General features: G+C 72.0%; 58 protein-coding genes, 1 tRNA gene and 1 riboswitch (1 of these 60 only partly in view). Of the genes, 21 read left to right on the top strand and 38 right to left on the bottom strand.

Annotation, left to right across the window (positions count from 1 at the left end):
- On the top strand, positions 1–478 hold the 3' portion of the coding sequence (pip, locus tag AB0F98_RS17265; protein ID WP_357735869.1) for a prolyl aminopeptidase. Its footprint begins 470 nt before the window's first position; 478 of the gene's 948 nt are visible here — the last part of the coding sequence; its start codon lies off the left edge, out of view; its stop codon occupies positions 476–478.
- Between the two features lie 97 nt (positions 479–575).
- Here pip and AB0F98_RS17260 read toward each other — a convergent pair whose 3' ends face one another.
- Positions 576–1,358 carry an SDR family oxidoreductase gene (locus AB0F98_RS17260; RefSeq protein ID WP_357735866.1) on the bottom strand — a complete coding sequence of 261 codons (783 nt, stop codon included), beginning with the start codon at positions 1,356–1,358 and terminating at the stop codon, positions 576–578.
- Between the two features lie 86 nt (positions 1,359–1,444).
- Here AB0F98_RS17260 and AB0F98_RS17255 point away from each other — a divergent pair, with 86 nt between their 5' ends.
- Positions 1,445–2,290: a helix-turn-helix transcriptional regulator gene (locus AB0F98_RS17255; protein WP_357735863.1), complete on the top strand. Its 846-nt coding sequence runs from the start codon at positions 1,445–1,447 to the stop codon at positions 2,288–2,290.
- Between the two features lie 36 nt (positions 2,291–2,326).
- Here AB0F98_RS17255 and AB0F98_RS17250 read toward each other — a convergent pair whose 3' ends face one another.
- The gene (locus AB0F98_RS17250) at positions 2,327–3,478 is read right to left on the bottom strand and encodes a chorismate-binding protein (protein ID WP_357736589.1); all 1,152 of its coding nucleotides are present in this window, start codon (positions 3,476–3,478) and stop codon (positions 2,327–2,329) included.
- Positions 3,479–3,640: 162 nt separating this feature from the next.
- Between AB0F98_RS17250 and AB0F98_RS17245 the strand changes: the two genes are divergently transcribed.
- Positions 3,641–3,841: a DUF5999 family protein gene (locus tag AB0F98_RS17245; RefSeq protein ID WP_350790339.1), complete on the top strand. Its 201-nt coding sequence runs from the start codon at positions 3,641–3,643 to the stop codon at positions 3,839–3,841.
- Between the two features lie 115 nt (positions 3,842–3,956).
- On the opposite strand, the gene gcvP is transcribed toward AB0F98_RS17245, so the two are convergent.
- Both gcvP and AB0F98_RS17235 read right to left on the bottom strand, forming a co-directional pair.
- Entirely contained in the window at positions 3,957–6,779 is a 2,823-nt protein-coding gene (gene gcvP, locus AB0F98_RS17240) for an aminomethyl-transferring glycine dehydrogenase (protein WP_357735858.1), read from the bottom strand.
- A 73-nt stretch (positions 6,780–6,852) separates the two neighbouring features.
- A riboswitch (glycine riboswitch) is annotated at positions 6,853–6,950 on the bottom strand.
- A gap of 115 nt (positions 6,951–7,065) precedes the next feature.
- Positions 7,066–7,944, bottom strand: coding sequence for an NAD-dependent protein deacetylase (locus AB0F98_RS17235; RefSeq protein ID WP_357735855.1), 879 nt, complete (start codon positions 7,942–7,944; stop codon positions 7,066–7,068).
- A gap of 298 nt (positions 7,945–8,242) precedes the next feature.
- Here AB0F98_RS17235 and AB0F98_RS17230 point away from each other — a divergent pair, with 298 nt between their 5' ends.
- Complete coding sequence (locus AB0F98_RS17230; protein ID WP_357735852.1) at positions 8,243–8,911, top strand: NAD(P)H-binding protein; 669 nt, start codon at positions 8,243–8,245, stop codon at positions 8,909–8,911.
- Positions 8,912–9,012: 101 nt separating this feature from the next.
- Here the strand turns inward: AB0F98_RS17230 and AB0F98_RS17225 are convergent, their stop codons facing one another.
- From AB0F98_RS17225 to AB0F98_RS17155, 15 genes are all read right to left on the bottom strand, one after another.
- Positions 9,013–9,696: a cell division protein DivIVA gene (locus AB0F98_RS17225; protein WP_357735849.1), complete on the bottom strand. Its 684-nt coding sequence runs from the start codon at positions 9,694–9,696 to the stop codon at positions 9,013–9,015.
- Between the two features lie 52 nt (positions 9,697–9,748).
- On the bottom strand, positions 9,749–10,924 hold the full coding sequence (locus AB0F98_RS17220) for a globin domain-containing protein (RefSeq protein WP_357735845.1): 1,176 nt from the start codon (positions 10,922–10,924) through the stop codon (positions 9,749–9,751).
- 2 nt (positions 10,925–10,926) lie between these two features.
- Complete coding sequence (locus AB0F98_RS17215) at positions 10,927–11,325, bottom strand: group 1 truncated hemoglobin (RefSeq protein ID WP_357735842.1); 399 nt, start codon at positions 11,323–11,325, stop codon at positions 10,927–10,929.
- 624 nt (positions 11,326–11,949) lie between these two features.
- On the bottom strand, positions 11,950–12,543 hold the full coding sequence (locus AB0F98_RS17210) for a MerR family transcriptional regulator (RefSeq protein WP_357735839.1): 594 nt from the start codon (positions 12,541–12,543) through the stop codon (positions 11,950–11,952).
- Positions 12,544–12,748: 205 nt separating this feature from the next.
- Positions 12,749–13,213, bottom strand: coding sequence for a bifunctional nuclease family protein (locus AB0F98_RS17205; protein ID WP_357735835.1), 465 nt, complete (start codon positions 13,211–13,213; stop codon positions 12,749–12,751).
- Between the two features lie 181 nt (positions 13,214–13,394).
- Positions 13,395–14,096, bottom strand: coding sequence for a MerR family transcriptional regulator (locus AB0F98_RS17200; RefSeq protein ID WP_355149957.1), 702 nt, complete (start codon positions 14,094–14,096; stop codon positions 13,395–13,397).
- A gap of 50 nt (positions 14,097–14,146) precedes the next feature.
- Positions 14,147–14,599, bottom strand: coding sequence for an FHA domain-containing protein (locus AB0F98_RS17195; RefSeq protein ID WP_007071101.1), 453 nt, complete (start codon positions 14,597–14,599; stop codon positions 14,147–14,149).
- Between the two features lie 214 nt (positions 14,600–14,813).
- On the bottom strand, positions 14,814–15,194 hold the full coding sequence (gene gcvH / locus AB0F98_RS17190) for a glycine cleavage system protein GcvH (RefSeq protein ID WP_350790351.1): 381 nt from the start codon (positions 15,192–15,194) through the stop codon (positions 14,814–14,816).
- A 56-nt stretch (positions 15,195–15,250) separates the two neighbouring features.
- The gene (locus AB0F98_RS17185) at positions 15,251–16,186 is read right to left on the bottom strand and encodes a DUF881 domain-containing protein (RefSeq protein ID WP_357735831.1); all 936 of its coding nucleotides are present in this window, start codon (positions 16,184–16,186) and stop codon (positions 15,251–15,253) included.
- Positions 16,187–16,196: 10 nt separating this feature from the next.
- On the bottom strand, positions 16,197–16,529 hold the full coding sequence (locus tag AB0F98_RS17180) for a small basic family protein (RefSeq protein ID WP_076471715.1): 333 nt from the start codon (positions 16,527–16,529) through the stop codon (positions 16,197–16,199).
- Complete coding sequence (locus AB0F98_RS17175; protein ID WP_357735828.1) at positions 16,526–17,458, bottom strand: DUF881 domain-containing protein; 933 nt, start codon at positions 17,456–17,458, stop codon at positions 16,526–16,528. Before AB0F98_RS17175 ends, AB0F98_RS17180 begins: the two co-directional genes overlap by 4 nt.
- A complete protein-coding gene (locus AB0F98_RS17170; RefSeq protein ID WP_357735825.1) occupies positions 17,455–18,084 on the bottom strand; it encodes a CDP-alcohol phosphatidyltransferase family protein in 630 nt (209 codons plus the stop codon). Before AB0F98_RS17170 ends, AB0F98_RS17175 begins: the two co-directional genes overlap by 4 nt.
- A 357-nt stretch (positions 18,085–18,441) precedes the next feature.
- Positions 18,442–18,912 (bottom strand): MarR family transcriptional regulator, encoded by a 471-nt coding sequence (locus AB0F98_RS17165; protein WP_357735822.1) that lies wholly within the window; start codon positions 18,910–18,912, stop codon positions 18,442–18,444.
- Between the two features lie 52 nt (positions 18,913–18,964).
- Entirely contained in the window at positions 18,965–20,143 is a 1,179-nt protein-coding gene (locus AB0F98_RS17160) for a SpoIIE family protein phosphatase (protein ID WP_357735817.1), read from the bottom strand.
- Between the two features lie 107 nt (positions 20,144–20,250).
- Positions 20,251–20,997 carry an SAM-dependent methyltransferase gene (locus AB0F98_RS17155; protein ID WP_357735814.1) on the bottom strand — a complete coding sequence of 249 codons (747 nt, stop codon included), beginning with the start codon at positions 20,995–20,997 and terminating at the stop codon, positions 20,251–20,253.
- Between the two features lie 118 nt (positions 20,998–21,115).
- Here AB0F98_RS17155 and AB0F98_RS17150 point away from each other — a divergent pair, with 118 nt between their 5' ends.
- The 3 genes from AB0F98_RS17150 (at position 21,116) to AB0F98_RS17140 (ending at position 22,733) form a co-directional block, all read left to right on the top strand.
- Positions 21,116–21,988: a universal stress protein gene (locus tag AB0F98_RS17150; protein ID WP_357735811.1), complete on the top strand. Its 873-nt coding sequence runs from the start codon at positions 21,116–21,118 to the stop codon at positions 21,986–21,988.
- Positions 21,989–22,059: 71 nt separating this feature from the next.
- Positions 22,060–22,272 carry a phosphatidylethanolamine-binding protein gene (locus AB0F98_RS17145; RefSeq protein ID WP_357735807.1) on the top strand — a complete coding sequence of 71 codons (213 nt, stop codon included), beginning with the start codon at positions 22,060–22,062 and terminating at the stop codon, positions 22,270–22,272.
- Positions 22,269–22,733 carry a hypothetical protein gene (locus AB0F98_RS17140; RefSeq protein WP_357735803.1) on the top strand — a complete coding sequence of 155 codons (465 nt, stop codon included), beginning with the start codon at positions 22,269–22,271 and terminating at the stop codon, positions 22,731–22,733. Before AB0F98_RS17145 ends, AB0F98_RS17140 begins: the two co-directional genes overlap by 4 nt.
- Positions 22,734–22,741: 8 nt before the next feature.
- Here the strand turns inward: AB0F98_RS17140 and AB0F98_RS17135 are convergent, their stop codons facing one another.
- Positions 22,742–22,945, bottom strand: a complete 204-nt coding sequence (locus AB0F98_RS17135) for a hypothetical protein (RefSeq protein WP_357735800.1) — start codon at positions 22,943–22,945, stop codon at positions 22,742–22,744.
- Positions 22,946–23,084: 139 nt separating this feature from the next.
- On the opposite strand from AB0F98_RS17135, the gene AB0F98_RS17130 reads away from it, so the two are divergent.
- Complete coding sequence (locus AB0F98_RS17130) at positions 23,085–23,738, top strand: hypothetical protein (protein ID WP_357735797.1); 654 nt, start codon at positions 23,085–23,087, stop codon at positions 23,736–23,738.
- A gap of 6 nt (positions 23,739–23,744) precedes the next feature.
- Here the strand turns inward: AB0F98_RS17130 and AB0F98_RS17125 are convergent, their stop codons facing one another.
- Positions 23,745–23,912, bottom strand: a complete 168-nt coding sequence (locus AB0F98_RS17125; protein WP_076471705.1) for an amidophosphoribosyltransferase — start codon at positions 23,910–23,912, stop codon at positions 23,745–23,747.
- A gap of 190 nt (positions 23,913–24,102) precedes the next feature.
- On the opposite strand from AB0F98_RS17125, the gene AB0F98_RS17120 reads away from it, so the two are divergent.
- A complete protein-coding gene (locus tag AB0F98_RS17120; protein ID WP_357735794.1) occupies positions 24,103–25,056 on the top strand; it encodes a D-2-hydroxyacid dehydrogenase family protein in 954 nt (317 codons plus the stop codon).
- 280 nt (positions 25,057–25,336) lie between these two features.
- Here the strand turns inward: AB0F98_RS17120 and AB0F98_RS17115 are convergent, their stop codons facing one another.
- On the bottom strand, positions 25,337–26,314 hold the full coding sequence (locus tag AB0F98_RS17115; protein ID WP_357735791.1) for an aldo/keto reductase: 978 nt from the start codon (positions 26,312–26,314) through the stop codon (positions 25,337–25,339).
- Positions 26,315–26,508: 194 nt separating this feature from the next.
- Entirely contained in the window at positions 26,509–27,402 is an 894-nt protein-coding gene (locus AB0F98_RS17110) for an MBL fold metallo-hydrolase (protein ID WP_357735787.1), read from the bottom strand.
- Between the two features lie 111 nt (positions 27,403–27,513).
- On the opposite strand from AB0F98_RS17110, the gene AB0F98_RS17105 reads away from it, so the two are divergent.
- The gene (locus AB0F98_RS17105) at positions 27,514–27,942 is read left to right on the top strand and encodes a MarR family transcriptional regulator (protein ID WP_357735784.1); all 429 of its coding nucleotides are present in this window, start codon (positions 27,514–27,516) and stop codon (positions 27,940–27,942) included.
- Positions 27,943–28,011: 69 nt separating this feature from the next.
- Here AB0F98_RS17105 and AB0F98_RS17100 read toward each other — a convergent pair whose 3' ends face one another.
- The 7 genes from AB0F98_RS17100 to fdh form a co-directional block, all read right to left on the bottom strand.
- Positions 28,012–28,209, bottom strand: a complete 198-nt coding sequence (locus tag AB0F98_RS17100; protein WP_076471704.1) for a hypothetical protein — start codon at positions 28,207–28,209, stop codon at positions 28,012–28,014.
- Between the two features lie 49 nt (positions 28,210–28,258).
- Positions 28,259–30,013, bottom strand: a complete 1,755-nt coding sequence (selB, locus tag AB0F98_RS17095; RefSeq protein WP_357735780.1) for a selenocysteine-specific translation elongation factor — start codon at positions 30,011–30,013, stop codon at positions 28,259–28,261.
- Between the two features lies 1 nt (position 30,014).
- Complete coding sequence (gene selA / locus AB0F98_RS17090; RefSeq protein WP_357735777.1) at positions 30,015–31,319, bottom strand: L-seryl-tRNA(Sec) selenium transferase; 1,305 nt, start codon at positions 31,317–31,319, stop codon at positions 30,015–30,017.
- A 21-nt stretch (positions 31,320–31,340) separates the two neighbouring features.
- Positions 31,341–31,436: transfer RNA gene (locus AB0F98_RS17085), tRNA-Sec, on the bottom strand.
- A gap of 56 nt (positions 31,437–31,492) precedes the next feature.
- Positions 31,493–32,614 carry an NrfD/PsrC family molybdoenzyme membrane anchor subunit gene (gene nrfD / locus AB0F98_RS17080; RefSeq protein ID WP_357735774.1) on the bottom strand — a complete coding sequence of 374 codons (1,122 nt, stop codon included), beginning with the start codon at positions 32,612–32,614 and terminating at the stop codon, positions 31,493–31,495.
- Positions 32,611–33,657, bottom strand: coding sequence for a 4Fe-4S dicluster domain-containing protein (locus tag AB0F98_RS17075; RefSeq protein WP_357735771.1), 1,047 nt, complete (start codon positions 33,655–33,657; stop codon positions 32,611–32,613). Before AB0F98_RS17075 ends, nrfD begins: the two co-directional genes overlap by 4 nt.
- Entirely contained in the window at positions 33,647–36,916 is a 3,270-nt protein-coding gene (fdh, locus tag AB0F98_RS17070) for a formate dehydrogenase (protein WP_357735767.1), read from the bottom strand. The genes AB0F98_RS17075 and fdh overlap by 11 nt, the downstream gene beginning before the upstream one ends.
- Positions 36,917–37,105: 189 nt before the next feature.
- Between fdh and AB0F98_RS17065 the strand changes: the two genes are divergently transcribed.
- Both AB0F98_RS17065 and AB0F98_RS17060 read left to right on the top strand, forming a co-directional pair.
- Entirely contained in the window at positions 37,106–37,447 is a 342-nt protein-coding gene (locus AB0F98_RS17065; protein ID WP_350790389.1) for a hypothetical protein, read from the top strand.
- Positions 37,444–38,103, top strand: coding sequence for a nucleotidyl transferase AbiEii/AbiGii toxin family protein (locus tag AB0F98_RS17060; protein ID WP_357735763.1), 660 nt, complete (start codon positions 37,444–37,446; stop codon positions 38,101–38,103). The genes AB0F98_RS17065 and AB0F98_RS17060 overlap by 4 nt, the downstream gene beginning before the upstream one ends.
- A gap of 12 nt (positions 38,104–38,115) precedes the next feature.
- Here the strand turns inward: AB0F98_RS17060 and AB0F98_RS17055 are convergent, their stop codons facing one another.
- On the bottom strand, positions 38,116–39,018 hold the full coding sequence (locus AB0F98_RS17055) for an SDR family oxidoreductase (protein WP_357735760.1): 903 nt from the start codon (positions 39,016–39,018) through the stop codon (positions 38,116–38,118).
- 175 nt (positions 39,019–39,193) lie between these two features.
- On the opposite strand from AB0F98_RS17055, the gene AB0F98_RS17050 reads away from it, so the two are divergent.
- Complete coding sequence (locus AB0F98_RS17050) at positions 39,194–40,984, top strand: 5'-nucleotidase C-terminal domain-containing protein (protein WP_357735757.1); 1,791 nt, start codon at positions 39,194–39,196, stop codon at positions 40,982–40,984.
- A gap of 76 nt (positions 40,985–41,060) precedes the next feature.
- Here AB0F98_RS17050 and AB0F98_RS17045 read toward each other — a convergent pair whose 3' ends face one another.
- Entirely contained in the window at positions 41,061–41,246 is a 186-nt protein-coding gene (locus AB0F98_RS17045; protein ID WP_357735754.1) for a hypothetical protein, read from the bottom strand.
- 234 nt (positions 41,247–41,480) lie between these two features.
- On the bottom strand, positions 41,481–42,632 hold the full coding sequence (locus AB0F98_RS17040; RefSeq protein ID WP_357735751.1) for a geranylgeranyl reductase family protein: 1,152 nt from the start codon (positions 42,630–42,632) through the stop codon (positions 41,481–41,483).
- Between the two features lie 159 nt (positions 42,633–42,791).
- Between AB0F98_RS17040 and AB0F98_RS17035 the strand changes: the two genes are divergently transcribed.
- A complete protein-coding gene (locus tag AB0F98_RS17035; protein ID WP_076471691.1) occupies positions 42,792–43,028 on the top strand; it encodes a hypothetical protein in 237 nt (78 codons plus the stop codon).
- Positions 43,029–43,111: 83 nt separating this feature from the next.
- Positions 43,112–44,554, top strand: a complete 1,443-nt coding sequence (locus AB0F98_RS17030; RefSeq protein ID WP_357735748.1) for an MFS transporter — start codon at positions 43,112–43,114, stop codon at positions 44,552–44,554.
- Between the two features lie 77 nt (positions 44,555–44,631).
- Here the strand turns inward: AB0F98_RS17030 and AB0F98_RS17025 are convergent, their stop codons facing one another.
- Positions 44,632–44,916: a MazG-like family protein gene (locus AB0F98_RS17025; protein ID WP_357735745.1), complete on the bottom strand. Its 285-nt coding sequence runs from the start codon at positions 44,914–44,916 to the stop codon at positions 44,632–44,634.
- Positions 44,917–44,970: 54 nt separating this feature from the next.
- On the opposite strand from AB0F98_RS17025, the gene AB0F98_RS17020 reads away from it, so the two are divergent.
- Entirely contained in the window at positions 44,971–45,168 is a 198-nt protein-coding gene (locus tag AB0F98_RS17020) for a DUF485 domain-containing protein (RefSeq protein ID WP_357735741.1), read from the top strand.
- Entirely contained in the window at positions 45,165–46,757 is a 1,593-nt protein-coding gene (locus AB0F98_RS17015; RefSeq protein ID WP_168130814.1) for a cation acetate symporter, read from the top strand. The genes AB0F98_RS17020 and AB0F98_RS17015 overlap by 4 nt, the downstream gene beginning before the upstream one ends.
- Positions 46,758–46,789: 32 nt before the next feature.
- Here AB0F98_RS17015 and AB0F98_RS17010 read toward each other — a convergent pair whose 3' ends face one another.
- Entirely contained in the window at positions 46,790–47,482 is a 693-nt protein-coding gene (locus tag AB0F98_RS17010; RefSeq protein WP_125498217.1) for a response regulator, read from the bottom strand.
- Between the two features lie 160 nt (positions 47,483–47,642).
- On the opposite strand from AB0F98_RS17010, the gene AB0F98_RS17005 reads away from it, so the two are divergent.
- The 3 genes from AB0F98_RS17005 (at position 47,643) to AB0F98_RS16995 (ending at position 50,443) form a co-directional block, all read left to right on the top strand.
- Positions 47,643–48,455, top strand: a complete 813-nt coding sequence (locus AB0F98_RS17005) for an ABC transporter ATP-binding protein (RefSeq protein WP_125498216.1) — start codon at positions 47,643–47,645, stop codon at positions 48,453–48,455.
- Positions 48,445–49,308, top strand: a complete 864-nt coding sequence (locus tag AB0F98_RS17000; RefSeq protein ID WP_125498215.1) for an ABC transporter permease — start codon at positions 48,445–48,447, stop codon at positions 49,306–49,308. The genes AB0F98_RS17005 and AB0F98_RS17000 overlap by 11 nt, the downstream gene beginning before the upstream one ends.
- A gap of 82 nt (positions 49,309–49,390) precedes the next feature.
- Positions 49,391–50,443, top strand: coding sequence for an ABC transporter substrate-binding protein (locus AB0F98_RS16995; protein ID WP_357735734.1), 1,053 nt, complete (start codon positions 49,391–49,393; stop codon positions 50,441–50,443).
- Between the two features lie 57 nt (positions 50,444–50,500).
- Here AB0F98_RS16995 and AB0F98_RS16990 read toward each other — a convergent pair whose 3' ends face one another.
- The 3 genes from AB0F98_RS16990 to AB0F98_RS16980 form a co-directional block, all read right to left on the bottom strand.
- Positions 50,501–52,276, bottom strand: coding sequence for a sensor histidine kinase (locus tag AB0F98_RS16990; RefSeq protein WP_125498213.1), 1,776 nt, complete (start codon positions 52,274–52,276; stop codon positions 50,501–50,503).
- A 164-nt stretch (positions 52,277–52,440) separates the two neighbouring features.
- Positions 52,441–53,373, bottom strand: a complete 933-nt coding sequence (locus AB0F98_RS16985; protein ID WP_125498212.1) for a sucrase ferredoxin — start codon at positions 53,371–53,373, stop codon at positions 52,441–52,443.
- Between the two features lie 99 nt (positions 53,374–53,472).
- The gene (locus tag AB0F98_RS16980) at positions 53,473–54,729 is read right to left on the bottom strand and encodes a citrate synthase (protein ID WP_357735729.1); all 1,257 of its coding nucleotides are present in this window, start codon (positions 54,727–54,729) and stop codon (positions 53,473–53,475) included.
- Between the two features lie 139 nt (positions 54,730–54,868).
- Between AB0F98_RS16980 and AB0F98_RS16975 the strand changes: the two genes are divergently transcribed.
- Positions 54,869–55,161: citrate/2-methylcitrate synthase (locus AB0F98_RS16975; protein ID WP_357735726.1), on the top strand; the 293-nt coding region annotated here is incomplete at its 3' end.

Below are 55,161 nucleotides of genomic sequence, written 5' to 3'. Positions count from 1 at the left end.
CGCCGAGTGGGCCCGGTTCCGCGACGGTGTACCACCGGCCGACCGTGACGGTGACCTGGCCGGCGCGTACGCCCGGCTGCTCGCCGACCCAGACCCGGCCGTGCGCGAACGGGCGGCCCACGACTGGTGCGCCTGGGACGACACCCACGTGCGTACCGTCCCCGGCTGGCGGCCCGACACCCGCTTCGAAGACCCCGAGTTCCGGATGCTGTCGGCCCGGCTGGTCACCCACTACTGGAGCAACGCCGCGTTCCTGCCCGACGGGCAGCTGCTGCGCGACGCGCACCGGTTGGCCGGGGTCCCTGGTGTGCTGCTGCACGGCCGGCTGGACATCAGCAGCCCACCGGTCATCGCCTGGCAGCTGGCCCAGGCCTGGCCGGACGCCCGCCTGGAACTGGTCGAGGCGGCCGGCCACGGCGCCGGACGCGGCATCGGCGAGCGGGTCGTCGCGGCGCTGGACGACTTCGCCGCCCGCTGACACACGCCGCCGCCGCGCACCCCCGGCCGAACCGGTCGGTGAGGACCGACTGCTGCACCCATCGCCGTCGGCCATGGCCTGACCGGGGCGCTCCCGCTCAGGCGCCGGCACCGCCGTCGACCGGCACGATCGCGCCGGTCACCATCGAGGCCCGGTCGCTGAGCAGCCACGCGGCCACCTCGGCGACCTCGCGCGGCTCGGCCATCCGGCCGAGCGGGATGCGCGCGTTGATGCGCTCGACCACACCCGGGGACGCCGCCTCCCACGTGTCGATCATCGCCGTCGCGGTGCCGCCGGGCGTGATGCCGTTCACGCGGACGCCGTGCCGCCCCCAGGTCACGGCCGCGGTCTCGGTGATGCTGTTGAGCGCGCGTTTCATCGCGCCGTACGCGGGCAGCTCCGGATTCGCGCGGCGACTGCCGATGCTCGAGGTGTTGACGATCGCCCCGCCACCGCCCCGGCGCATGAGCGCGGCCTCGAGCGTCATCGCGGTCCAGTGCGCCCGGAAGTTCACCGTGAACTGCTCCTCGATGTCCTCGCCGCTCGTCGTGTCGAGCGGACCGGGCTGCTGGATCGCCGCGCCGTTGTTGAACGCGCCGTCGAGCCGTCCGTGCCGCGCCTCGACGTGGTCGACCGCCGCACGGATGCTGGCCCGGTCGGCGAGGTCCACCGCCACGGCATCCGCGACGCCGCCGTCGGCGCGAACCTCGGTGACGATCCGCTGGAGGGCGTCGACGCTGCGGGCGGCGAGCACGACCGCCGCGCCCTCGCGTGCGAACAGCCGGGCGGCGGCCGCCCCGATGCCGCGGCTGGCGCCGGTGATGAACACGACCTTGCCGGCGAGCAGGCCGATGGATGCGATGTCGCTGTCGTTCGTCATGACGACGATGTTCGGCCGATCGTCAGGCCGGATGCAGGCACAGGCGGTACCAGGATCCGTCGCCGCGCGGGGTGCAGACTTGCGGCATGGACAAGCAGGAACTCGGGGCGTTCCTTCGTAGCCGTCGCGAGCGGCTCCGGCCGCAGGACGTCGGCCTGCCCTCGGGCCCGCGACGCCGGACACCGGGTCTTCGCCGTGAGGAGGTGGCGGTCCTCGCGCACATCTCCACGGAGTACTACGTCCGGCTCGAGCAGGGCAGGGCGCCGCGACCCTCGGGCGAGGTCCTCGCCGGGATCGGAGACGCCTTGCGGCTCACCGACGCCGAGTCCGATCACCTGCACGTGCTCGCGGGCACCGCGCCGAGCCGTACCGGACTGTACCGGCGCGACGTCCGACCGAGCATCCTCGCGCTGCTCGATCGGCTGCCGCAGACGGCTGCTTTCGTGACGTCCGCCGCCTTCGACGTGCTCGCGTGGAACGACCTCGCGGCCGCACTCATGGAGGACTTCGCCGAGCTGGCCCCGCGGGACCGCAATCTCGCGCGCCGGGCGTTCCTCGGGTCGCCGCGTGCGGACGCGACCCTGTACGGGGTCTCGGATGCAGCCGAGTTCCGGCACCACGTCGTCATGAGGCTCCGATCCACCCTCGCCCGCTACCCGTCCGACCCCGCGGTGGCCGAACTCGTCGCCGAGCTGCGCGACGCCAGCCCCGAGTTCGCCCAGCTGTGGCAGCGGCGCGACGTGCAGGCCATGCCGATGCTCACGAAGACCTTCCGTCACCCGGTCGTCGGGGAGATCACCGTCGACTGCGACGCGCTCACGCTCACCGACCGCGACCAGCACCTCGTGCTCTACAGCGCGCCGCCGGGATCCCGCGACGCCGAGGCGCTGGCCTTTCTGGGCGCGCTTCCAGCCGGGTACCGCTCGCGCTGACACCAGGCGGGGCACCGGCGGTGGGCAAGGCGCGGGTCAGCGGCCGGCGAGGGTGGCGCGGACCGGGCGGCTCTTGGCGGCCGCCTCGGCGACCTCCGCCTGCGGGTCACTGCCCCAGGTGATGCCGCCACCGGCCCACACGTGCAGCCGCTCCCCGTCGGCGGCGGCGGTGCGGATGGTCAGGCCCAGGTCGATACGGCCGGGCGCGACCCAGCCGAGCGCGCCCATGCCGGCGCCGCGCCCGACGGGTTCGACAGCGGCGATCTGTTCCAGGGCGGCACGTTTCGGCGCGCCGGTGACCGAGCCGCCGGGGCAGACCGCGCGCAGCAGGTCGGCCAGGCCCAGCCCGTCGGCGACGGCCGCGGAGATCGTCGACTCGGCCTGCCACAGGTCGCACCAGCGGCGTACCGCGAACAGCTGGTCGACCCGGACGGTACCGGTGCGGGCGACCCGGGCCAGGTCGTTGCGTTCCAGGTCGACGATCATCACGTGTTCGGCGCGTTCCTTCCCGCTGGCCCGCAGCTCCCGCGCGCCGGCCGTGGTGGCCGGGCGGGTGCCCTTGATGGGGCGGGTGACGAGCCGGCCGTCGGTGAGTTCGATCAGCGTCTCCGGGGAGGCGCAGCCGATCGCCCAGCCCGCGCCGGTGAGGGTGCCGCCGTAGCGGGCGCCCGGCAGCGAGCCGAGCCGCGCGAGGGCCGGCAGGGGATCACCGGTGTAGCCGGCGGCGGCGTGCCCGACGACGTTGACCTGGTAGACGTCGCCGCGGCCGATGGCCTCGCGGACCGTTTCGACGGCCGCGGCGTGCTGCGCGGGGGTCCAGCTCTCCTGCCAGTCGCCGAGCCGCCAGGCGCCGGCGCCTGGCGGCGGTGGCGGCGCGTCGGCGTGGCCGTAGACCACCACGGCGACCTCCGGCAGCGCGGGCGCCGGGTTCGGGGCGCCGGCCGGCGCGCCGATGAGCAGCGCGCCCGCGGCCGCCGAGACGTACAGGGCGGCGCCGCAGGGACCGTCCGGGTCGTGGCCGGGGGCGGGGCGGGCAAGGTCGTCCAGTGGCAGGCCGTGGGCGGCGAGGAACTCCTGCACGCCGGCGGCAGGGTCGCCGCCGTCGCCCGGGCGCCACTCCCAGCGGGCGCGTTCCACCAACGTACGGCGGCATTCGACAGGCGCCACCGGAACATCGATCGCTGTCAACGGAACCGTATCCACGCCGTCTGGCCCATCCTTCGTCGTCCGTTCAGCGGATTTCCCGACTCGCGCGCGTGGACCTGCTCGATGCAGGCCACTTTCGCTTGGTACTGTGCGTCACTGGTCATGTGAACCATGACACAGTGCCCCCACAGTCCGGAGAACCCGATGTGCCAGCACCAACCCACCTGCCCCTCCGCCGACGCCATCGATCGGGAAGCCGCCCGGGTCATCGCCTGCTTCCCTGAGCAGGGCTGGAGCCTGCTCTGCAACGGCGTCATCGTCTTCGAGGACACCGGTGAGCTGCTCCCCGACGGCAGTTGCATCGCCCCGCACCGCGGCCCCGCCCGACACGCCCTCGTCGCCTGAGCGACCACACAGCGTCACGACAGGTCGTCGACCACGCTAACCCCCGATCCGGGGCCGCCGCAGCCGTGTCGACGACGCCGGGGCGGCCACTGCGACCGCCCCGGCGCGCCCCGGGTCAGCTCTCGAACGCCTCCGGCGACGGGCACGAGCAGACCAGGTTCCGGTCGCCGTACGCGCCGTCGATCCGCCGCACCGGCGGCCAGTACTTACCGGCCCGGTCCACCCCGGCCGGGTACGCGCCCACCGACCGCGGGTACGAGTGCGGCCACTCGTCACCGGTGACCATCGCCGCGGTGTGCGGCGCGTTGGACAGTGGGTTGTCCCCCGCCGGCCACTCCCCGGAACCCACCTTGTCGATCTCCGCCCGGATGGCGATCATCGCGTCGCAGAACCGGTCCAGCTCACCCAGATCCTCACTCTCGGTGGGCTCCACCATGAGCGTGCCCGCCACGGGGAACGACATCGTCGGCGCGTGGAAGCCGTAGTCGATCAGCCGCTTCGCCACATCGTCGACGCTCACCCCGGTCGCCTTCGTTAGCGGACGCAGATCGAGGATGCACTCGTGGGCCACCAGCCCCTTGTTGCCCGAGTACAGCACCGGGTAGTGGTTGCGCAGCCGCGCCGCCACGTAGTTCGCGGCCAGCACCGCCACCCCGGTGGCCCGGGACAGCCCCGCCGCGCCCATCATCCGCAGGTACGCCCACGGAATCGGCAGGATCCCCGCCGAACCGTACCGGGCCGCGGAGATCGCCGGCGTGCCGTCGGCCCGCTCACCGGCCGGGTCACCCGGCAGGTACGGCGCCAGGTGCGAACGCACCGCCACCGGACCGACCCCCGGCCCGCCACCGCCGTGCGGAATGCAGAACGTCTTGTGCAGGTTCAGGTGCGACACGTCCGCCCCGAACTTGCCCGGCTTGGCGAACCCGACCAGCGCGTTCAGGTTCGCCCCGTCGACGTACACCTGACCGCCCGCGTCGTGCACCTTCGCGCACAGCTGCGCGATGCCCGTCTCGTACACCCCGTGCGTCGACGGGTACGTCACCATGATCGCGGCGAGGGCGTCCCGATGCTTGTCGATCTTCGCGTCGAGGTCGACCAGGTCGACGTTGCCGTCGTCGTCACACGCCACCACGACCACCCGCATGCCGGCCATCACGGCGCTGGCGGCGTTGGTGCCGTGCGCCGACGACGGGATCAAGCACACGTCCCGGTGCCCCTCGCCGCGACCCCGGTGGTACGCGCGGATCGCCAGCAACCCCGCCAGTTCACCCTGCGAACCGGCGTTGGGCTGCACGCTGACCGCGTCGTAGCCGGTCACCTCGGCCAGCCACCCCTCCAGCTGGCTGATCATGTCCCGGTAGCCGGCGGTCTGCTCCGCCGGAGCGAACGGGTGGATGTGCGCGAACTCCGCCCAGCTGACCGGTTCCATCTCGGTGGTCGCGTTGAGCTTCATCGTGCACGAACCCAGCGGAATCATGCCCCGGTCGAGGGCGTAGTCGAAGTCGGCCAGCCGGCGCAGGTAGCGCAGCATCGCCGTCTCCGAGTGGTGGCTGTTGAACACCGGGTGGGTGAGGAACTGCGAGGTGCGGGCCAGCGCCGCCGGCAGGGCCACCTCGACCTCACCCCGCGGGGTCGGCACCCCGAACGCGGCGTACACCGTGGCCAGGTGCTCGTGGGTGGTCGTCTCGTCGCAGGAGATCCCGACCCGGTCGGCGTCGACCAGCCGCAGGTTCACCCCACGCTCGGCCGCGGCGGCCACCACCTCGGCGGCCCGGCCCGGCACGACAGCCGTGACCGTGTCGAAGAACGGCACGTCGACGACCTCGACCCCGCCGCCGCGCAGCCCGGAGGCCAGCCGCACCGCCATCTCGTGAGTGCGTTCGGCGATCTTCCGCAGCCCGTCCGGGCCGTGGTAGACGGCGTACATGCCGGCCATCACGGCGAGCAGCACCTGCGCGGTGCAGATGTTGCTGGTCGCCTTCTCCCGCCGGATGTGCTGCTCACGGGTCTGCAACGCCAGCCGGTACGCCCGGTTGCCGTCCGCGTCCTTCGACACCCCGACCAGCCGGCCCGGCAGCACCCGCTCCAGCCCCGACCGCACCGCCAGGTAGCCGGCGTGCGGCCCACCGAAGCCCATCGGCACACCGAAACGCTGAGTGGTGCCGGCGGCGATGTCCGCGCCGATCTCCCCCGGCGCACGCAGCAGGGTCAACGCGAGCAGGTCCGCGGCGACGGTGACCAGCGCCCCGGCGGCGTGCGCGGCCTCGACCAGACCGGCATGGTCCCGCACGGCCCCGGACGCGCCCGGGTACTGCAGGTGCAGGCCGAACAACTCGCCCGGCAGCTCCTCGGTGTCCAGGTCGAGCACCCGCACCTCGATGCCGAGCGGCTCCGCCCGGCTGGCGATCACGGCGATGGTCTGCGGCAGCGCGTCGGCGTCGACGACGTACACGTTGCTCTTGCTCTTCGACCCGCGGCGCGCCAACGTCATCGCCTCGGCCGCGGCGGTGCCCTCGTCCAGCATCGACGCGTTCGCGGTGGCCAGCCCGGTCAGGTCGGTGACCATGGTCTGGAAGTTCAGCAACGCCTCCAGCCGGCCCTGGCTGATCTCCGGCTGGTACGGCGTGTACGCGGTGTACCAGGCCGGGTCCTCCAGCACGTTACGGCGGATCACGCCCGGCGTGTGCGTGCCGTGGTAACCCAAACCGATCATCGACACGGCGACGGTGTTACGGGCGGCGAGGGCACGCAGCTCGGCGAGCGCCTCCGCCTCGGTCGCCGGGTCCGGCAGGTCCAGGGTGCCGTGCCAGCGGATCACCTCGGGGATCGCCGCGTCCATCAGCTCGTCGATCGAGCTGTAGCCGACGGTCTCCAACATCTGACGCTCGTCGTCCGGCCCGGGGCCGATGTGACGGGTGGCGAACTGCTCTGCGGTCATGGGCTTCGCTCCGGGGGGCGAGGTCGACAGGTCGGCCTCCCCCTCTGTCGCGCCCGTGCAGCGCTCCACAGTGCCTGCCCACGAGGTCCTTTTGCCTGAGAGGTTCCGGGGAGGATTTGCCCCTTCGGCGCCGCCCGGGTACAGCTGGGCGGTCTCTCCCCCGTGGGTGTTACCGGCATGGTCAACGCTACCAGCGCACGGATTTCCCCCAGGTTTCGTACCCCGGTTTCGTGATCTTGCCCGGCCGGTCCGGGCCCGATCGGGCCGCAGCGCCGTGCGGCGCGGTTCAGCCGGCGGCCACCGGCGTGACGGCGGACACCCCCGCCGCCGTACCGGTGATCCGGTCGGCCAGCGCGGGCAGCACCCGACCCAGCGGCGCGTCCACGGTCAACGCCGCATACGCGTCACCCCGGGTGGAACCCTGGTTGACGATCACCACGGGAATGCCGAGCTTCGCCGCCCGCAGCACGAACCGCCGCCCCGACATCACCGTCAGCGACGACCCGAGCACCAGCAGCAGCCGCGCCTGCTCCACCAGCGCGAAGCAGCGCGCCACCCGCGCCGCCGGCACCGTCTCACCGAAGAACACCACGTCCGGTTTCAACATCCCGGTGCCGCAGAGCGTGCAGTCCACCACGTGGAACCCCGTCACCTGCGCGTCGTCGAGTTCCACGTCACCATCGGGGTTCACCGCGCCGGCCCGCGCGGCGAAGTCCGGATTCGCCTCCCGCAGCCGCTGGTCCAACTCCTCCCGGGAGATCCGGTTACCGCAGTCGAGGCAGACCACCACGTCGAGGCGCCCGTGCAGCTCCACCACACCCGCACTACCCGCCGCCGTGTGCAACCCGTCGACGTTCTGCGTGATCACCGCGTCCACGAGGCCGGCGTGCTGCAACCGCGCCACCGCCCGGTGCCCGTCGTTCGGCCACGCCCGGGCCATCAGCCGCCACCCGACGTGGCTGCGCGCCCAGTAGCGGCGCCGCGCCAGCCGATCCCCCGTGAACGTCTGGTACGTCATGGGGGTGTGCCGGCGGGCCACCCCGCTGGGCCCCCGGTAGTCCGGGATCCCCGACTCGGTCGACAGCCCCGCGCCGCTCAACACCACGACACCACCGGCGCTCACCCGGTCGACCAGCGCGTCGATCATCTCCGTCACGACGTCCATGCTGCCTCAGCATCCATCACGACGCCCACCACTGTCTGGACCTCCACGACACCACCAACGAACCCGGCCACCGCACTAAGGCCCGTTTCAGTGGGCTCGCCCGAGCGAGCCGAGGCCCAGGCGGCGGTCCGGCAAGGGGCTCGCCCGAGCGAGCCGAGGCCCAGTCGGCGGTCCGGCAAGGCGGAGGTTCGTCCGGATACCGGCGTTGTCTCCGGACGAACCGGCAACGCGGCCGGTCGTCGCCCGGGTCCGGCGCAGCCGGGCCCGGTCCCACGAGACAGGCCTTAGGTTGATGGGTATGCGCATCGTCATCGCCGGAGGACACGGAAAGATCGCCCGGCTGCTGGAGCGGGAACTCGCCGGACGCGGCGACCACGCCGTCGGCCTGATCCGCAACCCCGACCAGTCCGCCGCGCTGGCCGCAGCCGGCGCCCAGCCGGTCGTCTGCGACCTGGAACGCGCGGACCTCACCGAGGTCGCCGGGCATCTCACCGGCGCCGACGCGGTGGTGTTCGCCGCCGGCGCCGGGCCGGGCAGCGGCGCCGCACGCAAGGACACCGTCGACCGCGCCGCCGCGGCCCTGCTCGCCGACGCCGCGCAACGCGCCGGCGTCCGCCGCTACCTGCTGGTCTCCTCCATGGGGGTGGAGGGTGAACCGCCGCCCGGCACCGACGAGGTGTTCGCCGCCTACCTGCGGGCCAAGAAAGCCGCCGAGGACGACCTCATCGCCCGCGACCTGGACTGGACGGTGCTGCGGCCCGGGCGACTCGTCGACGAGCCTCCCACCGGGCGGATCTCCCTGGCCCGGCACGTGCCCAGCGGCCCGGTCACCCGCACCGACGTCGCCCGCGTCCTGGTCGCGCTGCTCTACGCCCCGGCCACCACCGCGATGATCCTGGAACTCGTCGGCGGCAACACCCCGATCGCCGAGGCGGTCAGCTCCGTCACCGGCCGCCCACCGAACTGACACCGACGCCGCGGCGGCAACCCGTCCGACCCTCGCCCCAGGCGCGTGGCCGGGCACCGGCCGGCCGCCGCACCGGTGCTCCCGACGCCGGCCGGCCGGTGTCAGCGCTGATTGTGACGCGGCAACGCGGTCTGCTGCGCCGCGGCGCCCACCGCCTGCCCGACCAGCCGATCCATCGTGCGCGCCAACTGCTCACTGCCGTCGTCGAGATGCCGCGCCGCGGCCTGCATGTGCGAGATCATCATCTCGCCGAAGATCCGCAGGGCCTCCCGGGTGGCGACCGAGTCGTCGAAGCTCGGCCCGGCGTTGCTGCGGTACTCCTTGACCGCCCGCTCCGCCTCCTGCTTCGCCTCCTCCACCGCGGCCTGCATGTAGCTCTCGTACTGGGTGCGGGCGTACTCGGCGACCCGGCGCGCGTAGTCGTGCGCCTGGGCGATGATCTGCTCCGCCTCCCGCTGCGCCGCCGAGAGCAGGTTCACCTCCTTCGCCGCCGGCACCTGTGCGGAGGTGTTCTTACTCGGGATCACGCCGTGCCGGTGCAGCTCCACCCGATCGTTGAGCCGCTCGTTCTCCGCCCGGAGATTCGCGATCTGCGCCGACAACAGGTCGAGCTCGTCGGCGACCTGCATCCGGAACCGGTCCACGTCGGTGTTGTCGTAGCCGCGGCGGGCGAACGACGCCGACGAGAACTCCCACCGGCGCACCCGGTCGGCCGTCATCCGCACCTGGACACCGCCGGACACCTGCTGCATCCCGTCGTACCTGCTGATCGGGGTTGCGTTCACCGGGCTGACCTTTCGTTCGTGGCCGCGACAGGCACAAGTCCACCACTCACGTTCACCGAGCGCCTCCGGAGTTGTCAGGTGCGGACGCGTCCAGCGCCGTCCGCCACGCCGGCCCGTACCAGTGCTTGCCGAGACCCTCGTGGTGCAGCTGCCCCGGGTGGTAGCCGGCCTGGGTCAGCGCCCGCACCGAATAGCTGACCATCTCGTCCGAACCGCACACGTACACGTGCCGGGAACGCCAGTCGCCGTCGGCCAGCGCCCGATCCGCCGCGTGCACGAACTCGCCCGGCCGCTGCGGATCCGCACCGACCACGTACGTCACCGTCAACCACGGGAACGAGGCGGCCAACTTCTCGATCGTCTCGGTGTCGTAGAACTCGAGGCGCGAACGCGCGCCCACGTACAGGTCGACCCGGCGGCCGGCCCCCTCCGCGGCGACCTGCTCGACCAGCGCCTTCACCGGCGCCCAGCCGGTGCCACCGGCCAGCAGCAGCAGGTCACTCGATCCGGCCGACCACAACGTCAACTGGTCGCCCACCGGTGAGGCCAGGTGGATCTGATCCCCCACCGCCGTGCCGTACACCAGCCGCGACGACACCACCCCGCCGGGCGCGGCCCGCACGTGCAGCTCCAACGTGCCGTCCTGCCGCGGCGCGTTCGCCGGCGAGTAGTAACGCCACGTGCGCACCGCCGGATGCGACACCCCGATTGACTGCCCCGGCGCGAACGGCAACAGGTACTGCGGTCGCAGGGTCAGCACCGCGACGTCGAACGCCCGCCGTTCGTGCGCCACGACCTCGGCCACCCACCACGGCGGGGCCACCGCCTCCGCCGCCTGCGCGGCCTCGATCATCACCTGCGACACCAGCCCGTACGCGGCCGTCCAGTCCTGGGCCAGTTCCTCGGTCCACTGCTCGCCGAGGAAGTGCTGCAACGTGGCGACCAGCGCCTCACCCACAGCCGGGTAGTGCTCAGGGCGTACCGCGAACTTGCGGTGATCGGCACCGAGATCCTTGAGGAACCCGACGAGCCGGTCCACCTGATCCACGTTGGTGACGATGTGCGCCAACGCGGTGACCAGCCGATCCCGCTGCCCGGCCATGTTCGTCGGGAACATCTGCCGGGTCTCGGGGTGGGACAGGAACAACGTCGAGTAGAAGTAGAGCGGCACCTGGTCGCCGTGCGCGGCGACCAGGGACCAACTCTGCTTGAGCCGTGCGACGTCCACGTTCAGGCGCCCGGCTGGTTCCCGGCGGCCACCACCTGGTCCTGCACCTGGCCCAGCACCACGTGCACATGCGCCAGCACGTCCGCCGGCACGCCGAGCTCGGTCAGCGTCGCGATCAGGTGCTCACCGACCTTCGCGTAGTGCTCGACCGGGATGTTCATCGGCTGGTGCGCCTCGGCCAACCCCCGGCCGCTGTACTCGTTCGGACCACCGAGCACCACGGTCAGCATCAGCGCCAGGTGCCGGCGCTGGCCGACCATGTCCACGTTGGTGAAGTAGCCGGCGAGTTCCGGGTCGGCGAGCACCTTGTCGTAGAACAGCTCGACGGCAGCCTTCACCGAACTGGCACCGCCGATCCGCTCGTAGTGCGAGACGGGGGTGGTCTCTTCCGTAACCGTCACGGTCTTTCCTTCCGAAATGGAGGGGGCGCGGAGGGGCAACGGTCCGCCGGCGCGGTAGGCGACGCCCCGAGGGCGACACCCTCACCCGGGCCGACCGCGTCAGGGACCATAGCGCGTCACGCGCCCCCGGTCACCGCCCCCCTATCAGATTCCTGACACTGTCCACTACGCGCAGTGACCAAAAACCCGACAAGATGATCAGCCTTGGGCTACCGGAAAACCACGATCAGTAACCGTCGGCGGCCGGCAGTCCACACCGGAACCACATCCGAAAACGACCCTCCACAGCCGCTTCACCCCCGCTGACCACCACAGACGGCCAATGACCGATCGCCTGAGCAGGATCATCCATACCGGCAAGACCATCTCAGCCAGGAGTACGACCAACCCCGCCGAACGGTCGACCACCCGGCACAACCCACAGCTACCTACACGGACAGTCACCATGAAAATTGCAACAGCCCTCGGCGCGTCGCACACACCGTACGTCACACAACCCCACGACACAGCCACCCGACAGCACCCCGCAGACCCCAGAGCGCAACCCGCCCCGGACCCCGACCACACGAATAAGCGGGCGCGTCGTCACCGACACACCCGCCACGCCTACCCTCGAAAAGAGGCTCAGCCCACCCGCCGACGCGCGCGCCGGGCCGCCAACTCGTCGCCCACCGACTCCGGCACCACCGCCGCTTCACCGGCAGGCGCATCCGCCGCCGGCTCCGCCGGCAGGTGCGACAACGAACCCTGGATCTCCTTGAACGCGCCACCGATGGCGATACCGAACACCCCCTGGCCGCCCTGCAACAGGTCAACCACCTCCTCCGGGGAACGGCACTCGTACACCGTCGTACCGTCCGAGATCAACGTGATCCCCGCCAGGTCCTCCACACCACGCGAACGCAGCGCCTCGATCGCCTTCCGGATGTTCTGCAAGGACACCCCGGCGTCCAACAGCCGCTTCACGACCTTCAACACCACCAGGTCGCGGAACGAATACAACCGCTGCGTGCCCGAACCCGAGGCGTCCCGCACACTCGGCACCACCAGACCCGTCCGCGCCCAGTAGTCCAACTGGCGGTAACTGATACCCACCGCATGGCAGGCCGTCACACCCCGATAACCCACCGAACCGTCACTGTCCGTCGCCGACCACGGCGCCGCCACACCCGGCTCGTCAGGTTCCGTACCCGGATCGGAATTCCGCGCCTCGTGCATCCGGACAACCTCCCCGCCCGTGCGGTGCCGCGTCGTTTCCGGGACGCGACCCCTCGACACGGCAACCCTATAGCGACCTTGAGGAGTTACCGCGCAGAAACCGCCGCGACACGCCGCGCAGCCACACGGAAGATCACCACACGAAGCGTGACGTCACCCACCGTGACGCCACGCAGCGGACAGCCCGCCAACAGGCACCGCCCGCTCAGCCCGCGAAATCCTCCGGACGCACCTGCTCCAAGAACTCGCGGAACTTCTCCACCTCGTCCTCCTGCTCATCAGGAATCACGATCCCCGCCTCGCTGAGGACCTGCTCAGCACAACGAATGGGAGCCCCCACCCGCAACGCCAACGCAATGGAATCGCTCGGCCGGGCCGACACCCGCACCCCGTCCCCGATCAACAGGTCGGCATAGAACACATTGTCCTTGAGCTCAGTGATCTCCACCGCCCGCAACGGCGCGTTCAGCGCCGCCAAAACATCCCGCAGAAGATCGTGCGTCAACGGCCGGGCCGGCTTGACCCCCTGTTGCTCGTAAGCGATCGCCGTCGCCTCGACCGCGCCGATCCAAATCGGCAGATAGCGGTCCCCCTCGACCTCCCTGAGCAGGACGATCGGCTGGTTGCTGGGCAGCTCCACCCGAACCCCGACCACGCTCAGCTCGCGCACCGCCGCCTCCGTGTCGTTGTCACCTACGCCGCACCGCACCCTTCCCTGCACGGTACACGGACCGCGACACGGCCGTCCCACGCGCTACCCGCACCACGCCCGCGCCAGAAAGGGGTTACCCCAGCAAGCCTACGACACGCTTCCCGGGACAGATCTTTCCGCACACCGCCCCGAAGACGCCTCACCGGCCCAACGTCGAACGCAACCCCACCCGCACCAACGCCGCGTGCAACTGCTGCGACAACGCCACCAACTCCCGCGCCGTCTCCGCCGCCCGCGCCCGCGCCGCCGGATCACTCTGCCGCACCAACGGCGCCACCAACTGCGCGAACAAACCGACCTCCCGGTCCGCCGCCGTCCGATAACCCCGCAGATGCCGCGGCTCCAAGCCGTACGCCGCCAGACCCGCCACCGCCCCAGCGATGATCAACGCGTCCCCGTCGTACCAACCCGGCGGATCACACACCACCACACCGAGCCGCTCCAACTCCGCCAACGTCGACTCGTCCAAACCACTACGAGCCAGCAGATCCGACCGGCCGAGCCGTACCTCCGACGACTCGACCGGCTCGTCCGCCTCCCGACCCGGCACCTCACCACCCGGGCCGACCGCCACCAACGTCGGCCGGGAACGACCCGGGGCAGCACCAGTCGCATCCCACTCGACCAACTGCTCCCGGATCACCCGCAACGGCAGATACTGATCCCGCTGCGCGGTCAGCACAAACCGCAGCCGCGCCACATCGTCCCAGCTGTACTTCCGGTAACCGGCCGCCGTACGCTGCGGCTCGACCAGCCCCTCAGCCTCAAGGAACCGCAACTTCGAGATCGTGACGTCGGGGAAATCCACCCGCAGCTGACCCAGCACCTCACCGATGCTCATCAGCGGCTGGGACCGGGCCGCCCCCGGTGACGTGGAGGCCGCAGGCTCGTTCACCCCCGGCCGGCCTCCTCCTCCGGACGCGGACCGGCGATGAACACCACCCGGAACTTCCCGATCTGCACCTCGTCACCATTGCTCAACGTGGCAGCCTCGACCCGCTCCCGGTTCACGTAGGTGCCGTTCAGGCTCCCCACATCGCGCACCGTGAACGTCCCACCATCCCGGTGGAACTCCGCGTGCCGCCGCGACACCGTCACATCGTCGAGGAAAATGTCACTGTCAGGGTGCCGGCCGCTGGTCGTCACATCGTGATCCAACAGGAACCGGGCCCCAGCGTTCGGGCCGCGACGAACCACCAGCAGCGCCATCCCCGGCGGCAACGAGCCGGACATCCGGCTCGGCACCACATCGGTGTCCGGCCCCTCCAGCACTTCGTCGAGTGAACCGAGATTGAGCGTCGAAGTGACGTCGAGCGGGGGGAACTCGTCGTCTGGGCGCGTCATGGGACCACCTCACGGATCTGTTCGGTCGGCGTCGGGTAATGGCGGGTCTGGCCGCCGGGCAGTCGCACACCCGGCGGCTGGCTCCCCGTGCCCGGGAAGGCAATTCCGCAACGCTCAACTATTGGGTTCTCGGTCGACTGGGCGAGCCTAGCCAGCGCCGAAAAGCAGGGCAACCGGACGCGCGGACTGAACAGACGCACCGGATCAAGCTCACTCAGCTCTCGGTGAGTTCGCGGTACGCGCCCGCAGTCAGCAGCCCGTCCACCGCAGTCGGATCATCCGGAGTGATCTCCACCAGCCAACCCGCACCGTACGGGTCAGTGTTGATCACCTCCGGAGTGTCGCCGAGCGCCTCGTTGCGCGCGGCCACCGTGCCGCTCACCGGGGCGTAGATCTCCGACACACTCTTCGTCGACTCGATCTCACCCAGCGAATCACCAGCCGCCACCACCGAACCCGGATCAGGCAGCTGCACATACACGATGTCACCCAGCGCGTCCTGCGCGAAGTGCGTGATGCCGACCCGGACCGCCCCGGTGCCGTCACCCGCCACCCACTCATGCTCGGCGGTGTATCGCAGATCCTCAGGAATCACAGACGCGTCCTTCATCCATCGTGCTACGGGCACCCACCCGCAGCGGCCACGCCCGGTCAGGAAACCGGACGGGCGTGTTCCAGCTTGATCGGCGCGTGCAGCGCCGAAACCTCGGCAGCCTCACGATCCTCAACGATCACGTTACCGCCGTCACCCTGGACCGACGCGACCACCCCACCAGGAATGTTCAACGCCGTACGCATCGTCGCCGGATCACCGATCACCGTGACCGTGTACGGACCCGTCAACCGCCGCCCGTCCACGACCAACGAACCGTCCTCCCCATCCAGGAAGTACGTCGACGCGATGATCCGTGCCGTCGCCCGATCCCCACCGGAGATCTGCATCGCCTCCGCGCCGGCACCCCGCAACTCCTGCACCGCGTCCAACACCCGCGACGCCGAAATCGACTTGGCACCCGCCTCGAACCGCACCGTCAGACCCGGCCCCGTCGCCGGCAACGTGCCCGCCAGGATGCCCAACTCGTCCGCCCGCCGCGTCGCCTCCTCCAACGCCGCCTGCCGACCCTGCTCACCGGAACGCAACTGACGCTGGCTGTCCTCCAGCCCGGCGATGTCCTGCCGCAACCGGTTCTCCCGCGCATCCAGATCCGACAGGATCCGCACCAGGTCCTCCTGCCGAGTCGCACCCGCAGTCGGATCGGTCGACGTCGTCTTCAACTGCACCACCAGGGTGAACCCCAGCAACGCCAACAACGCGGCGATCATCACACTCGCCGTCGACAACCGCGAACGCACCGAAGCACCCGCCGCCGGCGGGTCACCGGGCAACCCCACCGTCACGTCCTCGGCCGGCTCCACCCCGACCTCGTCCCGATCCGGCTCCTCACGCGGCGCCAGCGGACTCAGCTCGTCCGGATCCGGCGCATCCGGCCGCGGATCCGGCTCCCCGCCCGGCCCCTCCGGACGCTCCGGAGGCGCGGGCTGCGGCCAACCCGTACCGGTGTCGCTCTGCTCCTCGCTGCTGCTCATCGCTTAGAACCTACGCCCGGAACAGGTGCCGACGGATCGCCGCCACATTTCCGAAGATCCGCACCCCGAGCACGACAACCACACCCGTGGACAACTGACCACCCACGCCCAACTGGTCACCCAGGTACACGATCAACGCCGCCACCAGCACGTTCGAGATGAACGACACCACGAACTGCTTGTCATCGAAAATCCGGTCGAGCTTCGCCCGCACCCCACCGAACACCGCGTCCAACGCCGCCACCACCGCGATCGGCAAGTAGGGCTGCAACGCCGCGGGCACACTGGGGTCGAGCCACACCCCGAGAACCACACCGGCGAGCAACGCCAGCACCGCGATCATCGACTACCTCCGGAGGGGCTGGGAGACGTCCCCGAGCCGGTCGACCCGGGACTGGCGGACCGGTCACCCGACGGCGAGGCGCCCGGGCTACCCGGTGGTTCCGCGTAGCGTAGCTGCGGCTCCGGAGCGGCCGGCAGAGTGAGGTCGTCGGCCTCGCGAACCCCGAACGACAGGCCCGTCTTCTCGGCAACCTCCCGCATCAGATCGGCGTTGCGGCTCTTCTCGAAACGACGCTTCATCGACCCCGGCCCGATCGCCGACACCTCGTACGGCCCCGTCACCGGCCGGAAGTCGACCAGAATCGCCTCCCCGGCCGACCGGATCGTCGACGTCGCAGTCAACCGCTGCCCATTGATCGAGATCGCCTCCGCGCCCGCGCTCCACAAGGCGTTCGCCACCCCCTGCAGATCGCTGTAGAGCACCCGAGGCGGACCCGCACCCTCACCGGTCACCGCGTCCGCGTCACCAGGCGCATCCGCCAACCGGACCACCACCCCGTCACCGCGAACCCGGCCCATCCCGGTGCCCGCCTCGAGGTCGCGCAGACGCGCCGCGGCCGAACCGCTCAACGCCGCATCCCGCTGCCGGCCGACCTCCTCCCGCAACCGGTCGGCACGCGCGGACAACTCGTCGGTCTCCCGCTCCCGCTCCTTGATCTGCGTCACCAGGCCCGAGCGCGCCTGGCTGCGCCCCGGCTCGTCCTCCATCGTCTGCCGGTACGCCACGGCCAGGAGAAAGCCGAGCACCACCAGCACCACGACGGTCACCGTCTGAGCCGAACGGGCGCGCACCCTCGACGGCGGATCGACCCGGCGGCGCTCCGCCGCGGCCGCGTAACCCGGCTCCAGCGGATTGCGGAAGAGCTCGGTCAGGAAGTCCGGCGCGTACGTGCGGGATGGACGTCCACGTCCGGGCGGGTCCGCGCTCACGCCACCGCCCCCGCGCCGCGCGCCGCGCGGACCAGCCGGGACGCCTGGATCACGTACATGGCCCCGGCCACCCAGTAGAGGACCAGACCCCACCACGCCAGCCCCCAGCCGAGCGCACCGGCCACGTCGGTGGCCCCGGGCACGGCGGACGCGAGCAGCAGGGTCGGGAAGGCGGCCAGCAGCAGGAACGTCGCCGTCTTGCCGACGTAGTGCACCGGCGGCGGCCCGTATCCGAAACGGCGAAGCACCCCCAGCGAACCGAGCAGCAGCAGCTCCCGCGCCAGGAGCGCCGCGGTGAACTGCCACGGCACCACCTCGCGGGCGGTGAACCCGACCAGGGTGGCGAGGATGTAGAGCCGGTCGGCGAGCGGATCGAGCAACTCCCCCAGCCGGCTCACCTGGTGCAGCCGGCGGGCGACCCAGCCGTCGACCCAGTCGGTGGTGCCACCGATGGCGAGGACGACGAGCGCGGCGACGTCGGCGTGGGCGCCCAGCAGAAGGTAAAGAAAGATCGGCACGCCCAGCAGGCGCAGGAAGCTGATCAGGTTGGGCACGGTGAGCACCCGCCCGGGCGCCGCGCCGCCGGAGGCTCGTGGTTGCTCTGCCTCAGCCGGCCGACGCGACACCGAACCTCCTTTGCGACGCGCCCCGGCGCCCGGCCGAGGTCGGGCGCTGCGCAGGGACGTACGCGTTGTCGGGCCGGCCACCGCCGGCGCCCCCTGTGCGGTCCCGCCGAACGGGACCTTCGCCTGAAGTCGGCCCGCGATCGACGATCGCGGGCCGAGTGAGTTGCGCTGCCACTATATCGGGCCGCTCGCCCGGCTCGGCCGCCCAGACAGTCGCGGCGTCCGTGCTGTTTCGGTGTGCGACGCGTCACCACCCGTAGGGCATCCTAGGATACTGGTGGATATCGTGGCGCGAATGGGAGGACGTCACCACAGAACCTTCGGGACGGAGGCGCCCCCGGTAGACGGCGGCGCGGCTCAGGCCGTCCGTACGGTCGGGTCCTTCTGCTGCTCATCGGCCGCGAGCGCGGCAGCCTGCTCGAAGGCCATCAGACCGATCAGCAGATCGCTCTGGGCCCCGGCCGGCATCCGGTCGAGCACGGCCTGCACCGCCCGCTGTCGTCGCTCGGTCAGCTCGCGCAGGAGTTGCTGACCGGCGGCGGTGGGCAGCAGGCGGACCTCACGACGGTCTCGCGGGTCCACCGCCCGACGGAGCAGCCCTGTCGCCTCGAGGCGGTCACAGAGGCGGCTCGCCGAGGACGGCACGACGTCCAGCAGTTCGGCCAGGCGGTTGACGTTCGTCTCCGACCGGGCGCAGATCAACGAAAGCACCCGCAACTGCGTCGGCGGAACCGAGACCTGGTGCCGGGACGCGGTCGAGTCCAGCACGTTGACGAGCGCTTCGGCGGCCGCGTCGATCGCCGCGGCGAGATTCGGAGGTCGCTCCACCCGATGTCCCCTGCCATCGTCCCGCTCGCGGCCCGGCCGCCGCTACGGTGCCTCATTCGGCGTCCCGGCCGCGGACACCGTGCCAGTCCAGGCAGACCACGACGGCGTCGTCGCGCAGATCGGTGTCCACGTGGTAGGCGTGCAGTTCGCGCATCACCGTACCAACTGCCTCGGCCGCCGGCTGCAACCGCGTGGAGCGCATCGCCCGCGCCATCGCCCGGTCGCCGTAGGGTTCCGCGCCGCTCGGACCGGCCGCCCACACGCCGTCGCTGACCACGAACAGGCGGTCGCCCGGAAGCAGCGCGAACTCCTGCAGGTCGTAGCGGGCCTCGGCGAACATGCCCAGCGGCAGTTGCTGGTCCAGCGCGATCGGCTCCACCGTGCCGCCCCGCAACCGCAGTACGTGCGGCGATCCGGCGTCCACCGCCCGCACCTGGCCCGTGCCCAGGTCCAGTTCGAGAAGGAGGGTGGACACGTACCGCCGTCCCCGGTGCTGATAGTGCAAGGTGTCCGAGGCCAGTTCGGCCTGCTCCGTGAGGCCGCCGCCGGACCGACGGGCGTTGCGCATCGCGTTGACCGTGACCACGGTCAACAACGACGCGGCCAGCCCCGTGCCGTCGCCGTTGAGCACCGTGACGGTCAGCCGGTCGCCATCCAGGGACCAGTCGAAGTGGTCACCGGCCACCGTGTAGGCGGGCTCGAGCTGGCCGGCCAGGTGGAACGCGGGGTGCGCGACGCTGCGTCCGGGCAGTAGTTCCCACTGCAGCTCCGCCGCCATGCTCAGCCGTTCCCGTCGGCGTGCCCGGCGGTAGCGGTCGGTCTCCCGGTCGGCGGCCCGGATCGACATCGCCAGGGCGCCGGCGATGTCCACGGCCTGTTCCTCGCCTTCCGGGCCGGGCACACCGGGCAGCTCGATCATGAGCACGCCCAACCGTTCTCCCCAGACCGACAGCGGCAGGAACACCCGGCACCGGCCCTCGTCGGCGGCGGCGTGAACCGGCCGCTGGCTGCTGAAGCAGCGCCGGGCCGCCGCTTCCTGGTCGCGCAGACCGGCCGGTGACAGCTCCGGATCGAGCATCGGCCAGAGCCCGTTGATCCGGTAGTCGGCGATGAACACCTCGGTGCGGGTGGCACCCAGCACCGACCGGATCGCGCGGTCGGCGGCCTCCACCAACTGGTCCGGCGGGGCCGCCCGCAGGGCGCGTGACACCGGCTCGGGACCGTCCACCATGGTTGTTCCTCCGGGAAATTTGCTGTGGGGCAAGCATCATACGGAGAGCCCACAGCGGCCGGGAGGCCGGTGGCCCGCCCGCCATTTCCCGACGGTGGAGAGCCTCGTCAGTCGTCCCCGCGGACCGCGACCCCGCCGTGGAAGGCATCGGAAACCCCCGGGGGTGTCACCTCGGGCCGCCAGTGGGCCACCGCGACGACGCCGTCCTCGGTGGGCGTCCAGCGGCCGAGCAACGGGCGGAACGCGGCAGGCGAGCGCATCCGGAACGCCGGGCCCATCATGGCCAGTGCCTCGGGGTTGCCGGCCAGCTCCTCGGTGTCGAAGTCGATGGCCAGGCAACTGCCCGGCGCAGCCGCCGTGTAGAGCTCGTCGAGGGTGCGGGTCAACGTCTCGTCGTCGAGGAACGCGGCGAGACCGAGGAAGACCACGCCGACCGGCCTCCTCCCCCACCCCGGCACGAACCGGTGCAGCTGGGCCGGATCGATCGTGCCGATGTCGGTGGCGTCGCCGTACGCGTAGCCGGCCCGGTCACTGCCGGCGAGGATGCGCTGGCCGAGCCGGATGGTGACGGGGTCGACATCGGTGTAGAGGACGGTCGCCTCCGGCGCCACCTCGTGCACGTTGCCCATGGTCGGCACCCCGGCCCCGAACACCAGGAACCCGTCCACCCCGCGCGCGGCGATCGCCCGCACGGCCCGGCCGAGGAAGGCACGCAGCTCCCGGAAGATCGGCGCGCACGGCCCGTACGCCCGCTCGAAGGCACGCGCCGCGGCCACGTCGACCGGGAAGTGGTGTTCGCCGCCGAGCCAGAAGTCGATCATGCGCGCGGTGCTCGGCTGATCGGGTTCAACCATCGATGACGCTCCCTCCCCGGCGGTCGTCGCCAGCGTACCGACCGGGCGTCCTGCGCGGTATCGCTCCGCCGCCACCGCATCGGCCGGAATACTGACCGGCGGGGGCGGGAGGTCAATGGTGAACTCGTCGGACGGCGCGGCCGTCGTCGTCGGTGTGGACGGCTCGGAGCCGGCGCTACGGGCCGTGCGCCTCGCCGCCACCGAGGCGACCCGCCGGCAGCGGCCGCTGCGGGTGGTCCACGGATTCATCTGGCCGCTGCTGCACGTACCGCTGTCCGCGCCGGCCGCCGGTGGCGGCCTACGCGAGCAGGCGGAGCAGATCGTCGCGGCGGCGGTCGCCGAGGCCGAGACGGCCGCACCGGGCGTACACGTCACCGGCGAGATCATCGACGGGGAGGCCGCCGCCGTGCTGCTCGGCGAGACCGCCACCGCCGCGATGATCGTGCTCGGAGACCGCGGCTTGGGCGGATTCTCCGCCCTGGTGGTGGGGTCCGTGGCGATCCAGGTCGCCTCGTACGCCGACTGTCCGGTGCTGGTCGCCCGCGGGGCGCCGCGCACCTCCGGGCCGGTGGTCGTCGGAGTGGACGGCTCGGAGTCGTCCACCCTCGCGCTCGGGTTCGCCGCCGACACCGCCGCCGCCCGGGGCGCCGAGTTGCTGGCGGTGAACGCCTACCGGCACCCCACCTCGACCGGTCCCGGCGACATGCAGCCCCTCGTGTACGACGAGGCGCTGCTGCACGGCGAGGAGGAGCGGGTGCTCGCCAAGTCGCTCGCCGGGTTCGCCGACCGCTACCCGGAGCTGCCCGTCACCCGGCAGGCGGTACGCGCGCGCCCCGGCAAGGCCCTCACCGAGGCCTCCCGTACCGCACAGCTGGTGGTCGTCGGGGGGCAGGGGCGCGGCGAGTTCACCGGGTTGCTGCTGGGGTCGGTGAGCCAATCGGTGCTGCACCACGCGGACTGCCCGGTCGCCGTGGTACGCGGTCCACGCTGAGCACGGTTGCCGCGAGCGGCAACGGGTAAGCGTCGCGAAGCCATCGGCGACAGCGACCGGAGGAGGCAGCGATGCCAGGACCACGGCCGGGCAGTAACGCGTACGACAAGCAGCGCGCGCGGATCCGCAACGCTATCGACAACGCCGGACGGCGGACACCGGACGGCCGCGCGGACGAGGTGGCGAACCGGATCCTCCAGGAGGATCGGGGCCAGCGCGGTGTGGTCCGTGGCGAACGGGTGTACGGGCCCAAGGGTGAGCGCGAACCGGGCGATCCGAAGTGAGGACGGTCGAGCTGGCCGACGGCGCCATCGCCGGTGCCGTCGGCAGCACCGTCCTCAATGTCGTCACCTACCTCGACATGGCGCTGCGCGGCCGGCCGGCGAGCAGCACCCCGGAGCAGGTGGTGGGCCGGCTCACGGACATCGCCCACGTCAGCCTCGGACCGGCGAAGGCGGCGGAGAACCGCCGTTCCGGGCTCGGGCCGCTGACCGGCTACGCCACCGGAATCGCCGCCGGTGTGGGTTTCGCGCTCCTGACCCGCGGTCGCCGCCAGCCGATCGCCACGGCCGGTCCCCTGCTCGGCGCGGGCGTGATGGTGATGTCGAACGGGCCGATGACGGTGCTGAAGGTGACCGACCCCCGCACCTGGCGACGTTCCGACTGGATCGCCGACATCATTCCGCACCTGCTCTACGGATTGGCGGCCACAGCCACCTGGAACCGGCTGCGACCGCCCTCGTAACCCGGCGCTCAGCCCTTGGCGTCGCTCTCGTCCTCGGCCAGTTCACCGGTCGGGCCGTACGGCGACGCCTGACCCTTCGGCATCGGTCGCCCCTCGTCACCATGGGACGAGCCCCGGTTGAGCGGGTGGCCGGTCGGCTTCGGGCCCTTGCTGTCCTGGCTCGTCGCGCCCTTGGCGTTGCGGCGGAACTCCTGCTGCTGCGGATTGACCACCGGTGTCTCCTTCCGGGTGGACGGCTCACGGCATCGACCGCCTCCACGTTGGGTTACCCACCGCCGTCGGCGCCATTCGCCCACGGAACGGCAGGCGGCGGCGGGTGCTAGGCGGCCGCCGCACGGGTACACCACCACCGTGGGCGACGAACGCACGACGACCCGGGCTCTGCTCGACCGCAGCGGACACACGTACGCCGAGGAGGCCGGCATCCGACTCGCGGACCAGCCGGCACCGCTGTACCAACTGCTCGTGCTGGCCACCCTGCTGAGCACCCGGATCCGCGCCTCGGTGGCGGTGGCGGCCGCGCGGGAACTCTTCGCGGCCGGCTACCGCACCCCGCAGGCGATGGAGCGGGCGAGCTGGCAGCAGCGCGTCGACGCGCTCGGCCGGGGCCACTACCGCCGGTACGACGAGCGGACCGCCACGATGCTCGGCAATGGCGCGAAACTCTGCCTGGACCGCTGGCGCGGGGACCTGCGCCGGCTGCACCGCGAGGCGAGCGGCCAACCGGCGGCGATGCGCCGCCTGCTCACCGAGTTCCCCGGCATCGGGCCGACCGGCGCGGACATCTTCCTGCGCGAGGCGCAGGCGGTCTGGGCGGACCTGCGGCCGTTCGCCGACCGGCGGGCACTGGCCGGGGCGGAGCGGGTCGGACTGCCCAAATCGGCGGAGAAGCTGGCCGGGCTGGTCCGCGGCCCCGACTTCGGTCGGCTCGCCTCGGCCCTGGTGCGGGTGGCGTTGGACAAGGACTCCGCCGACGACGTCAACCGGGCGGCGCGCGCCCGCTGAGCCGTGCTACTTCGCCGCCGGTTTCGGCTTGGTGAGGTGCCACACCAGCAGCGAGGCCAGCAGCGCAAGCAGCACCAGCCCGCCGGTAAGCCCGCGACCCTCCTCCGGGTCCCGGCCCGCGGTGCCGAAGTAGATCACCGCGAGCCCCGCGAGCACGGTCAGGAACGTCCGCAACCCTCGGTCCTTCACAAGCCGAACCGTACGGACGGCAGGCGCGGTGGGGTGGCGAAACGACGCACCATTCCCCCGTCCGGGGGTCACGCGGCCTACGGGACGCCGGACGAGCTCAGCGACGTGCAGACCCGAACGTGACGCCAGCCGCAAAGTGGCGATGAGTCGGAGGAGCGAGCGTAGGGTTGTTGTCATGTCAACTGATTTCCGGTGCGCGGTGCTGGACGACTACCAGGGGGTCGCGCTCGGACTGGCGGACTGGTCCCGGGTCCGGGCCACCAGCTTCCGCGAGCCGTTCACCAGCGCAGACGAGCTCGTAGCGGCAATCCACGACTTCGAGGTCGTGGTCGCCATGCGGGAACGCACGCCGTTTCCCGCCGAGGTGTTCGAGCGGCTGCCCAACCTGCGGCTGCTCGTCACCACCGGCATGAGCAACGTCGCCATCGACCTGGACGCGGCGCGGGCACACGGCGTCACGGTGTCCGGAACGGGCGGCGGCTGGACCTCGACCGTCGAGCTGACGTGGACGCTGATCCTCGGGTTGGCCCGGCACCTGGTGCCCGAGGCGACCGCGCTACGCACGGACGGTCCCTGGCAGCACACTCTCGGCACCGACCTGCGCGGACGCACCCTCGGGCTGCTCGGCCTGGGCAGGATCGGGTCGCAGGTGGCGGCGGTCGGGCGGGCGTTCGGCATGGACGTGCTGGCCTGGAGCCAGAACCTGACGCCCGAGCGGGCCGAGCAGGCCGGCGCGCGGCTGGCCCCCAGCCTGGACGCGCTGCTCGCCGGCTCCGACATCGTCTCCGTTCACCTCGTGCTCGGCGAGCGGACACGCGGGCTCGTCGGCGCCCGGGAACTCGCGCTGATGAAGCCCACCGCCTACCTGGTCAACACCTCGCGGGCGGCGATCGTCGACCAGTCCGCCCTGGCGTCCGCGCTACGCGAGCAGCGGATCGCGGGCGCCGGGCTGGACGTGTTCGACAAGGAGCCGCTGCCCGCCGGGCACGAGTTCCGTACGCTGCCGAACGTGCTGGCCACCCCACACCTCGGCTACGTGACCGAACTGAACTACGCGACGTTCTTCCGGGACGCGGTGGACGACATCGGCGCCTTCCTCGACGGCAGCCCGGTCCGGGTGCTGACCTGAGTCGGATTCTTCGCTCCCGGCCCGGCAGGCGGCGGTCCTGACGCGGTCCGGGGCGAGCCGTCGAGCAGACTCACCACCACCGGGGGGCCGCATCCGCAGACCGGCGGCCTGCCGGCACCTTGAAGATCCTGGCAGGCCGCCGGGCCGTGCGTGGTGCGCAGCGTGCAGGCGTGGTGGCGTACCTGCACGCCGCGCACCGAACCGCTCGACGAGGCGTTCGCCTCGGCCGGAGGTTCTGAAGCGATGCCGCTGTGGAGTGCGGTCACAGCCGAGGCTGCGGTCAGCGCTCCAGCAGGCGCATGGCGGCTTCGTCGTGCGTCTCGCCGACAGCGGGCGGAAGGTTGTCGAGCTTCTCGATCTGCTCGGCGGTCAGCTCCACGGCGTCGGCGGCAGTGTTCTCCTCCACACGTGCCACCCGCTTGGTGCCGGGGATGGGAGCGATGTCGTCGCCCCGGGTGAGCAGCCAGGCCAGTGCGATCTGCGCCGGCGTGGTACCCGCCTCGGCGGCGATGGCCTGGACCTCGTCCGCGAGACGCAGGTTGCGCTGGAAGTTCTCGCCGGTGAAGCGCGGGTTGTTCTTGCGCAGGTCGGTCTCGTCGAAGCCGGTGGTCGAGCGGATCTGCCCGGTGAGGAATCCGCGTCCCAGGGGCGAGTAGGGCACGAAGCCGATGTTCAGCTCGCGCAGCAGGGGCAGCACCTGAGCCTCCGGGTGCCGGGTCCACAGGGAGTACTCCGACTGGACGGCGGCGATGGGATGCACGGCGTGGGCGCGGCGGATCGTCTCCGGTCCGGCCTCGGACAGACCGATGTGAAGGATCTTGCCCTCGGTGATCAGTTCGGCCAGCGCCCCGACGGTGTCCTCGATAGGCGTGTTCGGGTCGACTCGGTGCTGGTAGTACAGGTCGATGTAGTCGGTGCCCAGCCGCTTGAGCGAGCCTTCGACGGCGGTGCGGATGTTGGCCGGGCTGCTGTCGAGTTGCCCTGCCCCGGCACCCGCGTGCGAGATCATGCCGAACTTGGTCGCCACCACGGCCTGATCCCGGCGGCCCTTGAGCGCCTTGCCGAGGAGTTCCTCGTTGACGTACGGGCCGTAGACCTCGGCGGTGTCCAGGTGCGTGACACCTAGCTCCAGGGCCCGGTGGATGGTGCGGATCGACTCGGCGTCGTCCGTGCCGGCTCCGGTGTAGGCGTAGGACATCGATACCAGGCCCAGGCCGATACGGGAGACGTCCAAGCTTCCCAGTTTGATGTGTTTCACGACAACTATCCGTTTCTTGAGTGATCTACAGGATTTGACAGGCATTGCGCAGGCTCCGCCGCTCATCGCCGACGCTGTTGCCGCTCATTCGGTCGGGCAGGGTGAGCGCGGCGGCGGTGATGGCGGGGCCAAGGGCCGGCAACGGCGATGGCGATCCACCTGTCGACAGGCGTCGCACCGCCGGGACGGGACGGTCAGGCGACCGGGACCCAGGTGTACCGGCCGTCGGGGCGGCGTTCGGCGCGCCCGAAGACCACGTCGGCGAAGTGGTTGCCGAAGCCGATGGTGTCGGGGCGGCTCATCTCCTCGACCAGGCGGCGGCGGTACTCGGCGGCCCCGGCGGGGTCGTGGTCGATCCCGCAGCCCCATTCGGGGTGGGTGACCTGGATCGGCGCGTGCATCGCATCGCCGAACGCGATGAGCCGCTGGCCGCCGCCGGTGATGGTGTACGTGACGTGGCCGACGGTGTGCCCGATCGAGAACGAGGCCCGCACGCCGGGGAAGACCTCCTCGCCGTCCTCGACCGTACGGACGCGGGTTCCGAAGGTGGCCAGACGCTCCTCAGTCGCCCCGGCCCCGGCGGCCAGGTCGCGCCGCTCCCACTCTGGTGCCGCGAGGAAGTGGGTGGCATGCGCGAACGGCGGCGCATCGGCGCCGGACTCGGCGTTCCAGACCCAGCCCAGGTGGTCGGAGTGCAGGTGGGTGATGGCGACGGCCTCGATCTGGCCCGGTTCGCGGCCCAGCCGCCGCAGGCCGTCCAGCATCTCACCGCCGTAGATTTCCGCCAGGTACGGGTTGGCCGGGTCGTCGGGGTAGGACTCGGGTCCGAACCCGGTGTCGATGAGCAGCGCCCGGTCACCCCGCTCGACCAGCAGCCCGCCGACGGCTGCGGGCAGGAGGCCCCTGTCGTCGAGATGATCACGGTTGGCGGCCCAGTCCGCGTCGGTGGCGGCGGGCAGCCAGCCACGCGGCTTGCACAGGGCCAGCCCGTCCGGAACGTAGGTGATCTTCAGTTCACCCAGGCGGAGCGAACGAACGCGGGGCGCGCTGGTCAGCCGAATCCGGTCGAAATCGGATGTTGCGGTCATATGTGGTCCTACCTTGTGCTCGATGAGATGCCGCCGAGCGACGGCAGGAGCCAAACGTTAGAGCTAGAACAGCTCTAACTGCAACTATCCGAGTTGTAGTAAGCTCGTCACATGGCCGCCGAACGCGAAACTCCCCGCCCCCTAGCCGACCGGCAGGTGTGCGGCCTGGTCAGAGATGTGGCCAGTCAGATCGAAGCCCACCTGCGGGCCCGGGCGGCCACCCTCGGTCTGACCGCCACGCAGGCCACCGCGCTGTGTGAGCTGACCCACCCCATGACCCTGCGTGACCTCGCCGAACGGATGAGCTGCGAGCCTTCCAACATCACCTTCGTCGCCGACCGCCTCGAAGGGCAGGGCTACCTCGAACGCCACCCGCACCCCGACGACCGCCGCGCCAAGCAACTCATCCTGACCCCCAAGGGCGTCGAACTCCGCGGACGCCTGGTCGAGCTGCTCTCCGAGGACTCCCCCCTGGCCCCGCTGGCCTCCGAGGAGCAGGACGTCCTGCGCAACCTGCTCACCCGCGCCCTCATCCGCTGACCCGCTCACAGCGGCCTCGGGAGGGCCGACCCGGTCGCAGCGGCCCGGGGAAAACGCCTGGCGCGGCGCTCAGTCGCTCTCCAGATCGTCGAGCGAGATCGCGTGCGTCATCAACCACCGTGCCAACGCCGACATCCCGAACAGCCACAACGGCGCCGACTCGGTGGTGCCGTTGGTCGCGAAGATGGCGAACCGCAGATCCGGCGCCCGGTACGCCTCGATCCGCCACTTGTGCTGTCTGTCCCGCCAGACCGCGGAAGGGTCCATGGCGTCACCGTAGGTGACGGCCGGGCACCCGCACGGCGGGTTGACCGGCTCAACCCACGACGATCCGGGCGTCGTCGGGCAGCCGCCGGGTCGCACCCCGGCGGTCCAGCAGCTCCAGCAGCGGCACCGCGACCCGGCGAGTGGTGTCCAGCGCCCGCCGCGCCGCGGAGAGGGTGAACGGCTGGGGCAGCCCGGCCAGCACCCGTACCGCATCGTCGAGCACGTCGGGGAGCAGCACCACGTTCTCCGCCAGGCGCAGCAGCGCGCCCGCGCGGACCGCCGCGCCGATCTCCCGCGGCCCCAACCCCAGGTCGACAAGGCGGTCGGCCTCCGGCGCCTGGAACGGGCGGTGCCCGTACTCGTCGCGGATACGCTGCACCGCCCGGGCCACCGGGTCCGGCAGCGCGTCGACGGCCGCGGCGGTGACCCGGCCGCCCAGCAGCCGCAGCGGCGGCCGGACCAGCGCCTCCACCAACGCCCGGTCCGGCAGCATGAGCCGCTGCCGCAGCATCTCCACCGGCGCACCGGGCTCCAGCGGATGCTCCCGGCCGTGCCGGGCCACCTCCTCGGCCAGCCGGACGCCGAGCTGCCGCCAGTGCCCCGGGTCGGCCAGCCAGTCGCCGGCCACCGGCGCGACGTCGACCGGAACGCCCATGCGGATCAGGTCGGCGGCCCGGACCAGCAGGCGCCGGCGCAGCTCCCCGGCCAGGTCGGCCCGGCCGTCCAACCCGGTCAGGACGTCCGCGCGGGCGCCGGCCGCACCCCGGCGGGCCAGCGGAGGGGGCGCCACGTCGAGCACGATCACGCCGCCCGCCACGTGGTGACGGCCCGGGTCGCGCAGCAACGCCCGGTCGCCGATGAGCAGCGGCAGCGGCCGGGCCAGCCGCAACCGGGCCGTGTCCGTACCGAGCGGACGGACCCGGACCGGCACCGCGGCCGAACCGACGTGCAGGGTGAGGGTGGCCGGCAACTCCCCCGCCGGATCGCCGGCGACGCGGACGTCCACCACCTCCGTGCGGTGGAACCGACCCGGACTGAGCAGGGCGTCGCCGCGCGTCAACCGGTCCCGCGCAGTGCCGCGCAGATTCACCGCCACCCGGGCCACCGCAGTGACCTCGGGCGCGGCCGATCCGAGCGTCTGCAGGCCGCGTACCCGCACCGACTCGCCGGTGCCGGCCAGCTCCAGTTCGTCGCCGACCCGCAGGCGGCCCGCGCCCAGCGTGCCGGTGACCACGGTGCCGCTGCCCCGGATGGTGAAACTGCGGTCCACCCACAGCCGCACCGGGCCGCCACCGGCCGGGGCCGGCAGCCGTGCGGCGAGCCGGCCCAGCGCCGCGCGCAGCTCCGGCAGGCCGGCACCGGTCAGAGCGCTGACCGCCACCGCCTCCACCGACCCCAGCGTGGTCCCGGCGATCCGGGTGCGGGCCTGGGCCATCGCCGGACCCGGATCAGCCAGGTCCGCGCGGGTCACCACCAGCAGGCCGTACGACACACCGAGCGCGTGCAACGCGGCCAGGTGCTCCGCGGACTGCGGCATCCAACCCTCGTCGGCGGCCACCACGATCAGCGCCGCCGGCGCCGGGCCGACCCCCGCGAGCATGTTCGGCACGAACCGCTCGTGCCCGGGTACGTCGACGAACGCGACGGTGCCACCGGAGGGCAGCGTCGTCCAGGCGAACCCCAGGTCGATGGTCATGCCTCGGCGGCGCTCCTCCGCCCACCGGTCGGGTTCCATTCCGGTCAGCGCCCGGACCAGCGTCGACTTGCCGTGGTCGACGTGCCCGGCAGTGGCCACCACCCACACGTCAGTCGTCTCCCGGAACGGCTAGCACCGCGGCGCGTAGCGCCTCGTCGGCCTCCGGAGGCACGCAGCGCAGGTCCAGCAGGAGCCGGCCCCGAACGACCCGGCCGAGCACCGGCGGCTCGCCCGTACGCAGCGGTGCCGCGTACCGCTCGGGCAGGCTCAACGCCCACGACTCCAGCTCCACACCGGGGGCGCCACCGCCGCCGACCACCGCCACCGCCGGCACCACCTCGGCCTTACGGCCGTCCGCGCCGAGCCGCTCCCGCAGCCGCTCGACCCGTTCCCGCAGCGCACCGGGGTCGGCGTGCAGGGCGGCCCGGGTCGGTGTGTCGGGCCGGTGCAGGGTGGCCGCCAGCGCCGCCAGGGTGAGCTTGTCCACCCGCAACGCCCGGGCCAGCGGATGCCGGCGTAGCCGCTCGACCAGTTCGGCGTCGCCGAGGAGCAGCCCGGCCTGCGGCCCGCCGAGCAGCTTGTCACCGCTAGCGGTCACCAGGTGCGCGCCCGCGCGCAGGGTGCTGGCCGCGTCCGGCTCGTCCGGCAGCAGCGGGTCCGGGACCAGCAGCCCCGAACCGATGTCGGCGACCACCGGCACACCGAGGCGTACCAGATCGCGTACCCCGACGGCGGAGGTGAAGCCGGTGACCCGGAAGTTCGACGGGTGCACCTTGAGCACGAAACCGGTGCGCGGACCGACCGCGGCGGCGTAGTCGGCGACGGTGGTCCGGTTCGTGGTGCCCACCTCACGAAGGCGCGCGCCGGTGCTGACCAGCAGGTCCGGCAGCCGGAAGCCGTCGCCTATCTCGACCAGCTCGCCGCGGCTGACCACGATCTCCCGGTCGGCGGCGAGCGCGGTCGCCGCGAGCACCAGCGCGGCGGCGCCGTTGTTCACCACATGCACCGCGGCCGCGCCCGGCACCGCGGCGGCCAGTCCGGCCAGCGCGTCACGACCCCGCCGCGCCCGCCGGCCGGTGGTGAGGTCCAGCTCGACGTCGGTGTGCCCGGCCGCCGCGACAAGCGCGTCCACGGCGGAGCGGGACAGGGCCGCCCGGCCCAGGTTGGTGTGCAGGACGACGCCGGTGGCGTTGAGCACCGCCCGCGGCGCGGGCGCCGGCAACGTCGCGACGGCCACGTCACGTACCTCGTCGGGGCGGATCTCACCGCGCCGGGCCCGGTCCTGCGCCGCGGTCACAGCCGCCTTCACCCGGTCGCGCCCGAGCACGGCCGTGGCGGCGGCCAGCCCGGGATCGGCGAGCAGCAGGTCGGTGCGGGGCACCCGTCGGCGCGGGTCGGTCTGCCCGTCGCGCATCACGTCATCCCCCACAGTGGTTGGCGGAGACGGACGGGAATCGAACCCGCCTGGCCCGGGTCCCGGACCACACCGGTTTTGAAGACCGGGAGGGGCACCAGCCGCCTGAACGCCTCCACGGAGCATTTGACCACAAGGGCCACGCCGCCGTGCGCGGAGGTCGAAAAGTTCTCTCAGTCACCCGTACCGGTGACAGCCTGTCGGCGGCGCTCCAGCCGCTCCCGCTGCGGCACCACCGTGTACCTGGCATCACGGGCCGAGACGACGCCCGCCTGGTAGACACCGAACCGGGTGGCCACCGAACCGGCGAGCAACGCGGCTCCGGAGACTGCCGACACCGCCCGGCTGCGGCGGCCCAGCAACGCTCCGACGGCACCGGCCGCGGTGAGCATCCGGGCGACACTCATCATCCGGCCCGGCCGGCCGCTGTGGTACGGCTCGGAGAGCAGGCCGAGCCCGGTCTCCACCCGGTGCGCCGCGGCGAGCTCAAGGGCCGCGCCGGTCACCGCCAGCCGGCGGGCCGGACCGGCCTGCTCGGGCGGCGCCGCGATCAACCCCACGCCGGCTCCGCTGGCCAGCGCGCTGCCCGCGAACAGGAACGGCAACTCCCGGTACGCCTCGTGCCACGACGGCACCGCGGTGTCGGAGAGCAACGCCGCGGTGTACGTGGCCAGCGCCGGCGCGGTGGCCGCCGCGGCCAGCCCCGCCGCCTGCCCGACCGGCGGCAACACCCGGCGGGCCAGCCCCGGCAGACCCCGCTCGGGCAGCAGCGACGCCGCTTCGGCGACCGCGGCCACGCCGGCCGCCGGGCCGAACGCGGCGAGGATCCAGGTGCCCACGGACATCGGCGAGGTCAGCTTCGCCACCCGCAGCATGTGGTGGAACCGTGCCGGGCGACCCAGGTCCCGGATCAGGAAGACCGTGCTCGCCGTGACAGCGGCCAACGCCGTCACCCTGCCCGCCCGCCGCAACTGCGGCCGGCCGGTGAGCTGACCGCCCGCCGCGAGCAGCGAGGACCCGGCCGCAAGCCCCCCGGTGAACAGGTACGCGCCGATGTCCCACTTCCACACCGGCGGCTTGAGCACCGGCCGGCCGTAGTACGAGGTGAACTCCGCCTCCGGGACCCGCAGCTCCTCCCCGCCGCCGCGGCGCCCGGCTCCCCGGCGCGGCGTGGACGTCACGTCGACATCACTCGGGCCCTCCGTCGGGCGCTCGGCCGCGGCGGACCGAACCGCGTCGAGCCGGTCGCGGAACCGCCGGAACCGGTCACCGATTGGCGGGTGCTGCGAACTCACGAGGAACCTCCGACGAACACGGCCACAGCGGCCGCCGCCATGGCCAGGGCCGCGAGACCGGCCTGCTTCCACATCTTCGGCAGGTCCCGGGTGGTGACCACCGGATCCGGCGGCAGCCCGTACACCTCCGGTTCGTCGAGCAGCAGGAAGAACGCGCCGTCGCCGCCGACCCCGTCGTTCGGGTCGTGGCCGTAGAGCCGCGCCTCCGGCACACCCCGCTCGTGCAGGGTGGCGACCCGCGCGGCCGCCCGCTCCCGCAGCTCCTCCAGCGGCCCGTACTGGATCGACTCGGTCGGGCAGGCCTGCGCGCACGCCGGAGTCTTACCGGCCCCGATCCGGTCGTAGCAGAGCGTGCACTTCCAGGCCCGCCCGTCGTCCTCGCGCCGGTCGATCACCCCGTACGGGCAGGCGGAGATGCAGTAACCGCAGCCGTTGCAGATGTCCTCCTGCACCACCACCGTGCCGAACTCGGTGCGGAACAACGAACCCGTCGGGCAGACGTCCAGGCAGGCGGCGTGCGTGCAGTGCTTGCACACGTCGGACATCATCAGCCAGCGGAAGTCGGAGCGGGTCTCCGCCCCGGTGGCCCGCCCCGGCGGCTGCCCACCGGGCATGCCGAGGAACTCGGGACCGGCGGCCATCCGGGCCGCCGCCTCCGGCGAACCGGTCGGCACACCCGGTTCGGTGCCGACCGGGTCCCTGGTGGTCGCCCCCACCGCCGCCGACGACGGGCTGGTGGTGCCACCGGTCGGGTTGCCGGCGAACGGCGGCGTACGGTGCCCGGCCGGTCGGGGTTGCTCGACGAAGGCGACATGCCGCCACGAGTTCGCGGTCAGCGCGCCGGTGTTGTCGTACGACATGCCGAGCAGGTCCATGCCCGAGGCGGGCACGTCGTTCCACTCCTTGCACGCCACCTCGCACGCCTTGCAGCCGATGCACACGCTGGTGTCGGTGAAGAAGCCCATCCGGGGCGGCGCCTCGGGCCAGCCGGCCTCCGGCGCCGGGTCGAGCGGACCGGCGAGGCTGTTCGGGTCAGGAAGCATCGGAGGCCCCCGACCCGGGCGGGGTCACCACAGGCGCGTGCCGCTGCGGGGTGATGCCCGCCCGCCGCCGGTAGTCCTCGACCATCTCGCGCAGGGCCGCACCGGTCGGTCTGCGGCCGGGCTGGACGTCGCAGGTGCCCACCTTGCTCTCCTGGATCAACACGTTCGGGTCGAGGATGATCCCGAACAGGTCGTTGGCGGAGTCGCCGGTGACCATCCCCTCGAAGCCGAAGTGGTACGGCAGCCACACCTGATGGATGATCCGACCCTCCACTCGCAACGGCGTGAGCCGGTCGGTGACCAGCACCTTCGCCTCGATGACCGCCCGGCCGGTGACCAGGTGCGCCCAACCCAGGTGCGTCAGCCCCACCTCGGCGGCCAGCTCGGGCGACACCTCCACGAACATCTCCGGCTGCAACTCCGCCAGCGGACGCACCATCCGGCTCATCCCACCCGCGGTGTGGTGCTCGGTGAGCCGGCTGACCGTGAACACGTACGGAAAGACCCGCCACTGGTCCTCCGGTGGGCTCGGGTTCACCGAGTTGACCGGATGCGGGTACATCTTGCGGGCCGGGTTGGCCTGCTGCCGGTAGAGCGGGTTGCGCATCGGTGACTCGACCGGCTCGTAGTGCGTCGGCAGCGGCCCGTCGACCACCCCTGTGGGCGCGTACAGCCAGGCCTTGCCATCGGCCTGCATGACGAACGGGTCGTCACCGGCGAGCCCCGCGGGACCGGACGTGCCGGGCTCCGGCCGGTACGACGGCGGCTTCGTCTTCTCGAAGTCCGGCACGTCGTAACCGGTCCACTCGCCCTTCTCCTCGTCCCACCAGATGTACTTCTTCCGCTCGCTCCACGGACGCCCGTCCGGGTCGGCGGAGGCGCGGTTGTAGAGGGTGCGCCGGTTCGCCGGCCACGCCCAGCCCCACTCGCCGGCCACCCAGTTCTGCTCGTGCCTCGGCTTACGGCGGTTGGCCTGGTTCACCCCGTCGGCGTACACGCCGCTGTAGATCCAGCAGCCCATCGCGGTGGAGCCGTCGTCCTTCGCCTCGGCGAACCCGCCCAGCGGACGGCCGGTGGCCACCTCGAACCCGTTGATCTCGCGCAGCACCGCCTCGGCGCTCGGCTCGGCGAGCGGGCCGTGCGTCGGGTAGTCCCAGGCCAGGTCGAGCAGCGCGCGGTCCCGGGGCTTGTCCGACCCGGCCAGCTTCTCCCGCAACTTGCGTCCGAGGTGGTAGAAGAACCACAACTCGGAGCGGGCGTCGCCTGGCGGCTCCACCGCCTTCTCGCGCCACTGCAGCATCCGCTGCGTCTGGGTGAACGTGCCCTCCTTCTCCACGTGGGACGCGGCGGGCAGGAAGAACACCTCGGTGCGGCACTGCTCCGGCACGATCTCGCCGGTCTCCACCTCCGGGCCGTTACGCCAGAACGTGGCGCTCTCGATCATGAACAGGTCACGGACCACGAGCCAGTCCAGGTTGGCCATGCCCAGCCGCTGCGCCCGCCCGTGCGCCGACCCGACAGCCGGGTTCTGCCCGAGCAGGAAGTATCCCTTCACCTTGCCGTCGATCATGTTCAGCACCTGCTGATACGTGCCGTGATCGCCGGTCATGCGCGGCATGTAGCCGTAACAGAAGTCGTTCTCCGGCGTCGCCGCGTCCCCCCAGTACGCCTTCAACAGGCTGGCACAGTACGCCCGCGCGTTGGCCCAGTAGCCCTTCTGCCCCGGGTGGTGGATGCTGTCCACCCACGCGCCGAAGGTCGGATGCTTGTCGTGCTGCGGCATCGGCAGGTAGCCCGGCAACAGGTTGAACAGCGTCGGAATGTCGGTGGAGCCCTGGATGCTGGCGTGCCCCCGCAACGCCATGACACCACCGCCGGGACGACCCATGTTGCCCAGCAACGTCTGGATGATCGCGCCAGTGCGGATGTACTGGACGCCGACACTGTGCTGCGTCCAACCCACCGAGTAGACCAGCGCCCCGGTGCGTTCCCGCCCCGAGTTCTCCGTCCAGGCGCGGGCCAGCTCGAGGAACTTCTCCTGCGGAATACCGCAGACCCGCTCCACCATCTCCGGCGTGTAGCGGGCGTAGTGCCGCTTCAGGATCTGGTAGACGCAGCGCGGATGCTGCAACGACGCGTCCCGCAGGACCTGCCCCGGAATCGGCGCGCCGTGCGACTCGTGCCGCAGCCCCGCCGCGGTGTCCCGCTCGCTGCTGGTGTCCATGGAGCCGGAGTGGCCCTCCTGCCCCGCGTACTGCCAGCTGGTCTGGTCGTACGCGCCGGTCTCCGGATTGAAGCCGGAGAAGATGCCGTCGCCGTCCTCGGCGTCGACGAACTCCTCGCTGACGATCGTCGCCGCGTTGGTGTACGCGAGCACGTACTCCCGGAAGTCGAGCTCGTTCTCCAGGATGTAGCGCACCACCCCACCGAGTAGCGCGATGTCCGTCCCCGCCCGGATCGGCAGGTACGTGTCGGCGAGCGCGCTGGTCCGGGTGAACCGCGGGTCGACGTGGAAGACCTTGGCGCCGCGAAGCTTGGCCTCCATCACCCACTGGAAGCCCACCGGGTGCGCCTCGGCCATGTTCGAACCCTGGATGACGATGACGTCAGCGTTGGCGAGGTTCTGCTGGAAGTCCGTCGCGCCGCCGCGACCGAAGCTGGTCCCCAGACCGGGGACGGTGGCGGAGTGTCAAATGCGCGCCTGGTTCTCGATCTGGAGTGCCCCCATCGCCGTGAACAGCTTCTTGATGAGGTAGTTCTCCTCATTGTCCAGCGTCGCCCCGCCGAGACTGGAGATGCCCAGCGTGCGGTTGAGCGGCCGGCCCTCGGCGTCCACGTCCTCCCAGGTCTCGTCACGCGCGGCGAGCACCCGGTCGGCGATCATGTCGAGCGCGACGTCGAGATCCAGGTCCTCCCACTCCGTCGCGTACGGCCGGCGGTAGCGGACCTTCGTCTGCCGCAACGGACTGGTCACGAGGCTCTTGCTGGCGGCGCCCTTCGGGCAGAGCCGGCCACGGGAGATCGGGCTGTCCCAGTCGCCCTCGATCTGGGTGACCTGCCCATCCTTGACGTACACCCGCTGACCGCACCCGACGGCGCAGTAGGGGCAGACCGAGCGCGCCATGCTGTCGGCCGTCTCCGTGCGGGCTGTCAGCTCCGCCGAACGGGGCGACTGCGCCGCCGAGCCACGGCCCAACGGATCAGTGCCGGTGAGCTGCCGGTAGACCGGCCACCCCTCGATGAAGGTCCGGACACCCACTGCGACACCCCCTCCCGAAGGCCCACGCCGACCCCATGAACATAAGCCAGCCGACGCTTCCGTGCGACCCGAGTCGGCGTTTCACCCTCATCCGGAGCCGAGGCCCGAAACACCCGCGCAGGCCGACACTACTGCCAAGATCCGCAGCAGCCGGGTCACGACGCCCCGCGGTCGGGTTACCCTGACAACATGCAGGGCGCCTCCCCCACCGCGACCGGCGTGGCCCACCTGGCCCGCCCGGGCCGCCCTGCCGTCGTCGCACGCACCCTCACCGAACTGACCGGCCCCACCCGCGGCGTCGTCGAACTACCGGTACGCCTGATGTGGAACGCCGAGCGCACCTTCGACCTCGGCGACCCCGACCAACTGCTCTGGCTCTACGAGAACGTGCTGCGCGAGACCACCCGCACCGAGGATCTCCGCCAACTCGTCGACGGCCGCACCCTGCGCCGGGTGTGGCGCCTGCTCAACCTTCCCCGCGCCGTCCGGCAGGCGTGGGAGAGCCGCCACCACGCCCTGCGCACCGCGTGAGCACCCCGCACCTGCACGACTTCTACCGCGAGGTGGCCCGGGTGGCGCTCACCGCGGCGGGCCCGCACCGATTCGTCCTCGGCGGCGGGGTGGCCTGGGCCGCCCACGGGCTGGTCGCCCGCCCCACCGAGGACGTGGATCTCTTCGCCGACGTCGAAGGCGCCGCCGCCGCGGCCGCCACCGGCGTGCGTACCGCCCTGGAGCGGGCCGGCTTCGCCGTCGACGACGCCGACCCGGACAGCGACCTGGGCGACCTGTTCGAGGGCTACGGCCGGGACCTGAAGGACTTCGTGGTGAGCCGCGACGGGCGGCAGATCCGGCTGAGCCTGGCGCGCCTCGACCGCCACCGCAGCCCCGTGGTGATGGACCTCGGCCCGGTGATGGACGTACGCGACCTGATGGCCAACAAGATCGCCGCGCTGGTCAACCGACGGGAGGTCCGCGACTACATCGACGTCTCCGCCGCCCTCGAGCACTACGACGTGCCGGAACTGCTCGAACTCGCCCGGCAGGTCGACCCGGCGCTGGACCCGGACGACGTGCGCGCCGCCGGCCGCTACCTCGACCGCATCCCCGAACAGCGGTTCGCCCGCTACGGACTGGACGCCACCGCGGTCGCCCGGGTCCGCGACCGGCTCGCCGCCTGGCCCCGCTGAACGGCACACCCGTCACGTGATCGGGCGTCCCCCGGTCACGCCGAGGACCTCCCCGGTGACGAAACTCGACTCCTGCGCGGCGAAGAACACGTACGCGGGTGCCAGCTCGGCCGGCTGCCCCGGCCGCCCGATCGGAGAGTTCTGGCCGAACGACTCCACCGCACCCTCGGGCATGGTGGCCGGGATCAGCGGCGTCCAGACCGCGCCCGGCGCGACCGCGTTCACCCGGATGCCCCGATCGGCCAGGTCCGCGGCGAGCGCCTTGGTGAAGTTCGCGATCCCCGCCTTGGTCGTCGCGTAGTCGAGCAGCTGCGGCGACGGCTCGTACGCCTGGATCGAGGAGGTGTTTATGATCACCGATCCCTCGGGCAGGTGCGGGACCGCGGCCTTGCAGAGCCAGAACAGCGCGTACAGGTTGGTCTTCATCACCCGGTCGAACTGTTCGCTGGTGACGCCGAGAATCCCCTTGTCCTGCGACATCTGGTAGCCCGCGACGTTCACCAGGAGGTCCAGGCCGCCGAGGTCGGCCACCGCCTGCTCCACCAGCGCCCGGCAGTGCCGCTCGTCGGTGATGTCACCCCGTACGGCCACCCCGCGACGCCCCGCCTCCTCGACCAGGCGGACCGTGTCCCGGGCATCGGCGTCCTCCTCCGCGCCCAGGTAGGAGATCAGCACGTCGGCACCCTCCCGGGCGAACGCGATCGCGACGGCCTTGCCGATGCCCGAGTCGCCGCCGGTGATCAGCGCCCGTTTGCCGGCGAGCCGATCGCTGCCCCGGTACGACTGCTCACCGTGATCCGGGCGCGGGACCATGCCGGCGGTGGCGCCCGGTGGCGTCTGCTGCTGCTTCGGCTGCCCCGACCGCTGCCCGTACTGGCTGGTCGGGTCCTGCCGGGTGTACTGGTCCTCACTCACGGACGTCTCCTCGCGTACCTGGTCGGAACCGGTCCGCGAAGTCCCTACCCCCGGCGCCGGGACGGAAACGGCGCACGTCACTGCCGTTCGGGGTCCTTGTGACAGGAGTGAAGAGCTCTGGTTATGGTGCGCTCGGCGCCGATCATGCGCGCCCCCTCCGATGGAAAGGCATGTCATGACCTCTCCCTCCGGCCCCTCCCGCCGGCAGGTGCTCGCCGTCGCGGCCGCGGCGGCTGCCGCTCCGCTGATCGCCGCCACGCCCGCCCGGGCCGCCGGGGCGCCCCGCACGCGCACCTGGGACCTCACGCTCCTGGGCACCTCGGACACCCACGGAAACGTCTACAACTGGGACTACTACCGCGACGCCGAGTACGACGACAGCAAGCAGAACGACGTCGGCGTCGCGAAGCTCGCCACCCTGATCAACCAGATCCGGGCCGAGCGGCGCGGCAAGGCCACCCTCGTGCTCGACGCCGGCGACACCATCCAGGGCACCCCGCTCGCCACGTTCTACGCCAAGCAGGAGCCGATCACCAGCACGGGCGAGAAGCACCCGATGGCGCGCGCGATGAACATCATCGACTACGACGCCGTGACGCTGGGCAACCACGAGTTCAACTACGGCCTGCCCCTGCTGGATCTGTGGATCCGCCAGCTCGGCTTCCCGGCCCTGGCCGCCAACGCCGTCAACGCGAAGACCGGTAAGCCCGCCTTCACGCCGTATGTGATCAAGAAGGTTTCCCTGGGCTTCGCCGCGCCGGCGCTGCGGGTCGGCATCCTCGGTCTCACCAACCCCGGCGTGGCCATCTGGGACCGGGGCAACGTCGAGGGCAAGCTGCGCTTCGACGACATGATCGCCACGGCGGCGAAGTACGTGCCGATCATGCGCCAGCGTGGCGCAGACATCATCCTGATCTCGGCGCACGGCGGTGACAGCGGCACCTCCAGCTACGGCCCGGAACTGCCGAACGAGAACCCGGTCGCCCTCATCGCCGAGCAGGTGCCGGGCATCGACGCGATCCTGTTCGGGCACGCCCACAACGAGATCGTCGAACGGTTCGTGACCAACAAACAGACCGGCCAGCAGGTCCTGCTCTCCGAGCCCTCCAAGTGGGGCCAGCGCCTGACCCGCATGGACTTCACCCTGACCCGTGAACGCGGCCAGTGGAGCATCACCACCAAGTCGGCCACGATGTTGAACACCAACACCGTGGTGGAGGACCCGAAGATCCTCGCCGCGGTGCGGGCCCAGCACAAGAAGACCGTGGAGTACGTCAACCAGGTCGTGGCGCGGGCGACCGTCGAGATGTCCGCCGTCGAGTCGCGGTACAAGGACACCCCGATCCTCGACTTCATCAACCACGTCCAGGCCGAGACGGTCACCAAGGCGCTGGCCGGCACGCAGTACGCCGACCTGCCGGTGCTGTCGCAGGCCTCGCCGTTCAGCCGTACCGCGGTCTTCCCGGCCGGTGACGTGAAGATCCGCGACGTGGCGGGCCTCTACGTGTTCGACAACACCCTCGAGGCGGTCGTGCTCAGCGGCGCCGAGGTGCGCGCGTACCTGGAGTACTCGGCGAAGTACTTCAACACCCTCGCGACCGGCGCCCCGGTCGACCCCGAGCAGATCAGCGACCCGTTGGTCCCGGACTACAACTACGACGCCTTCTCCGGCGTCGACTACGACATCGACATCGCGAAGCCGGTGGGTCAGCGGATCACCCGTCTCGTGCTGGCCGGCACGGACACCCCCGTGGCTGACGACGCGCAGTTCGTCGTCGCGGTGAACAACTACCGGCGCAGCGGGGGCGGCAACTTCCCCGGCATCGTCAAGACGCAGGTCTACAACGAGCAGCAGGAGATCCGCCAGCTGCTCATCGACTGGGCCCAGGCCAAGGGCACGATCGACCCGGCCGACTTCTTCCAGCCGAACTGGCGCCTTGTGCGCGAGGGCGTGCCGGTGTTCTGACCGGAACCGTAGTGACGGGCCGCGGGCGACGACTGCCTGCGGCCCGTCCGCGTTCCTGGTGTTCCGGTCCGGAGGCTCAGGCGCCGCGCCGCAGGTCCCAGCTCGGCGAGGGTGCCTCCGGCGCGCCACGGCCCGGGTCGGTCTCGGTCAGCTCCACCCGGTCCTCCGGACGTACCGCGGGTGGCAGCTCGCCGAACCGGACGTGTCGCAGGAAGGCGTAGTCGTCGTCGGTGAACCGCGGTTCCTCTCGAGCGTCGCTCATCGGCCACCCCCTTCGGCGACTCCATTCTCACTCCGGTTTCGCGTCGGCGCGCTTCGGCCGTTCGTCCGAGGCTCGTCGGCGATGACCCGTCGATGTCCGGCGGCACGTCACACCGCGTAAGGCATCCTAGGATCCTGGGTGGTGTCGGCGGACGGCTCGGCCCACCTCGTCCCGGATCGTCCACATCGGCCCCCTGCCCGGCGAGCGGCACTGCCACCCGCTCCGGGCGGAGCGTCAGGACGCCGGAACAGCGCGGCGTCGGGACGCGGGAATCCGGTCCAGCACGGCCAGCACCGCACGCACCTCGGGCCGGGCCAGCGTCTTGTCGAAGCTGGCCTGCCCCTGACAGAACCGCACGAACATCCGCCAGCCCGGGGGCGTGGCCACCAGCGCGTGGAAGATCTCCGGCCGGCGCGAGAACAGATCGAGCAGCCGGTAACCAGCCCGCATCGACGGCACCAACTGCTCGCCGACCGACCGCTCGTAGCCGGCCAGGTCCCCCTCGGCGACCGCCGTCCCGGCCAGCGCGCCCGAGCGCAGCGCGAAGCTGATCCCCTCCCGGCTCCACGGTTCGAGCAGGCCCGCCGCGTCCCCGGCGACCAGTACCCGGCCCTGGCGCAGCGGGGAGTCGTCCGCCCGGCAGCGGGTCAGGTGCCCGGAGTCGTGCGCCGCCGGCGCGTCGGCCAGACCGAGCCGCTCCACGAAGCGCCGCAGGTACTCCCGGGTCCGCTCCCCCTCGCCCCGGCCCGCGATCACCCCGACCGTCAGCCGGTCATCCTTGGGGAACACCCAGGCGTACGACCCGGGCAACGGGCCCCAGTCGAGCAGGACCCGCCCGCGCCAGCGTTCCTGCTGCTCCGGCGGGACCTCCAGCTCCAACTCCAGCCCCAGGTCCACCTGCCGATACCGGACGCCGACGTGCCGAGCGGTCACACCGGAGGAGCCGTCCGCCCCGATCACCGTCCGGGCGCGCACGGTCGTCCCGTCCGCCAGCCGCAGGCGTACGCCATCCGGGTCCTGCTCGACGGCGCGGACCGCGGCGCGTTCGCGGACCTCCGCCCCGGCCGCCACCGCGGCCGCGCGCAGCCGGTCGTCGAACTCCTCGCGGCGCACCATCGTCACCAGGGGCGCGCGGTGCCGGCGGGTGAAGCCGCGTCGCCCGTCCCAGGTGAACGTCACCCGGTCCACCCGATCGTGCGCGGGCACCTCGATCCGATCCCGCACAGCCGCCAGCGACGTGCCGATGAGGCCGCCACCGCAAGTCTTGTAACGCGGATGTTCGGCCCGCTCGAGAACCAGGGTTCGTACGCCGGCGCGGGCCGCGGCGTACGCGGCGGAGAGCCCGGCGGGGCCGGCGCCGACGACGGCGAGATCCCAAACGATCACGGGAGCAGCCTAGGGCACGCATCGGCCCTCCGGCCCGGAGGCAGGGCCGGGCCGAGCCGCGATCGCCCCTCGATCGGGTGGGCATCTTCACCCGGCCAAGGGGTAACCGCGCAGCGCAACCGCCTGCACAGGGGCGGACGCGAGCACGAGGAGGAAGCGATGCAGCGGGTGCAACTGTCAGACGTCGAGGAACGGGTGTACCAGGCGGTCACCGCGCTTGAGGCCCGTGGCCAGGTACCGTACCCCGACATGATCGCCGAGGAGTCCGGGCTGACCGCGGAGCAGTTGCAGGCGCCGCTGCACCTGTTGACCGAGAAGGGTCTGCTGCACCGGGAGGACTCACCGATGGCCGGATTGGACTTCGGCCCCAGGTTCTGCGCGCGTCAGATGGCGTGACCGGGAGGCGTCACGCGACGATTCGTCCCACGTTGGCCGGGGTAGCGGTCAGGAATGCGTGATCGACGCCAACGGGGGGCACGATGAGCACGGCGGGCAGCGAACCGGCCGACGTCGACCCTGCGGAGAACCGGCGACGCTGGCAGGCTCTCGGCGTCGGCCTCGTAGCGGCCTTCATGACGCTGCTCGACGTCAGTATCGTCAACGTGGCCATCCCCTCGCTGGACCAGGCGCTGCACGCCTCGCCCAGCGATCTGCAGTGGGTGCTCTCCGGCTACGCGCTCACCTTCGGTCTGGCGCTCGTGCCCGCGGGCCGATTCGGCGACGCCCGCGGGCGGCGCAACGCGTTCGTCTTCGGCATCGCGTTGTTCACCATCACCAGCGCCCTCGCCGGCCTGGCCCCCTCTCCCACCTGGCTGGTCATTGCCCGCCTTCTCCAGGGCGCCGCGGCCGGCATCGTCAACCCTCAGGTCACCGGCGTGATCCAGGAACTGTTCCGCGGTCCCGAACGGGCCCGGCCGTTCGGGCTGCTCGGCGCGACCATCGGTATCTCCACCGCCGTCGGGCCACTGCTCGGCGGCCTGCTCATCGCGCTGGGCGGACAGGAACACGGTTGGCGGTACGTCTTCTTCGTCAACGTGCCGGTAGGCATCATCGCCGTGATCCTCGGCTGGCGGCTCCTGCCCGCCCGGCAGAAGGGGCACGCGGACCGGCACCGCCTCGACCCGGTGGGGGTGATCCTGCTCGGCGTCGGAGTACTGCTGGTGCTGCTGCCGCTCGTGCAGGAACAGCAGTGGCGTACCCCGTGGAAGTGGGCGCTGATCCCGGCCGGCCTGCTGGTCCTGCTCGCCTTCGCCGTCTGGGAGCACCGGTACGCCCGGACCCGGCAGCCGCTGTTCGACCTGCGGCTGTTCAAGCTCCGGTCGTACACCCTCGGATCGCTGATCGCCCTGATCTACTTCGGTGGGTTCACCGCGATCTTCTTCATCTTCACCCTCTTCCTGCAGAACGGGCACGGGTACAGCGCCCTCGTCGCCGGCCTGGCCATCACACCGTTCGCGCTCGGCTCGGCGGCGGCCTCGGCGGCCGGCGGCCGGTTCGTCAACCGGACCGGTCGGCCGCTGGTCGCCGCCGGGCTGCTCGCCGTCGTGGTCGGCCTCGCCGGGACCTGGCTGGCGCTGCACGAGTTTCCGCACGCCCCGGCGCCCTGGGTCACCGCGGGCCCACTGCTGCTCGCCGGGATCGGCAGCGGCCTGGTGATCGCACCCAACCAGACGCTCACCCTCTCCCAGGTACCCGTGCCTCAGGCCGGCAGCGGAGCCGGGATGCTCCAGACCGGACAGCGAATCGGGTCGGCCGCCGGCATCGCCGCTGTCGGCTCGGCCTTCTTCGCGTCGCTGGCCAGCAAGAACGGCGACTTCACGGCCGCGTTCGAACACTCACTCGTGGTCGCCACCGTGATCATCTCGCTGGCGCTGATCGCCGCGCTGATCGACATCGTCGTCAGCCGTCGCCATGACCAGTGAGCCGTCCCGCGCCATCCGGCTTCCCGGGGCGGCCGCAGCTCGTGCTGCTCGATGACCGTGGGCGTGCCCTGGCCGAGTCAGCTCGTTGATCCGTCGGCGGAGGCGATCCTGTCGTGCACCTTGGCCGCGCAGTGGTCGAGCACCGTGCGGGCATCGAGGCCGAGACTCTCGATGGCGACCAGCGCGGTGAACGCGACGTCGGCGAGTTCGGCGGCGACCTCCTCCCGGGTGTGCGTGACACCCTTGCGCGGGTTCTGCCCAAGCAGCCCGATCCAGGCCCCCGCCACCTCACCAGCCTCCTCGGTGAGCTTGAGGACACGGCAGGTCAACTCCGCCTCCCCGGTGCCGTTGGCCGCGTCCAACCAGGCACGGAAGGCACGCGCCGTGACCCAGACCCGACCGTCGCCCGCCGCAGGATGAGCGTCGAGATGGCACGCCCGGTGGTGGGCGCGGTGAACGTGGCGATGCTCGCGGGGCTCGCACAGTTCCTCAGCGCCTTCCTGTTCGCCTGGGCCTACGCGCGCCACGCACGGCTGCGGCGCGACCGGGCCGCGCTCGACCTGCGCTGGGACACCCAGGACCGCACGCGGCACATCGCGGGCGGTGCGTCATGACCGGCGACCACCAGACACTGACGCTGCTGCTGTGCAGCGTGTTCGTCGCCGTCACGCTGGCGATCACCGCCTGGGTGAGCCGCACCCGGCACGGCTCGTCCGAGGAGTTCTACGTCGGCGGACGGCTGTTCTCCCCCATGGAGAACGGTTTCGCCATCGCGGGCGACTACGCCTCCGCCGCCTCTTTCCTGGGCGTGCCCGGGCTGATCGTGCTCGTCGGCTACGACGGGGTGCTCTACGTGGTGGGTTTCCTCGTCGGCTGGCTGGTGGTGCTGTTCCTGCTCGCCGAACTGGTGCGCAACTGCGGACGGTTCACCTTTGCCGACGTGGTCGCGGCACGCATGGCCGAGCGCCCGGTACGGCTCGCGGCGGGCACCTCCTCGGTCACCGTGTGCCTGCTGTACCTGGTGGCGCAGATGGTCGGTGCGGGCACCCTCGTCGCCCTGCTCCTCGGCCGGACCGGCGGCGCGGCACAGGTGTGGACGGTGACCGGCGTCGGGGTCCTGATGGTGCTCTACGTGTCGCTGGGCGGTATGCGGGCCACCACCTGGATCCAGATCGTCAAGGCGGTCGTGCTGCTGGCCGGCACCCTCGCCCTGACCGTGCTCGTCCTCGTCCGCTTCCACGGCGATGTGAACCGGCTGCTGCTCACCGCCGCCGCGCACAGCGGCCACGGGGACGCCTTCCTCGCGCCCGGCCTGCGGTACGGCGGCGACTGGACCGCCCGCCTGGACTTCCTCAGCCTCGGCCTGGCGCTGGTGCTCGGCACCGGCGGCCTGCCGCACATCCTGGCGCGCTTCTACACCGTGCCGACCGCGCGGGCCGCCCGCCGTTCGGCCCTGTGGGCCATCGGCCTCATCGGCGTGTTCTACCTGATGACGATCGTCCTCGGGTTCGGTGCCGCCGCGCTCGTCGGACCGGACGCCGTCCGCGGCTCGAACGCGGCCGGGAACACCGCGGTGCCCCTGCTCGCCCTCCACCTGGGCGGCGGCCCGGGCTCCACCACGGGAGCGGTCCTGGTGGCCGTGGTGGCCGCCGTCGCCCTCGCCACCATCGTCGCGGTGGTCGCCGGACTCACGCTGTCCTCCTCGGCCGCGGTCGCCCACGACCTGTACGCGGCGCTGCGGCGCCGTGACCGCCGGCCGCGCAGCGAGGTGGCCGTGGCACGGATCGCGGCCGTGGCCGTCGGGGCGGCCGCCATCGCCCTGGGCCTGCTCGCCCGCGAACTGAACGTCGCGGTCCTGGTCGGCCTCGCCTTCGCGGTCGCCGCCTCCGCGAACCTTCCGGTGCTGCTGTACTCGCTGTTCTGGCGGTCCTTCACCACCCGCGGTGCGGTCTGGGCCGTCTACGGGGGGCTGGTTCCCGCCGTGCTGCTCGTGGTGCTCTCCCCGGTGGTCTCCGGCAGCCCCGACGCGCTGTTCCCCGGCGTCGACTTCCACTGTTTCCCGCTGTGCAACCCCGGCATCGCCTCCGTCCCGCTGGGCTTCCTCGCCGGCTGGCTCGGCACCGTCACATCCGCCGCACCCCCGGACGAGGCCCGGCACGCGGAGACCGAGGTGCGGTCCCTGACCGGCGCGGGCGCCGCGTAGCCGGCCCTCGCCCCGCAGTCACGGGAGCGCCCTCACGGCGTCACCCACGCATACCGGTGCTCCGGGCGACCCGTGTCGCCGTACTTCAAGGACAGCCGCAGCCGGCCGGCCCGTTCCAGGTGGCGCAGATAGCGCTGGGCGGTGGAGCGGCTCAGCCCGGTCCGGGCGGCCACCTCGTGGGCCGACAGCGGCCGTCCCGCGCTGTGCAGGACCCCGCAGATCAGATCGGTCGTCGGCGCCGAATGCCCGCTGGGCAGACCGGGGGAGGACGGGGAGGACACGGTGCGCAGCGCGGCGAAGATCCGGTCCACCTGTTCCTGCCCGGCGACCCCTTGGCCGCCGACCCGGTCCACCGTGCGGCGTAGCGCGGCGTAGGACTCCAGTCGGCTGCGCAGCGCGGCGAAGGTGAACGGCTTGACCAGGTAGTGCAGCGCGCCCAGCCGCATCGCCTGCTGCACGGTCGCCACATCGCCCGCCGCCGTGATCATGATGACGTCGGTGCCCAGGCCCTGCTGCCGCATCCGGTGGACGAGATCCAGCCCCGAGCGGTCCGGCAGGTACTGGTCGAGGAGCACCAGGTCGATGCCGCCGCGCTGCACGGTCGTCAGGGCCTGGTCGGCGTTGTGCGCGCGGGTGACCACCCGGAACCCGGGAACCTTTCCCACGTACGCGGCGTTGATCTCAGCGACACGGAAGTCGTCGTCGACCACCAGGACGTCAATCATCGGGCCTCTTTCCCTCAAGGCCGGGCGAGCGTCGAGCCCGTGTTCCCGCTGTGCTGTTGTAGCGCGAGCAAAACGAGCACAACAGATGTTTGCGAGCAGATGAACGGCTTGTGACGGCAAGACTGCTGCCCGGGCCGGATCGCCTCTACCGTCCCGGCCCATGAGCGCAGTGACCAGCCCCGTCATCGAACTGCGGGGCGCGAGCAAGACGTTCAGGACCCCGTCGGGGGGCCTGCACACCGCGGTGCGCGGCCTGGATCTGACCGTGGAGCGCGGTGAGTTCGTGGCCGTGGTCGGCCCCACCGGCTGCGGCAAGTCGACCACGCTGACCCTGGTCAGCGGCCTGGAGGAGCCCACCGAGGGCGAGGTGCTGGTGGCCGGGGAACCGGTCCGTGGCGTCGGCGACAAGGTCGGCTTCGTCTTCCAGCAGGACGCCACCTTCCCCTGGCGCACGGTGCTGTCCAACGTGATGGCCGGCCCCCGCTTCCGGGGGGTGCCGAAGGCGGAGGCGAAGCAGAAGGCACGTGCCTGGCTGTCCCGGGTCGGGCTCGCCGCCTTCGAGGACCGCTACCCGCACCAGCTCTCCGGCGGCCAGCGCAAACGTGTCGCACTCGCCGCGACCTTCGTCAACGACCCCGAGATCCTGCTGATGGACGAGCCGTTCTCGGCGCTCGACGTGCAGACCCGGGCGCTGATGTCGGACGAGCTGCTTCAGCTGTGGGAGGGCTCGGGCGCCTCGGTCGTGTTCGTCACCCACGACCTGGAGGAGGCCATCGCCCTGGCCGACAAGGTCGTCGTGATGACGGCCGGCCCCGCCACCGTCAAGCAGGTCTTCGACATCCACCTGCCCCGCCCCCGCAAGGTCGAACAGGTCCGCCTGCAGACCGAGTTCGTCGAGATCTACCGCGAGATCTGGGAGTCCCTCGGCGAAGAGGTCCGCATCACCCGTGAGCGAGGTGCCCATGTCGCCTGAGGTGCTCAGCACACCGGCCGCCGACCTCGCCGTAACCGGCGACCGCTCCCCGTCACGGCCCCGCGCCGCCCGCCGCCGCAAGGCGGTCGTCACCACCACCCGTGTGCTGGTCCTGATCGCGGTGCTCGGTCTGTGGGAGGTCCTCTCCCGTGCCCGGATCATCGATCCGTTCAACTTCTCGATGCCGTCGCAGATCTGGGACCAGATCTGGACCTGGGTCACCCACGGAACCGCCCTCGGCTCGCTGGGCGAGCAGATCTGGTACACGCTCTACGAGGCGCTGCTCGGCTGGGTGTGCGGCGTGGTGGCGGGTGTGGTCCTCGGCATCGCGCTCGGACGTGTCCGGTTCCTGGCGGACGTCCTCGGGCCCTACATCAAGGTGCTCAACTCCATCCCGAGGATCGTCCTCGCCCCGATCTTCGTGATCTGGTTCGGGCTCGGCCCGGCCTCCAAGGTCGCCTCCGCCGTCGTGCTGGTCTTCTTCCCGGTGTTCTTCAACGCCTTCCAGGGCGCCCGCGAGGTCGACCGGAACCTGGTCGCCAACGCCCGCATCCTCGGCGCGAGCGACCGCCGGGTGACCCTCCAGGTGGTCATCCCGTCCGCGACCTCCTGGATCTTCACCAGCCTGCACGTCAGCTTCGGATTCGCGCTGATCGGCGCCATCGTCGGCGAGTACATCGGCGCCACCCGCGGCATCGGGCTGCTCGTCGCCCAGTCCCAGGGCACGTTCAACGCCGCCGGTGTCTACGCCGCGATGGTCATCCTCGCCGCGGTCGCGCTGATCGCCGAGGGGCTGCTCACCTACGCCGAACGCCGCATCTTCCGCTGGCGGCCCGCCGGTTCCGGTCAGTGACCGCGGCCCGTCACCTGCCCGCCGCCTCCTTCCGCACCGCCTCCTGACGAGGCACCGCTTCATCACAAGGACGTGAACCACCATGCGTACCCCCGCCCGCCACGCGGCCTCGGCCGCGGCCGCCCTGCTCGCCCTGTCCTGTCTGACCGCCTGCGCCGACGACGCGTCCACCTCGACCTCCGCCGCAGGCGGGGGCGGCAAGGGCGAGCACGTGAAGATCATGGTCGGCGGCCTGGACAAGGTCATCTACCTGCCGGCGATGCTCACCCAGCGGCTCGGCTACTTCTCCGCCGAGGGCCTGGACGTGGAACTGCTCAGCGAGCCCGCCGGGGTGCAGGCGGAGACCGCGCTCGTCGCCGGCCAGGTCCAGGGCACCGTCGGCTTCTACGACCACACCCTCGACCTGCAGGTCAAGGGCAAGGAGGTGGAGTCCGTGGTGCAGTTCTCGCACGCGCCCGGCGAGGTGGAGGTCGTCTCCGCGAAGGCCGCCGGCAGCATCAGGTCGCCGAAGGACTTCAAGGGCAAGAAGCTGGGCGTGACCGGCCTCGGCTCCTCCACCGACTTCCTGACCAAGTACCTCGCCGTCAAGAACGGCGTCGACGTCAGCGAGTTCACCCCGGTCGCCGTCGGCGCCGGACAGACCTTCGTCTCCGCCCTGCAGAAGGGCTCCATCGACGCCGGCATGACCACCGACCCCACGGTCGCCACACTGCTGCGGAAGAAGGCCGGCACGGTCCTCGTCGACATGCGCACCCCCGAGGGGTCGCAGGCGGCGCTCGGCGGGCCGTACCCGTCGTCCAGCCTGTACATGCGGACGGACTGGGTGAACAGCCACAAGGACACCGTCCAGAAGCTGGTCAACGCCTTCGTCAAGACGCTGAGGTGGATGCACACCCACAGCGCCGCCGAGATCGCCGCCAAGATGCCCGCCGACTACTCCCAGGGCGACGAGGCGCTGTACGCCGAGGCCATCAAGGACACGGTGCCGATGTTCACCGAGGACGGCGTCATGCCGGCCAACGGCCCCGAGACCGTCGAGAAGGTCCTCAGGGCGTTCAACCCGACCATCAAGAACGCCGAGGTCGACCTGGCCAGGACGTATACGACCGAGTTCGTGGAGAAGGCCGCCGGCTGAGCCGTACGGCCCCGCACCGGGAGCCGCGCCGTGCCTCCGCGGACCGCGCCCTGACGGTCACCGCGGTCGCCGTGGCTCCTCCGCGACGCTCCCGCCGCCCGGCCCGGTGCCGGTCCCGGTCGCTGCCTCGGTCCCGTCACCCGGCGTGGGCCCGGAGACCACCACAGGCGCGGGCCTCGGCGGGGCGGCTGCCGCCGGGCCGGGCTCGGCGGGTGCCAGGCCGGGCTCGGTCAGGGCCTCGGGCAGGACGACCGTGAACCGGGCTCCGCCGCCGGGCGCGTCGGCGACCGTCACGCTGCCTCCCTGCCGTTCGGCGAGCCTGCGCACCAGGGACAGGCCGAGGCCGCGCTTGCCGTGCGCCGGAGGCCGCTTGGTGGACCAGCCCTCGGTGAAGATCACCTCGCGCCGGTCCGGCGGGATCCCCGGCCCGGTGTCCCGCACCCGCAGCACCGCGGTGCGGCCCTCGGTGCGCAGCTCGACCTCCACCCGGGCGTGCGGCGTGGCCGCGACCGCGTCCAGCGCGTTGTCGACCAGGTTGCCGACGATCGTCACCAGCCCGCGCGGATCGACCAGCCGGTCCGGCAGCCGGGTGGCGTCGGAGATCCACAGTGCCACCCCGCGCTCGGCCGCCACCGTCGCCTTGCCCACCAGCAGTGCGGCGATCAGCGGGTCCCGGATCTTCTCGGTGACCTGCTCGGCGGTGGACCGGTGGCCGCCGACCACCTCCCCGACGAACTCCAGGGCGTCGTCGTACATCTCCAGCTCCAGCAGCCCGAGCAGGGTGTGCATCCGGTTGGCGTGCTCGTGGTCCTGGGCGCGCAGCGCCTCTATCAGACCGCGGGTGGAGTCCAGTTCCCGGGCGAGCTGTTCCACCTCGGTCCGGTCGCGCAGGGTGGCCACGGCGCCTCCGTCGTCGGTGGGCATCCGGTTGGCGACCAGCACCCGCTGCCCCCGCACGGTCAGCAGATCGGTGCCCGTCACCCGGCCGGCCAGGACGTCGGTGGTGCGGCCCGCGCCCAAGGTCTCGTCCGGCGACCGGCCGAGTGCCTCGTCGCCGATGCCCAGCAGCCGTCGGGCCTCGTCGTTGAGCAGCCGCACCCGGCCCTCGCGGTCGAGGGCCACGACCCCTTCCCGGATGCCGTGCAGCATCGCCTCGCGCTCGGCGAGCAGCGCCGCGATGTCGGAGAAGGCCAGGTCCCTGGTGCTGCGCTGGACCCGCCGGGAGATCAGCCAGGCCACCAGGGCGCCGGCGGCCAGGGCACCGCCGGCGTAGGCGAGCAGGCCGGGGACGGCGTGGATCAGCCGGGAGCGGACGCTGTCGTAGGCGATACCCACCGAGACCGCCCCGACGATGCGGTGGCCGCTGTCGTACAGCGGCACCTTGCCGCGGGCCGAACGGCCCAGGGTGCCGGTGTCGATCTCCATGACCTTCCGTCCGGCCAGGGCCGCACCCGGGTCCGTGGAGACGTGCTCGCCGACCCGGCTCGGATTGCTGTGCGACCAGCGGATGCCGTTGCGGTCCATCACCACCACGTACTCGGCGCCGGTCGCCTTGCGGATCCGTTCGGCCTCCTGCTGCACCGGTCCGTCGACGGACGGTCGCGTGGTGAGCAGGTCCTTGACCACCTGCGGGTTCTCCGCGGTGGTCGCGGCGATGGCGAGTGCCCGGCGCATCGCCTGGTCGTCGAGCTGGTGGCCGAGCGGCGCGAGGAACAGTCCGGTCGCCAGCACGGCGACCCCCGCGGCGATCGCCAGCTGCATCAGCAGCACCTGCGAGAACACCTTGCGGGGCAGACCCAGGCGCCGACGGCGTGCGACAACGGTGGTGGACATGCCGACGACGGTACGTCCGGTGACCGGGGCGGCCCCAGGGGCGGGAGGCGACGCAGCCAGGCGTGCGAGGCGCGTGTGCCGTGTCCTCAGCAGGTGTCGCGTGTGCGGTGTCTCAGCGGGTGTCGCGTGTGCGGTGTCTCAGCGGGCGTCACCTGTGCGGTGTCTCAGCGGGCGACGGCGAGTTCGCGGACGGCCACCACGTCCATCCGGGCCGGGGTGCCCAGCACCGAGGCTCCGCAGCTGTCCGGCCGGGGCGGCACGGCGGCGCCCTGGGCGACGGTCACGTGCCACCGGCGCCCGTCCCGGTGGGCGACGGTCACCTCCCAGCGGGGTGCGGCACCCTCGATGCCCGTGACGTCCAGCACCTCGGCCCGTTCCTCGCCCAGTGCCCGGCGCACGGCCAACTCGGCCGCCTGCCCGGGGCGCTCCCACGCGGTGCGTCCCCGGCATCCGTCGAGGGCCACCCGGCCCGCGCGTACGCCGTCGACCGCCGCGACGACGGTGGACAGTTCGGCCCGCCCGTAGGCGTAGCCGTACGGCAGGAGCAGCACCGTCGGCGAGAAGCGGTGGCCGCCCAGGTGCGTCACCTCCCACACCTCGCGCAGTCCGCGTGCGGTCAGCAAGGCGGCCAGCGGTCGGCCGAGCAGGGCGCAGCACTGGTCGCGGCGGCCGTTGGTGCAGACGAGCGCGAGCGGGTCGCCGGTGTGCGGGCGCCCGCGCAGCACCGTGTCGAAGGAACGCGGGTCGCCCCGGCCGAGGGCGGCGAGGTCCAGGTCGAGCAGCCGCCGCGGGTCGGCCGTCATGGCCCCGTGCAGCCAGGCGAGGCCGGGGGTGGTGTGGGCGGCGTACACCTGCCGCGGGGACGGAGCGTGGCAGTCGGCGTGCCGTCCCGGACGGCGGATGAGTGCGATCCGTACGCCGGTGCCCTGGGCGGCCTGCTCGAGCGCCCGCCCCAGCGCGGGGTCCAGATGGCTGGAAGTGAGCGCCTTGGCGCCCCAGGGGCCGGGCTGCTCCAGCAGCAGCCAGGTCGCCGCGGTGGGAGCCGTGGCGGACAGCGGCTCGTCGAGCTGCCGGGAGAGGCTCGCGCAGGTACTCACAGAGGTGAGCCTAACCTGACCGGGCGTGGGGCGAATCCCGGCCGTCGGAGTGATCCGTTCCGCTGCCGTCGCGCGGTGGACGGACCTGGCGGTCGGGCCTCACCCGGTCGGCAGCGGTCGGGGCGGACGCGGCCCGGTGTACCGGCCGCTCGGCCGCATCCGCAGCGGCGGCTCCCCGTACTCCTCCAGGGCGTGGGCGATCCAGCCGGCCGTGCGGGCCACGGCGAAGACGGTCTCGCAGGCGGCGGACGTCATGCCGCTGGAGGCGGTCAGCACGGCGAGCGCCAGGTCGACGTTGGGGTGCAGCGGGGTGTGACGGGCGGCGGTGGCCGCGATGTCGCGGGCGGCGGCCAGGGCGGGCGCGGCGTGGGGGATCTCCTCCAGCAGCTCGAACAGCACACGGGCGCGGGGATCCTCACCGCGGTACAGGCGGTGGCCGAGCCCGGGGATCCGGCGGCCCTCCCGCAGTTCGCCGGCGACCACGGGACCCGCGGTGCCCCGGTCCAGGACCTGAAGGATCAGCCGGTGGGCGAGCCCTCCGGCCGCGCCGTGCAGCGGCCCCTCGATCACGCCGAGCCCGGCGGAGACGGCGGCGTACACAGGGGCGCGGGCGGAGGCGGCGACGCGCACGGCGAGCGTGGAGGCGGCCAGGTCGTGGTCGGCGAGCAGGGCGAGGGCCGTGTCCAGTGCGGCCAGTGACGCCTCGTCGGGCTTCCGGTCGGTCAGCCGCGCCCACAGACGGTGGGCGATCGGACCCTGCCCGGCGGTGTCCGCCCCGCGCACGGGCAGGGCGTCGACGAGGGTGGGGACGAGGATGCGCGCGGTGCCGAGCACGGCGTCCGGCGCCAGGTCGAACCGCAGCGGATCCGCGGCCGCGGCGGCGACCGCCGCGACCCTCAGCCGGTCGGTGGGGCCGGCGTCCTCGGGCAGCGATCCCGCTGCGTGGCGGGCCGCGGCGACGGACGTCTCGGGCGCGGCGAAGGAGGCCCCCGGGCACGGCCGGCCGGTCCACAGCCACTCGGCGACCTCCTCGTAGGAGTGCCGGCGGGCGAGGTTGGCGGCGTCGACGCCGCGGTAGTAGTACCGGTCGTCCTCGATGAGCGTGAGCCGGGTGTGCACGGACAGGTCCGTGGCGGCCGAGGCCGTGCCGTTCTCCCGCCGGTTGCGGCGGGCGAGCGCCTCGACCTCCTGCGGGTCGAAGGTGCTGCCGCGGCTTCCCGGCTCCCGTCTGCTGGTCAGCTGGCCGCGGCTGACGTAGGCGTACACGGTCTCCGGCTTCACACCGAGCAGTTCGGCGGTCTCCCGGGTGGTCAGTCGCCGCCGGGAGCCGGGGAGGGCCCCATCCTGATCGCTCATGGACTCACCGTATCCACATCGACGCGGACTGGACGAGGAACATTGATTGTCAATCAACATTGACAACTATTGACCACAGCATGGACAGTCGGTCGCATCCGTTGTCCGTTGTCGCCCGTCACCACTCGGAGGAGATGCGATGTCCCGTCCCAGGAGCGCAGCCCCGACCGTCGACGTCCCGCGAGGGCTCGCCGGCGTCGTCGTCACCGACACCCGGATCGGGGACGTCCGGGGCGCCGAGGGCTTCTACCACTACCGGCAGTACTCCGCCGTCGACCTCGCCCGCACCCGCAGCTTCGAGGACGTGTGGCATCTGCTGATCCACGGCGAACTGCCGGACGCCCGGCGCGGTGCCGCCTTCGCCGCCGAGACGGCCGCCCTGCGCACGCTCCCCGACGCGGTGCGCTCGGCCCTGCCCGCGCTCGCCGAGGC

This window comes from Micromonospora sp. NPDC023737 (genome assembly GCF_040639715.1).
GTDB lineage: Bacteria > Actinomycetota > Actinomycetes > Mycobacteriales > Micromonosporaceae > Micromonospora.
The sequence above is the reverse complement of the archived record's forward strand: the minus strand, read 5'-3'. Positions and strand labels throughout refer to the sequence as shown.

Coding starts and splice junctions, on each gene's coding strand:
- AB0F98_RS17100 (WP_076471704.1), bottom strand. CDS start 28,209: ATGGACCCTTCCGCGGTCTGGCGGGACAGACAGCACAAGTGGCGGATC.
- AB0F98_RS17105 (WP_357735784.1), top strand. CDS start 27,514: ATGGCCGCCGAACGCGAAACTCCCCGCCCCCTAGCCGACCGGCAGGTG.
- AB0F98_RS17210 (WP_357735839.1), bottom strand. CDS start 12,543: ATGCACGAGGCGCGGAATTCCGATCCGGGTACGGAACCTGACGAGCCG.
- AB0F98_RS16990 (WP_125498213.1), bottom strand. CDS start 52,276: ATGTCCACCACCGTTGTCGCACGCCGTCGGCGCCTGGGTCTGCCCCGC.
- AB0F98_RS17015 (WP_168130814.1), top strand. CDS start 45,165: ATGACCGGCGACCACCAGACACTGACGCTGCTGCTGTGCAGCGTGTTC.
- AB0F98_RS17255 (WP_357735863.1), top strand. CDS start 1,445: ATGGACAAGCAGGAACTCGGGGCGTTCCTTCGTAGCCGTCGCGAGCGG.
- AB0F98_RS17120 (WP_357735794.1), top strand. CDS start 24,103: ATGTCAACTGATTTCCGGTGCGCGGTGCTGGACGACTACCAGGGGGTC.
- AB0F98_RS16995 (WP_357735734.1), top strand. CDS start 49,391: ATGCGTACCCCCGCCCGCCACGCGGCCTCGGCCGCGGCCGCCCTGCTC.
- AB0F98_RS17260 (WP_357735866.1), bottom strand. CDS start 1,358: ATGACGAACGACAGCGACATCGCATCCATCGGCCTGCTCGCCGGCAAG.
- AB0F98_RS17030 (WP_357735748.1), top strand. CDS start 43,112: ATGAGCACGGCGGGCAGCGAACCGGCCGACGTCGACCCTGCGGAGAAC.
- AB0F98_RS17235 (WP_357735855.1), bottom strand. CDS start 7,944: ATGGACGTCGTGACGGAGATGATCGACGCGCTGGTCGACCGGGTGAGC.
- AB0F98_RS17005 (WP_125498216.1), top strand. CDS start 47,643: ATGAGCGCAGTGACCAGCCCCGTCATCGAACTGCGGGGCGCGAGCAAG.
- AB0F98_RS16980 (WP_357735729.1), bottom strand. CDS start 54,729: ATGAGCGATCAGGATGGGGCCCTCCCCGGCTCCCGGCGGCGACTGACC.
- AB0F98_RS17180 (WP_076471715.1), bottom strand. CDS start 16,529: ATGATCGCGGTGCTGGCGTTGCTCGCCGGTGTGGTTCTCGGGGTGTGG.
- AB0F98_RS17110 (WP_357735787.1), bottom strand. CDS start 27,402: ATGACCGCAACATCCGATTTCGACCGGATTCGGCTGACCAGCGCGCCC.
- AB0F98_RS17160 (WP_357735817.1), bottom strand. CDS start 20,143: ATGGTGGACGGTCCCGAGCCGGTGTCACGCGCCCTGCGGGCGGCCCCG.
- AB0F98_RS17000 (WP_125498215.1), top strand. CDS start 48,445: ATGTCGCCTGAGGTGCTCAGCACACCGGCCGCCGACCTCGCCGTAACC.
- AB0F98_RS17200 (WP_355149957.1), bottom strand. CDS start 14,096: ATGAGCATCGGTGAGGTGCTGGGTCAGCTGCGGGTGGATTTCCCCGAC.
- AB0F98_RS17075 (WP_357735771.1), bottom strand. CDS start 33,657: ATGCTTCCTGACCCGAACAGCCTCGCCGGTCCGCTCGACCCGGCGCCG.
- AB0F98_RS17035 (WP_076471691.1), top strand. CDS start 42,792: ATGCAGCGGGTGCAACTGTCAGACGTCGAGGAACGGGTGTACCAGGCG.
- gcvP (WP_357735858.1), bottom strand. CDS start 6,779: ATGACCGCAGAGCAGTTCGCCACCCGTCACATCGGCCCCGGGCCGGAC.
- AB0F98_RS17045 (WP_357735754.1), bottom strand. CDS start 41,246: ATGAGCGACGCTCGAGAGGAACCGCGGTTCACCGACGACGACTACGCC.
- AB0F98_RS17145 (WP_357735807.1), top strand. CDS start 22,060: ATGCCAGGACCACGGCCGGGCAGTAACGCGTACGACAAGCAGCGCGCG.
- AB0F98_RS17020 (WP_357735741.1), top strand. CDS start 44,971: ATGAGCGTCGAGATGGCACGCCCGGTGGTGGGCGCGGTGAACGTGGCG.
- AB0F98_RS17155 (WP_357735814.1), bottom strand. CDS start 20,997: ATGGTTGAACCCGATCAGCCGAGCACCGCGCGCATGATCGACTTCTGG.
- AB0F98_RS17010 (WP_125498217.1), bottom strand. CDS start 47,482: ATGATTGACGTCCTGGTGGTCGACGACGACTTCCGTGTCGCTGAGATC.
- AB0F98_RS17245 (WP_350790339.1), top strand. CDS start 3,641: ATGTGCCAGCACCAACCCACCTGCCCCTCCGCCGACGCCATCGATCGG.
- AB0F98_RS17195 (WP_007071101.1), bottom strand. CDS start 14,599: ATGACGCGCCCAGACGACGAGTTCCCCCCGCTCGACGTCACTTCGACG.
- AB0F98_RS17050 (WP_357735757.1), top strand. CDS start 39,194: ATGACCTCTCCCTCCGGCCCCTCCCGCCGGCAGGTGCTCGCCGTCGCG.
- selA (WP_357735777.1), bottom strand. CDS start 31,319: ATGCGCGACGGGCAGACCGACCCGCGCCGACGGGTGCCCCGCACCGAC.
- AB0F98_RS17185 (WP_357735831.1), bottom strand. CDS start 16,186: ATGAGCAGCAGCGAGGAGCAGAGCGACACCGGTACGGGTTGGCCGCAG.
- AB0F98_RS17065 (WP_350790389.1), top strand. CDS start 37,106: ATGCAGGGCGCCTCCCCCACCGCGACCGGCGTGGCCCACCTGGCCCGC.
- AB0F98_RS17230 (WP_357735852.1), top strand. CDS start 8,243: ATGCGCATCGTCATCGCCGGAGGACACGGAAAGATCGCCCGGCTGCTG.